At 64.6% G+C, this 57,671-nt stretch carries 54 protein-coding genes and 1 tRNA gene (2 of these 55 only partly in view); 15 read left to right on the forward strand and 40 right to left on the reverse strand.

Annotated elements, in window-relative coordinates; translation table 11 throughout:
• The 28 genes from KIH45_RS05185 to ccmA form a co-directional block, all read right to left on the reverse strand.
• Positions 1-597, reverse strand: the 5' end (the start) of a protein-coding gene (locus KIH45_RS05185; RefSeq protein WP_213174946.1) for a M16 family metallopeptidase. The gene continues 2,271 nt to the left of window position 1, outside the view; only the first 597 of its 2,868 coding nucleotides appear in the window; it begins with the start codon at positions 595-597; its stop codon lies beyond the left edge, outside the window.
• Positions 598-747: 150 nt separating this feature from the next.
• A tRNA-Ala gene (locus tag KIH45_RS05190) sits at positions 748-823 on the reverse strand.
• A 97-nt stretch (positions 824-920) separates the two neighbouring features.
• On the reverse strand, positions 921-1,715 hold the full coding sequence (locus KIH45_RS05195; protein WP_213174947.1) for a hypothetical protein: 795 nt from the start codon (positions 1,713-1,715) through the stop codon (positions 921-923).
• 274 nt (positions 1,716-1,989) lie between these two features.
• Complete coding sequence (locus KIH45_RS05200) at positions 1,990-2,748, reverse strand: Bax inhibitor-1/YccA family protein (protein WP_213174948.1); 759 nt, start codon at positions 2,746-2,748, stop codon at positions 1,990-1,992.
• Positions 2,749-2,898: 150 nt separating this feature from the next.
• Positions 2,899-3,705, reverse strand: a complete 807-nt coding sequence (locus tag KIH45_RS05205; RefSeq protein ID WP_213174949.1) for a pyrroline-5-carboxylate reductase family protein — start codon at positions 3,703-3,705, stop codon at positions 2,899-2,901.
• 2 nt (positions 3,706-3,707) lie between these two features.
• Complete coding sequence (locus KIH45_RS05210; RefSeq protein ID WP_213174950.1) at positions 3,708-4,214, reverse strand: type III secretion system chaperone family protein; 507 nt, start codon at positions 4,212-4,214, stop codon at positions 3,708-3,710.
• Positions 4,215-4,398: 184 nt separating this feature from the next.
• Positions 4,399-5,154 carry a tetratricopeptide repeat protein gene (locus KIH45_RS05215; RefSeq protein ID WP_213174951.1) on the reverse strand — a complete coding sequence of 252 codons (756 nt, stop codon included), beginning with the start codon at positions 5,152-5,154 and terminating at the stop codon, positions 4,399-4,401.
• Between the two features lie 73 nt (positions 5,155-5,227).
• Complete coding sequence (ftsZ, locus tag KIH45_RS05220; RefSeq protein ID WP_213174952.1) at positions 5,228-6,724, reverse strand: cell division protein FtsZ; 1,497 nt, start codon at positions 6,722-6,724, stop codon at positions 5,228-5,230.
• A gap of 170 nt (positions 6,725-6,894) precedes the next feature.
• Entirely contained in the window at positions 6,895-8,244 is a 1,350-nt protein-coding gene (locus KIH45_RS05225) for an MBL fold metallo-hydrolase (RefSeq protein ID WP_213174953.1), read from the reverse strand.
• Between the two features lie 52 nt (positions 8,245-8,296).
• A complete protein-coding gene (gene ftsA, locus KIH45_RS05230) occupies positions 8,297-9,565 on the reverse strand; it encodes a cell division protein FtsA (protein WP_213174954.1) in 1,269 nt (422 codons plus the stop codon).
• Between the two features lie 5 nt (positions 9,566-9,570).
• Positions 9,571-10,518, reverse strand: coding sequence for a cell division protein FtsQ/DivIB (locus KIH45_RS05235; protein WP_213174955.1), 948 nt, complete (start codon positions 10,516-10,518; stop codon positions 9,571-9,573).
• A complete protein-coding gene (gene murB, locus KIH45_RS05240) occupies positions 10,515-11,456 on the reverse strand; it encodes a UDP-N-acetylmuramate dehydrogenase (protein ID WP_420481925.1) in 942 nt (313 codons plus the stop codon). The genes KIH45_RS05235 and murB overlap by 4 nt, the downstream gene beginning before the upstream one ends.
• 26 nt (positions 11,457-11,482) lie before the next feature.
• Positions 11,483-12,904, reverse strand: coding sequence for a UDP-N-acetylmuramate--L-alanine ligase (murC, locus tag KIH45_RS05245; protein ID WP_213174956.1), 1,422 nt, complete (start codon positions 12,902-12,904; stop codon positions 11,483-11,485).
• Positions 12,901-14,073 (reverse strand): undecaprenyldiphospho-muramoylpentapeptide beta-N-acetylglucosaminyltransferase, encoded by a 1,173-nt coding sequence (gene murG, locus KIH45_RS05250; protein WP_213174957.1) that lies wholly within the window; start codon positions 14,071-14,073, stop codon positions 12,901-12,903. The genes murC and murG overlap by 4 nt, the downstream gene beginning before the upstream one ends.
• 19 nt (positions 14,074-14,092) lie before the next feature.
• Positions 14,093-15,319: an FtsW/RodA/SpoVE family cell cycle protein gene (locus KIH45_RS05255; RefSeq protein WP_337925405.1), complete on the reverse strand. Its 1,227-nt coding sequence runs from the start codon at positions 15,317-15,319 to the stop codon at positions 14,093-14,095.
• On the reverse strand, positions 15,316-16,680 hold the full coding sequence (gene murD, locus KIH45_RS05260) for a UDP-N-acetylmuramoyl-L-alanine--D-glutamate ligase (RefSeq protein ID WP_337925406.1): 1,365 nt from the start codon (positions 16,678-16,680) through the stop codon (positions 15,316-15,318). Before murD ends, KIH45_RS05255 begins: the two co-directional genes overlap by 4 nt.
• On the reverse strand, positions 16,677-17,738 hold the full coding sequence (mraY, locus tag KIH45_RS05265) for a phospho-N-acetylmuramoyl-pentapeptide-transferase (protein WP_213174958.1): 1,062 nt from the start codon (positions 17,736-17,738) through the stop codon (positions 16,677-16,679). The genes murD and mraY overlap by 4 nt, the downstream gene beginning before the upstream one ends.
• A gap of 146 nt (positions 17,739-17,884) precedes the next feature.
• Complete coding sequence (locus KIH45_RS05270) at positions 17,885-18,838, reverse strand: UDP-N-acetylmuramoyl-tripeptide--D-alanyl-D-alanine ligase (protein WP_213174959.1); 954 nt, start codon at positions 18,836-18,838, stop codon at positions 17,885-17,887.
• Complete coding sequence (locus KIH45_RS05275; RefSeq protein WP_213174960.1) at positions 18,835-20,310, reverse strand: UDP-N-acetylmuramoyl-L-alanyl-D-glutamate--2,6-diaminopimelate ligase; 1,476 nt, start codon at positions 20,308-20,310, stop codon at positions 18,835-18,837. The genes KIH45_RS05270 and KIH45_RS05275 overlap by 4 nt, the downstream gene beginning before the upstream one ends.
• Positions 20,310-21,956 (reverse strand): peptidoglycan D,D-transpeptidase FtsI family protein, encoded by a 1,647-nt coding sequence (locus KIH45_RS05280; protein WP_225899727.1) that lies wholly within the window; start codon positions 21,954-21,956, stop codon positions 20,310-20,312. The genes KIH45_RS05275 and KIH45_RS05280 overlap by 1 nt, the downstream gene beginning before the upstream one ends.
• Before the next feature lie 134 nt (positions 21,957-22,090).
• The gene (locus KIH45_RS05285) at positions 22,091-22,717 is read right to left on the reverse strand and encodes a hypothetical protein (RefSeq protein WP_213174962.1); all 627 of its coding nucleotides are present in this window, start codon (positions 22,715-22,717) and stop codon (positions 22,091-22,093) included.
• The gene (gene rsmH / locus KIH45_RS05290) at positions 22,714-23,673 is read right to left on the reverse strand and encodes a 16S rRNA (cytosine(1402)-N(4))-methyltransferase RsmH (protein WP_213174963.1); all 960 of its coding nucleotides are present in this window, start codon (positions 23,671-23,673) and stop codon (positions 22,714-22,716) included. The genes KIH45_RS05285 and rsmH overlap by 4 nt, the downstream gene beginning before the upstream one ends.
• Entirely contained in the window at positions 23,670-24,173 is a 504-nt protein-coding gene (locus KIH45_RS05295) for a division/cell wall cluster transcriptional repressor MraZ (RefSeq protein ID WP_213174964.1), read from the reverse strand. Before KIH45_RS05295 ends, rsmH begins: the two co-directional genes overlap by 4 nt.
• A 359-nt stretch (positions 24,174-24,532) precedes the next feature.
• Complete coding sequence (locus KIH45_RS05300; protein WP_213174965.1) at positions 24,533-25,285, reverse strand: Gldg family protein; 753 nt, start codon at positions 25,283-25,285, stop codon at positions 24,533-24,535.
• 16 nt (positions 25,286-25,301) lie between these two features.
• Entirely contained in the window at positions 25,302-25,637 is a 336-nt protein-coding gene (locus KIH45_RS05305; protein WP_213174966.1) for a hypothetical protein, read from the reverse strand.
• A 9-nt stretch (positions 25,638-25,646) separates the two neighbouring features.
• On the reverse strand, positions 25,647-26,648 hold the full coding sequence (locus KIH45_RS05310) for a cysteine synthase A (RefSeq protein ID WP_213174967.1): 1,002 nt from the start codon (positions 26,646-26,648) through the stop codon (positions 25,647-25,649).
• Between the two features lie 59 nt (positions 26,649-26,707).
• The gene (gene ccmB, locus KIH45_RS05315; protein ID WP_213174968.1) at positions 26,708-27,358 is read right to left on the reverse strand and encodes a heme exporter protein CcmB; all 651 of its coding nucleotides are present in this window, start codon (positions 27,356-27,358) and stop codon (positions 26,708-26,710) included.
• Positions 27,359-27,368: 10 nt separating this feature from the next.
• Positions 27,369-27,965, reverse strand: a complete 597-nt coding sequence (ccmA, locus tag KIH45_RS05320; RefSeq protein ID WP_213174969.1) for a heme ABC exporter ATP-binding protein CcmA — start codon at positions 27,963-27,965, stop codon at positions 27,369-27,371.
• Positions 27,966-28,039: 74 nt separating this feature from the next.
• On the opposite strand from ccmA, the gene KIH45_RS05325 reads away from it, so the two are divergent.
• Together KIH45_RS05325 and KIH45_RS05330 are read left to right on the forward strand one after the other, a co-directional pair.
• Positions 28,040-28,327 (forward strand): 4a-hydroxytetrahydrobiopterin dehydratase, encoded by a 288-nt coding sequence (locus KIH45_RS05325; protein WP_213174970.1) that lies wholly within the window; start codon positions 28,040-28,042, stop codon positions 28,325-28,327.
• A gap of 66 nt (positions 28,328-28,393) precedes the next feature.
• Entirely contained in the window at positions 28,394-29,323 is a 930-nt protein-coding gene (locus tag KIH45_RS05330; RefSeq protein ID WP_213174971.1) for a hypothetical protein, read from the forward strand.
• Positions 29,324-29,329: 6 nt separating this feature from the next.
• On the opposite strand, the gene KIH45_RS05335 is transcribed toward KIH45_RS05330, so the two are convergent.
• Positions 29,330-30,418, reverse strand: a complete 1,089-nt coding sequence (locus tag KIH45_RS05335; protein ID WP_213174972.1) for an alpha/beta hydrolase — start codon at positions 30,416-30,418, stop codon at positions 29,330-29,332.
• 238 nt (positions 30,419-30,656) lie between these two features.
• Between KIH45_RS05335 and KIH45_RS05340 the strand changes: the two genes are divergently transcribed.
• Entirely contained in the window at positions 30,657-31,292 is a 636-nt protein-coding gene (locus KIH45_RS05340; RefSeq protein ID WP_213174973.1) for a hypothetical protein, read from the forward strand.
• Positions 31,293-31,398: 106 nt separating this feature from the next.
• On the opposite strand, the gene KIH45_RS05345 is transcribed toward KIH45_RS05340, so the two are convergent.
• The 3 genes from KIH45_RS05345 to KIH45_RS05355 form a co-directional block, all read right to left on the reverse strand.
• On the reverse strand, positions 31,399-31,533 hold the full coding sequence (locus KIH45_RS05345; RefSeq protein WP_213174974.1) for an entericidin: 135 nt from the start codon (positions 31,531-31,533) through the stop codon (positions 31,399-31,401).
• Positions 31,534-31,646: 113 nt separating this feature from the next.
• Positions 31,647-32,675 (reverse strand): aldo/keto reductase, encoded by a 1,029-nt coding sequence (locus KIH45_RS05350; RefSeq protein ID WP_213174975.1) that lies wholly within the window; start codon positions 32,673-32,675, stop codon positions 31,647-31,649.
• 401 nt (positions 32,676-33,076) lie between these two features.
• Positions 33,077-33,694 (reverse strand): DNA-3-methyladenine glycosylase family protein, encoded by a 618-nt coding sequence (locus KIH45_RS05355; RefSeq protein ID WP_213174976.1) that lies wholly within the window; start codon positions 33,692-33,694, stop codon positions 33,077-33,079.
• Between the two features lie 132 nt (positions 33,695-33,826).
• Between KIH45_RS05355 and KIH45_RS05360 the strand changes: the two genes are divergently transcribed.
• The gene (locus KIH45_RS05360; protein WP_213174977.1) at positions 33,827-34,144 is read left to right on the forward strand and encodes a 2Fe-2S iron-sulfur cluster-binding protein; all 318 of its coding nucleotides are present in this window, start codon (positions 33,827-33,829) and stop codon (positions 34,142-34,144) included.
• Between the two features lie 121 nt (positions 34,145-34,265).
• Here KIH45_RS05360 and map read toward each other — a convergent pair whose 3' ends face one another.
• Together map and KIH45_RS05370 are read right to left on the reverse strand one after the other, a co-directional pair.
• A complete protein-coding gene (map, locus tag KIH45_RS05365; RefSeq protein WP_213174978.1) occupies positions 34,266-35,093 on the reverse strand; it encodes a type I methionyl aminopeptidase in 828 nt (275 codons plus the stop codon).
• A 52-nt stretch (positions 35,094-35,145) separates the two neighbouring features.
• Positions 35,146-35,997 carry a PdaC/SigV domain-containing protein gene (locus tag KIH45_RS05370; RefSeq protein ID WP_213174979.1) on the reverse strand — a complete coding sequence of 284 codons (852 nt, stop codon included), beginning with the start codon at positions 35,995-35,997 and terminating at the stop codon, positions 35,146-35,148.
• Between the two features lie 37 nt (positions 35,998-36,034).
• On the opposite strand from KIH45_RS05370, the gene KIH45_RS05375 reads away from it, so the two are divergent.
• The 3 genes from KIH45_RS05375 (at position 36,035) to KIH45_RS05385 (ending at position 39,443) form a co-directional block, all read left to right on the forward strand.
• On the forward strand, positions 36,035-37,420 hold the full coding sequence (locus tag KIH45_RS05375) for a leucyl aminopeptidase family protein (RefSeq protein WP_213174980.1): 1,386 nt from the start codon (positions 36,035-36,037) through the stop codon (positions 37,418-37,420).
• Between the two features lie 218 nt (positions 37,421-37,638).
• Complete coding sequence (locus tag KIH45_RS05380) at positions 37,639-38,988, forward strand: hypothetical protein (RefSeq protein WP_213174981.1); 1,350 nt, start codon at positions 37,639-37,641, stop codon at positions 38,986-38,988.
• Positions 38,989-39,056: 68 nt separating this feature from the next.
• Positions 39,057-39,443 (forward strand): hypothetical protein, encoded by a 387-nt coding sequence (locus KIH45_RS05385; RefSeq protein ID WP_225899684.1) that lies wholly within the window; start codon positions 39,057-39,059, stop codon positions 39,441-39,443.
• A gap of 59 nt (positions 39,444-39,502) precedes the next feature.
• Here KIH45_RS05385 and KIH45_RS05390 read toward each other — a convergent pair whose 3' ends face one another.
• Positions 39,503-39,985: an MEKHLA domain-containing protein gene (locus tag KIH45_RS05390; protein WP_213174982.1), complete on the reverse strand. Its 483-nt coding sequence runs from the start codon at positions 39,983-39,985 to the stop codon at positions 39,503-39,505.
• Between the two features lie 109 nt (positions 39,986-40,094).
• Between KIH45_RS05390 and KIH45_RS05395 the strand changes: the two genes are divergently transcribed.
• The 7 genes from KIH45_RS05395 (at position 40,095) to KIH45_RS05425 (ending at position 46,553) form a co-directional block, all read left to right on the forward strand.
• Complete coding sequence (locus KIH45_RS05395) at positions 40,095-40,436, forward strand: SH3 domain-containing protein (RefSeq protein WP_225899685.1); 342 nt, start codon at positions 40,095-40,097, stop codon at positions 40,434-40,436.
• A 4-nt stretch (positions 40,437-40,440) separates the two neighbouring features.
• Complete coding sequence (argC, locus tag KIH45_RS05400; protein WP_213174984.1) at positions 40,441-41,376, forward strand: N-acetyl-gamma-glutamyl-phosphate reductase; 936 nt, start codon at positions 40,441-40,443, stop codon at positions 41,374-41,376.
• 324 nt (positions 41,377-41,700) lie between these two features.
• Complete coding sequence (locus KIH45_RS05405; protein ID WP_213174985.1) at positions 41,701-42,039, forward strand: P-II family nitrogen regulator; 339 nt, start codon at positions 41,701-41,703, stop codon at positions 42,037-42,039.
• A gap of 88 nt (positions 42,040-42,127) precedes the next feature.
• The gene (glnA, locus tag KIH45_RS05410; protein WP_213174986.1) at positions 42,128-43,537 is read left to right on the forward strand and encodes a type I glutamate--ammonia ligase; all 1,410 of its coding nucleotides are present in this window, start codon (positions 42,128-42,130) and stop codon (positions 43,535-43,537) included.
• Positions 43,538-43,647: 110 nt separating this feature from the next.
• Positions 43,648-44,769 carry a patatin-like phospholipase family protein gene (locus tag KIH45_RS05415; RefSeq protein WP_213174987.1) on the forward strand — a complete coding sequence of 374 codons (1,122 nt, stop codon included), beginning with the start codon at positions 43,648-43,650 and terminating at the stop codon, positions 44,767-44,769.
• Positions 44,770-44,905: 136 nt separating this feature from the next.
• Entirely contained in the window at positions 44,906-45,988 is a 1,083-nt protein-coding gene (locus KIH45_RS05420; protein ID WP_213174988.1) for a hypothetical protein, read from the forward strand.
• A 10-nt stretch (positions 45,989-45,998) separates the two neighbouring features.
• Entirely contained in the window at positions 45,999-46,553 is a 555-nt protein-coding gene (locus KIH45_RS05425) for a fasciclin domain-containing protein (protein ID WP_213174989.1), read from the forward strand.
• Between the two features lie 61 nt (positions 46,554-46,614).
• Here KIH45_RS05425 and KIH45_RS05430 read toward each other — a convergent pair whose 3' ends face one another.
• From KIH45_RS05430 to KIH45_RS05445, 4 genes are all read right to left on the reverse strand, one after another.
• Positions 46,615-50,817, reverse strand: a complete 4,203-nt coding sequence (locus tag KIH45_RS05430) for a translocation/assembly module TamB domain-containing protein (protein WP_213174990.1) — start codon at positions 50,815-50,817, stop codon at positions 46,615-46,617.
• Positions 50,817-52,976 (reverse strand): autotransporter assembly complex protein TamA, encoded by a 2,160-nt coding sequence (locus KIH45_RS05435; protein ID WP_213174991.1) that lies wholly within the window; start codon positions 52,974-52,976, stop codon positions 50,817-50,819. The genes KIH45_RS05430 and KIH45_RS05435 overlap by 1 nt, the downstream gene beginning before the upstream one ends.
• Before the next feature lie 46 nt (positions 52,977-53,022).
• Complete coding sequence (locus KIH45_RS05440) at positions 53,023-53,886, reverse strand: arginyltransferase (protein WP_213174992.1); 864 nt, start codon at positions 53,884-53,886, stop codon at positions 53,023-53,025.
• 242 nt (positions 53,887-54,128) lie between these two features.
• The gene (locus KIH45_RS05445) at positions 54,129-55,385 is read right to left on the reverse strand and encodes a threonine ammonia-lyase (protein ID WP_213174993.1); all 1,257 of its coding nucleotides are present in this window, start codon (positions 55,383-55,385) and stop codon (positions 54,129-54,131) included.
• Between the two features lie 58 nt (positions 55,386-55,443).
• On the opposite strand from KIH45_RS05445, the gene KIH45_RS05450 reads away from it, so the two are divergent.
• On the forward strand, positions 55,444-57,147 hold the full coding sequence (locus tag KIH45_RS05450; RefSeq protein WP_213174994.1) for an amidohydrolase: 1,704 nt from the start codon (positions 55,444-55,446) through the stop codon (positions 57,145-57,147).
• Here KIH45_RS05450 and tatC read toward each other — a convergent pair.
• A protein-coding gene (gene tatC / locus KIH45_RS05455; protein ID WP_213174995.1) for a twin-arginine translocase subunit TatC crosses the window boundary here: on the reverse strand, positions 57,144-57,671 show its 3' portion. It continues 270 nt past the right edge of the window; 528 of the gene's 798 nt are visible here — the last part of the coding sequence; the start codon falls outside the window, past its right edge; its stop codon occupies positions 57,144-57,146. The two genes, KIH45_RS05450 and tatC, sit on opposite strands and share 4 nt — an antisense overlap.

Genomic DNA, 57,671 nt, shown 5'->3' on the forward strand with positions numbered 1-57,671 from the left:
GATCGGATAGAGCGCGTCGGAGATCTTGTACTCGGCAAGGCCGTAGGGCTGGTTGTCGCCCTGACGCTTCTCGTTCTTGACGACGCCGCGCTGCTTATCGAGCTTGTCCTGCGTCACCGCGCCGAGCAGGTGGCCCATGCGGTCGCTTTCCATGAAAAGCGCAAGGTCGAGCGCGCCGGTCGGCACCGTCTCGACGTAGTTCGTGCGGTCATACCACGTCGAACCATTGGTCGGTGTCGAGCCTGCCGCTTCAAGCGGGATGTCGAAATTCTCGACGTTTTCGGACCCGCCGAACATCAGGTGTTCGAACAAGTGGGCAAAGCCGGTCCGGCCGCGCGGTTCGTGCTTCGACCCCACGCGATAATACGTCGTCACACCCACGATCGGCGACTTGCGATCGGTGTGGACCAGAACCGTCAAACCGTTGTCGAGCGTGAAGCTTTCATAAGGAATGTCGACTTCGGAAACGAGCTGCGACAGCGGGGCTGCGCCCGCTTCGGGCGCAGGTGCGGCAACTTCAACCGGGGCGGGTTGGTAGGCGCAGGCTGCAAGGGCGAGAGAGAGGGAAAGCGATACCGGAACGGTGAAACGACGCATGTGATGTCCGCTGATCGTTGGGGGAATGCCGCAGGACTAGCACGGTGATTACCGCTTGGCACTACCTTGATATCGCTGACTTATGCGAAGGCGCAAAGGTGCGCGGCGGTTACATCCGAAACGAATTGCGCCGATTTTCGAAGGAGGGGATGGTGGAGCCGAGGGGAATCGAACCCCTGACCTCGTCATTGCGAACGACGCGCTCTCCCAACTGAGCTACGGCCCCGTTCCATCCGTTCGCCCGCCACGGGGCGAAGCGGGTGGTTAGCAGCGAGAGCGCGGGCTTGGGAAGGGGGAAATTGCGCCCCCCTTCCCCACGTAGCCTAGCTGCCCGAAGCGACAGTTCCGGTATCGCTGGATGCCGAAGTCTGCGGCGGCAGGGTCAGCGTCTGATCCGGCCCCATCGTGTCGGTCGCCTCGGGCGCGAGCGGGTTGCCGCCCGGACGGCGATAGGGAACGCCATAAGTCGCGAGATAGCGCGCATCCCACGCGGTCGCGGCAACGCGATATGCCTCGTATTCCGAGAAGAACTGCAGGAACACGCTTTCAAGCTGCGGCAGGAGCGTCGCGGCAGCCACGTCTAGGTTGCCCTTCTCTACCGTGGTCAGATGGTTGCTGACCGAAAGCGCGGCAGCGCAGAAGCGGTCCAGCGCAGGGGGCAGCGCAAAATAGTTGTAGACCTGCGTCATGTACTTGTCGCGCACGTCCTTGTAGCCCGGCCCGTACTTCTGGCGGAACTCGCTGTCGAGCGCGCGGTTCGTCGCCGAAAGCTCACGCGTGTGGGTCTTGAGGAATGCGCCGTATTGCTCGGCCATCAAGGCATGTTCGGGGCCCTGGCAGTTGAGCGCTGCAACGTTGTAGGCCGAACGCAGGTTCCACGTCGTCTGCGCCGAAGTCAGCCCGGTGTTCACCGTCTGGCGAATGCCCATCGCGTCGGCGGTCGGTACGGCAAGATTCTCCTGCGCGTAGCCGGGTGCGATCGGTCGCGCGGGGAAGGCCTCTACCACCGGCGGCGGCGGCGGCGGGGGAGCCGGCGGCGGCGGAGGCGTACAGCCCGCCAGAGTTGCCACGCCCACGATGGCGCATGCCTGCACGATTTTCACGACTTTCGAAGTCACCGACCCGAACCCTCTTTCCCGATGTTCCAAATTGATTGCACGCATCCTGCATGAACCCGGCTTTCGGCAGGATTAAGGCGGCGCGGCAAGCAGCCCCTTCATGCCCGTACGTTAACCACAGCGCATCCCGCCAATAGGACCAGTCCACAAGGAATACGACGAGGCGAGCGTGCGGCACGGACGAGCCGAAATGCGAAACGCCCGGCGCGGGAATACCGCACCGGGCGTTCGTGTTCGTGTCTGGTCGGGCGGGCGAGTGCCCGGCCCTGTCAGGTCAGTCGCGCTGGCCCATGAAGGCGAGCAGGAACTGGAACATGTTGATGAAGTCGAGGTACAGCGACAGCGCGCCCAGGATCACGGCCTTGCCGATGAACTCGGTGCCGGCGAGGTGATAGTACTGCGCCTTCAGACGCTGCGTATCGTAGGCGGTGAGGCCTGCGAAGATTAGGACGCCGAGGAAGCTGATCGCCCAGTAGAGCGCGCTCGACTGGATGAAGATGTTGATGACCGACGCGATGATCAGGCCGATCACACCCATGATCAGGAAGCTGCCCCAACCGGACAGGTCCTTCTTCGTGGTGTAGCCGAACAGCGAGAGACCGGCGAAGGCACCCGCGGTCGCAAAGAAGGTCGCAGCGATGGATTCACCCGTATAGACGAGGAAGATCGTCGACAGGCTCATGCCCATCAGGACCGCGAAGGCCCAGAACAGGATCTGCAGCGTGCCCTGCGAGAAACGGTTTGCACCGAAACTCATCGCGAACACGATCGCGAGCGGGGCGAAGATCACGAGGAACATCAGCGGCGAGGTGATGATCGACACACCGATGGCGGTATTTGCCATCGCGATCGCGACGATGCCCGAAAGCAGCACGCCCGACGCCATGTAGTTGTAGATCGACAGCATGTACTTGCGCAGGCCCGCATCAAGGCCGGCCCGCGTGTTCGGCACGCTCGGATTAAGGCCCGGAGCAGCGCCGAAGCCCGTCTGGCCACTCCGGCTAGTGGGCTGGGGGTCGTTCCAGTTTGCCATTGTCTTGTCTAACTCCTCTTGGCCCTCACAATGCGGGGCCGTCCGGGACAATATCGCGATTGAATCGCATCAATTCAAGCAAAACCGGCCCGCCAGTCCACTGGCAGGCCGGCTGCAACAAAATGTTACAATGCGCGGTAAACAGGGCGTTCAGCCCTTGGCGCGGGCTTCCTGCGACATCTCGGCGCTGCGGGCAGCCGCATCGCGCAAGGTATCGGTCATCAGCTTGAGCAGGCGGTCGTCCGCATCCAGCGTGTCGAGCCCGGCCTGCGTCACCCCGCCCTTGGAAGCAACGCGGCGCGCCAGTTCACCCGGCGAATGTTCGCTGCGCATGGCAAGCGCAGTGGCGCCGTCAACGGTCGCCTTGGCAAGCCGGTTGGCCTGTTCCTCGGGCAGGCCGAGCGAGGCCGCAGCCTTGCCCAGCGCGTCGATGAAGCGATAAACGAAGGCAGGACCCGATCCGGCGAGCGCGGTGGTGAGGTCGTAGGTATCCTCACCAATCCACTCGCCCTGACCCAGCATGTCGGCCAGCGTATCGACCGTGGCCTTCTGCGCATCGCTGAGCCCTTTTCCGGCCAGCGCGACGGGCGACTTGCCCAGCTTGGCAGACAGGTTCGGCATCACGCGCACCACGCCGCCCGCACGCGGGAAACGTTCGGCCAGCGTATCCAGCTGAACCCCCGCCAGAAGCGAGAGCAGAACCGTATCGGGGCCGATGATGGGTTCGATGGCGGGCGCGGATTCGGCAAGGCCCTGCGGCTTGATGCCGAGCATGACGACATCGAAAGTCTCGTCAGGCTGGGTGCGAACGAGGCGCACGCCTTCGGGGGCGGACGGGATCGAACGGTCGAGCACGGTGAAGATGGCGGGATCCGCCCCTCCGGCGAGCCAACCATCCAGCATTGCGCCTCCCATGTTGCCGCATCCGATCAGCAGCATCTTGTTCGGCAGTGTCATTCCTAAGCTTCTCCGGCAGCGTCGATGAGCGCGGCGTCTAACGCGTCCTGAGGCTCACGGCCACCCCACAGCACGAACTGGAAGGCCGGATAGAAACGATCACACTCTTCCACCGCATGTTCGACGGCCATCTGCGCCTGCAGGATGGAGAGCAAGCCATCGTCGCCCAACATCATGCCGTGGCGGTACAGAAGAACCGAACCCGACGACCAGAGATCGAAATGGCCCAGCCAGATCTGTTCGTTCACGAGGCTGAGGAGTTCGAACATCGCGGTGCGCTTGTCGTCGCCGACGCGCACTTCGGGCAGACAGAGCAGCTGCAGGACATTGTCCTCACGCCGCCAGATCGCGCGCATCTGGTATTTGGCCCAGGCGCCCTGGACCTCGCCCGAAAGCTCGTCCTCGCCGATCAGTTCGTAAGGCCAGCCCCGCGCCTCGAACAGCGCGACCAGCGTGTCGACCGGCGCGGAATCCTCTTCGCCCGTGTCGGTGTGCCGGTCTGTTATCATAAGCGTGTCCGTCCAGCGTTTGGGGTTGTGCGTCCTGTTCGCCCCTGATGAATCTTTTCACCCCGATGACACAATCACCCCCGCCCCCGCATGCTGGGCATAAGTCGACACATTTGTGCAGAGCTTGTGGACAAGCACGGGACAGCCTGTGGAAGCGTTGATTTGCGCGGCCCCGCGCGGAAAATCAGTTCCCGGCGCGGCGTCGTCCGGCGCGCTGCGCATCGGACGCGGAATTGCTGGCCTGCGCAAGCGACGGGAAGATGCCCAGATTGGCCGCGGCGGCCTGCTGCGCCCGGGTCAGGTTCGGCATCTGCAGAAAATAGGGCGTGAGTTCAGCGGCAACGTCGGACGGCAGGATACGCTTCAGCACCTCCACCGCTTCATCCCCGCGCCCGTTGATGGCCAGCATGAAGGCATGAATGCGCCATGCCGGCCGGTCGCCGACGTTGAGCAAGGGCTTCAGCATCGCCTCGCCCGTGTCAAAGTCGCCGATAATCGAGAGGCTGAGCGCATAGCGGCGCAGCGTCTCGTCATCAGGATTCAGGCGGTTGGCGATGGCGTAATAGTATTGCGCCGAAGGCTGGTCGCCGAGCAGATCGTAGCCGAGCGCACGGTCGGACACGAAGACGTTCTCGGGCAAACCCGACATGTCCGCCTGCTCGAACAGGGCCAGCCCTTGCCGCGGACGGCCACGATGGATTTCGATCGCGCCCCGGGCGGCCGTGATATGCGCATCGCCCGGCGCAAGCTGCGCCGCGCGCTGGGCATATGTGGCGGCAAGGTCGATCCGGCCAATGCGCATCGCGGCCTGAACCCCGTCGCGCAAAGCGCGCAGGTCCGATGGGTCGCGGCTTAGCTGGTCACGCGCCCGTTCGAGCGCGCGCTCGTTCGGATCCATTGCCGTGCGAACCGTCTGCGCGGCAGCGGGCGGAGAGTGCATTTGCACCCCGCCAGCAAGCAGAACCGCCGCCGCGACGAATGCGCGACGGCGGTTCTTCGACTTCGTGTTCCGGTTAACGGTTATGCCGTCCCAGGAAACGCGGGATGTTGAGCTCCGCGCCGTCGTCATCGTCATCCTCGCGAGTAGGCTGCTCGTCACGCGGGCGCGACAGGCTGGCCATGCGTTCGAAAAGCGTGCTGCCACCCGAAGAGGCCGGAGCCGCCGGAGCGGGCGCTGCCGGACGCGGGGCAGGCGCCGGCTGCTGCCAGCCGCCATCCACGACCGAACTGTCTTCCTGCGCGGCGGGGCGATGTTCGAACTCGTCACCGAGCACCAGCTCGTCCGAATTGTCCGAGACCTCGTCGCTCAATTCCAGCGGCAGGTCGAGCGGTTCGTCATTGGCCGAACCGAAGCCGCCGCCAACGATCTTGTGTTCGCTGTCGTCGGCCGGATCGTCGATGCCGCCGACGGGGTCGGTGACCGCGTGATCAGGCGTCGGCGCGGCTGCGACCGGTGCAGCAGGCGCAGCACCGGGGCGCATCGGGGCGCGGCCCGAACCGAGCGAGAACGGCTGCGTGCCGCCCTGCTGCTGCAACTGTTCGGTCGACTGATCGATGCCGGTGGCGACGACCGAGACGCGGATCTTGCCCGCGAGGTCGGGATTGAAGGCCGAACCCCAGATGATGTTCGCATCGGGATCGACGAGTTCGCGGATGTGGTTCGCCGCTTCGTCGACTTCCATGAGGCGCATGTCCTCGCCGCCGATGATCGAGACGATGACGCCCTTGGCGCCGGCCATCGAAACACCGTCGAGCAGCGGGTTGGCGATCGCCTTTTCCGCCGCTTCGAGAGCGCGGGAATCGCCTTCGGCCTCGCCCGTGCCCATCATTGCCTTGCCCATTTCGCCCATGACCGAACGCACGTCGGCAAAGTCGAGGTTGATGAGGCCCGGCATGACCATGAGGTCGGTGATCGAACGCACGCCCTGCTGCAGCACTTCGTCGGCCAGCCCGAAAGCTTCCTTGAAGGTTGTGTCGGGGCTGGCGACCAGGAACAGGTTCTGGTTCGGAATGACGATCAGGGTATCGACGTGCTTCTGCAGCTCTTCGATGCCGGATTCGGCGCTGCGCATGCGGCGCGAACCTTCGAACATGAAAGGCTTGGTCACGACGCCGACGGTCAGCACGCCCTTGTCACGCGCCGCCTTGGCGATGACCGGGGCTGCACCCGTGCCCGTACCGCCGCCCATGCCGGCGGCGATGAAGCACATGTGGACGCCGTCGAGCATCCGGTCGATTTCGTGCAGGGTTTCCTCTGCCGCCGCGCGGCCGACCTCTGCCCGCGAACCCGCGCCAAGACCCTGCGTGATTTCAGGCCCGAGCTGGATGCGATCTTCGGCAATCGAGTTGTTGAGGGCCTGCGCGTCGGTATTCGCGACGACGAAGTCCACACCCTCGATCTCTGCCTGGATCATGTTGGCGATGGCGTTGCCACCTGCCCCGCCGACACCGATCACGGTGATGCGCGGCCGCAGTTCTTCAACTGCTGGTGGACCGATATTGATGCTCATGAACGTCTCCGCAAAATCGCTGCGTCCAGCGTGCCCCCGAAATTGATCCCCTTTGTGCCACAGAACGAATCACCGGAGCAAAGGATTCTCATAGATTTCCACACCTCGCTGAGGGCAGGAATTCCGGCGATTCGCGACGAAGCGGCCCGCTTTGCCGACCAAGCGAAAAATCAGCCGTGCGCGGCTTTCCACGCGCCCATCGAACCAAGGTAGATATCCAGCTTTCCGAAGCCCTTGGAGGCCAGCAATCCTGCCGCGACGCTGGCCCGCATCCCGCTGGCGCACATGACGGTGTAATGCGTGTCCTTGTCGAGATCGCGCCACTTTTCGCCCAGTTCGCCGACGTAAATGTGTTCAGACCCCTCGATCGCGGTCTCGGCCCGTTCGTCCGCATCGCGCACGTCGAGCAGTTTCCACCCTGCATTGCCTTCGTTCAAACGGGCTTCGACCTCTTCGGTCACCACCGTGGCAACCCGTTCCATTTCGCGCCCTTGTGCGGCGGCCGGCACGATGCCGACATAGCCGCCGACCACGTTGTCGAGCGCGATACGCACCAGATGCTCCATGGCAGTGGCGATCTGCCCTTGATCCGATCCGACGAGCGCGATGCTCTCACCCTCGCCCACGAACCACCCCGCAAAGGCCGGGATCATGCCGACCGGAAGGCACAGCGCACCGGGGAAATGCCCCGACGCCCAAGCCAGCGGCTCGCGCACGTCGATGACGTGATCGACCTCCAGCGCCTTGAACCGGTCCAGCGACAGTACCGGCGGGGCAGTGACACGCGGCGCTGGATCGCCGCCTTCGAGGTTCAGCCGCTCCATCAGCCGGAAATAGGGCGGCTGGTAATGGTTCTCGGCAACTTTGGCCTCGATGAACGCCTCGCGGTCCAGTTGCAGGCGCGGGTTATTCGCCCGCTCGTGCCCGATGGTCGAAAACTCGCGCTCCGCCATACCAGAACCGCAGACCGAACCCGCCCCGTGCGCGGGGTAGATGATTGCCTGATCGCCCAGCGCCAGAAGCTTCTGCAGGCTGTCGTAAAGCATGCCGGAAACCTCGCGCTCCCGATCGGGGTAGAAATCGGTCCGGCCTACGTCTCCCACGAACAGCGCATCGCCCGTGAACACGCCGACCGCCCCTTGCGGGTAGGCGGTGTCGTGCAGGACGAAGGCAAGGTGGTCGAGCGTGTGGCCCGGCGTTTCCAGAACCTCGATCCGCAGTTGGCCGATCTCAAAACAATCGCCCTCGCGCGCGGTCTCGGCATAGGCGACTTCGCCTGCCGCATTGGGGCCGTGCAGCACTCTCGCGCCGGTCATTTCTGCAAGGATCGGCGCGCCGGAGACGAGATCCTCGTTCCGGTGCGTTTCGAAGATGTGGGTGATCTCCAGACCCTCTGCGCGGGCCTTTTCGACATAAATTGCGCAGTCGCGACGCGGGTCGATCACCGCCGCCTTTCCGCCCGCACCCACGATGTAGGACAAGTGCGATAGGCCGGGGGTCTTGATCTTTTCGAGCAGCAATTGATCCTCCTTCGTACCCTAAGATACGAGAAGGATCAGCACCGGTTCCGGATCAGAAGTACTCGCGGATCGCCCGCATGACACGCGCGGGCAGGTTCATCCGGCCAAAGCGCGACGTCGTCTGCCATGCCGAACCGTGGGTGCGGATATCGACCGGATCGGCCGCGGCATAGAGCACCAGACCTGCCAGCGCGGCAAACCCGGGGCGTGCGTGCGCTTCGGGAAGGCCGGTCATCTGCGGCGGGCGTCCGGTGCGCACCGGCTTGGCAAAGGCCTGCTGGACATAGTCGGCAAGGCCGGCAAGTTCCGCGCCGCCGCCGGTCAGCACGATCTGCCGCCCGCTCCCGCCGCGCCCGATGACGAAACCCATGCCTTTCAGCGCCTTGGCCACATCCTCGGTCCAGCGGCCAAGCTGGCCGTTGATGACGCTGATCAGTTCGGCGCGCTGCACTTCCTCGCCGCCGTGCTTGCCCTCTGCGCCCAGCGGGATCATCTCGCGGTGGTCAGTCGGGCTGGCGATGGCAGAGCCGTAGACGCACTTCAGGCGTTCGGCCTGCATGCGGCGAATGCCAAAGGCGGACGCGATGGCATCGGTTACGTCGTTCGAACCGTAGGGCAGCACGGATACGCCCACCAGCATTCCTCCGACATGGACCGAAACGTGGGTCACTTCCGCGCCGAAATCAACGACCGCGACGCCCAGTTCCTTTTCCTCGTCGCTGAGGCAGGCGTGGCCGCTCGCCACGGCCGCGCCGACGACGCCTTCGACCTCCAGATGCGCGTTCTGAACCGCTTCCATCAGGTTGCGGAGCGGGCCGGCCTCTGCCTCCATCACGTGGACGGCAACAGCCAGGCGCTGCGCATGAAGGCCGCGCGGGTTCGACACGCCTTGCGCGCCATCGAGGATGTAGTGCGCGGGCTGTGCGTGAAGCACGACGCGCGGTTCGCCCACTTGCGGAACGATGCGGTCGCGCGCTTCGGCCAGAAGGTATTCGACGTCGTCCTGATCGATGCGGCGGCCGCCGGTCTCGATATCGACTTCGCGGATCTCGCTCATCAATCCGGCATTGGCGCAGCCGATCCACACCGAAGAGACTTGCGTATCGGCGGCGCGTTCGGCGCGTTCGATCGCGTCGCGGATGGCGTGACTCGCCGCGTCCATGTCGGTGACATAACCGCGCCGGATGCCGTCCGCCGCTCGGTGCCCCGACCCCAGCACGATCATCTCTCCGTCCGCCGTCAGACCCGCGATCATCGCGGAAATGCGGAAGGACCCGATGTTGATCGCGCCGAAAACCTTTTCGATCCTGAGGTTCGCCATTGCCCTTAGCCCCCGTTGTCCCGCGCCGCTTCGGCGGCGAGACGCTTTGCTTCTTCGCGTGCCTTCGCCTCGTCCTGCGCGCGCCCGGGAACGCGCATGTAGACGCGGCTGGGATCGCGCATGTCGAATACCGCGACCTTGCCGCCCAGAAGGCGGTTCATGCCGTCCATCTGCGCAAAGGCGACCAGCGCCTCTGCCGACTGTTCCTCGCCCTCGGGCAGCGCCACGACCTGTCCGGTCGAGAACGTAAGGTTCCAGCGGCGATTGCCGATCCACTCGGCCCCGCGCACCTGTGTCTTCAGGGCCGGTGCTGCCTCCAGCAGGATGGCAAGATCGGCGGCCCGTTCGGCCGCGCCCTCGCCTTTTAGCACCAACATCTTTTCCGCCTTGGCCGGTGCGACCGGTTCCAGCCGGTGGCCGGTCGGGTCGATCAGGACGAAATCCTCGCCCTGCTGCAGCACCGCGTGGGGCGTGCGTTCGATGATGTCGATGACGAGCGTGTCGGGAAGCTGGCGCGAAACGCGCGCATCCGACACCCAGGCCAGCGAAACCAGCTCTTCACGCAGGTTCGCCACGTCGAGCTGAGTCATCGGCTGAGCCTGTGCTGCGATCGCGCGGCTGTAGATTTCTTCCTCGTCCATGCGGTCGACGCCGTGGACCTCGACGCGTCGGACGGCAAAGCCTGTGTCGGCGGCGAGCTTGCCGATCTTCTCGTCCGCGAACGTCGGAAAGCCGGAGATGACCGCGATGGCCCAGATAGCTGCACCGGCAACGATGACGATCAGAACCGTGAACGCCTTTTGCAGTGCGCTTTCGGAAAGCCCCAGCGCGCCGATCATGCGCGAGAACAGGCCGCCGGTCCTGGCCTTGGCCCCGGCGACTGCGCGCTTCTTGCCCTTTGCCGATGCCGCGCGGCGGACCCCCTTGCCTCCGCGCTTGATCGTGGTGCTCATACCCCCGGCTCCACCCTTGTCGCGCCGAACTTGCCGACGCGGCGGATTTCCCATTCGAGCGTCACGCCCGACTTGTCCTTCACCCGCCGGCGCACTTCCTCGCCCAGCATCTCGATGTCCGCTGCGCTCGCCTCACCCCGGTTGATGAGGAAATTGGTGTGCTTCTCGCTGACTTGCGCGTCACCGACGATCAGCCCGCGGCAGCCCGCTTCGTCCACCAGCTTCCACGCCGACGTGCCGTCGGGGTTCTTGAAGGTCGATCCGCCGGTCTTGGTGCGCAGCGGCTGCGAAGCCTCGCGCGCTTCGGAAATGCGGTCCATTTCGGCCTGGATTGCGGCAGGATCGCCGGGTTCGCCCTGCATCGTGGCCGATACGACAATCGCGCCATCGGGCAGGTCGGAATGGCGATAGGTATAGCCCATGTCGGCCAGCGACATCGTCAGCCGCGTGCCATCACGCAAGACTACGTCACACTCGGTCAGGATGTCCTTCACCTCGCGCCCGTATGCGCCGCCGTTCATCCGCACGAAGCCGCCGACAGTGCCAGGGATCGACTTCAGGAATTCCATGCCCGCAATACCCGCATCGCGCGCGGTGGAGCTGGCGAGAACCCCCGGCGTACCGCCGCCGAAACGCACGGTAGTCTCGTCCAGCACTTCGGTATCGAAGAACGGCTTGCCCAGACGGATGACAACGCCCGCAACGCCGCCGTCGCGCACGATCATGTTGGAGCCGAGCCCCAGCCCCATGACCGGCACATCGGCAGGCAGTGCGCCGAGGAAAGCGGCGAGATCGTCGGCGTCCTCGGGCTCGAACAGCAGTTCGGCCGGACCGCCGGTCTTGAACCAGATCAGCTTGGCGAGCGGCGCATCGGCAGTCAGGTCGCCGCGCGGCGCAGGCATGGTGAAAGCCCCGCTTTCCAGCGTGACCTCCAGCATGTCGCCGTTCCGGACGATCGTTGCCATCAGCCTGCGGTCCGTCCGTTCACGGCATCGGCAAGGCCCGCCGCCCACTTGGTGATGTCGCCCGCGCCAAGGCACACGACCTGATCATTGGGTTCGACCACTTGCGCCAACGTATCGGCAAGGTGCTCAGCGTTTTCGACGACGCTGACAGTGCGGTGCCCGCGATCCTTCAGCCCTGCGACAAGCGCGTCGGCATCGACACCCTCGATCGGCTTTTCGCCCGCCGGATAGACCGGGGTGACATAGACGATATCGGCATCGTTGAAGGCCTGCTGGAACTCGCTCATGTGATCGCGCAGGCGGGTGAAACGGTGCGGCTGCGCCACGGCGATGACGCGGTTGCGCGCACCTTCGCGAGCGGCGGAAAGCACGGCGCGGATTTCGACGGGGTGGTGACCATAGTCGTCGATCACGATGGCAGGTTCCGCGCCGGTCGCAATCTCGCCAACCTTGGTGAAGCGGCGCTTCACACCGGCAAAGCGCGAGAAGCCGTCCGAGATCGTCTCGTGCGCGCACTGCATTTCGAGCGCGACGGCAATCGCGGCCAGCGAGTTCTGCACGTTGTGGCGGCCCGCCATCGGCAGGTCCACGCCCTCGATCTTGTCGACATGGCCGTCGCGGTGGCGGATCGACACGTCGAACCTGTTGCCGCCGGGATAGGGCTGAACGTTTTCGCCCCGCACGTCGGCCTGCGCGGAAAAGCCGTAAGTCACCACGCGGCGGTCGCGGATCTTGGGCAGGATCGCCTGCACTTCGGGATGGTCGATGCACAGCACCGCCGCGCCGTAGAAGGGCACGTTCTCGATGAATTCGACGAAGGCGTCCTTCACCGCGTCGAAGCTGCCGTAATGGTCGAGGTGTTCGGGATCGATATTGGTGACGACCGCGATCTGCCCGTCGAGACGCAGGAAGGACCCGTCGCTCTCGTCCGCCTCGACAACCATCCAGTCGCTCTCACCCACGCGCGCGTTCGAGCCGTAGGAATTGATGATACCGCCGTTGATGACCGTCGGATCGACCCCGCCCGCATCGAGCAGCGCCGCGATCATCGAGGTCGTCGTCGTCTTGCCATGCGTACCGGCGACCGCGACCGTGCGTTTGAGGCGCATGAGTTCGGCCAGCATCTCGGCGCGGCGCACGACGGGGATACGGTTTTCGAGCGCATAGACCACTTCGGGATTGTCGCGCTTCACCGCGGTCGAGGTGACGAGGACGGCAACCCCTTCGAGGTTCTCGCCCTTCTGCCCGATCATCACCGGGATGCCCTTCTTGCGAAGCCCTTCGACGACGTAGCTTTCGTTGATGTCCGACCCCTGCACCGAATAGCCGAGGTTGTGCATCACTTCGGCAATGCCGGACATGCCGATACCGCCGATGCCGGCGAAGTGGATCGTGCCGATGTCGGTCGAAACGCCCTTCATGCGCCAACTCCTGCGGTCTGGGTGGAAGTTTCGGGCGCTGCCGACTTGCCGACGCGGATCACGTCCATCAGCGGCGCGCCGCCGAAACTTTCGACAAGGTCAGCCAGGTCCTTGGCCGCATCGGGGCGGCCGCAGTTCCAGGCCATGTGCGCGGCATTGCCCAGCGTTTCGGGGTCGGCAGCCATCGCCTCGATCTGGCGGGACAGTTCCTCGGGCGTGAACTTGTCCTGCCGGATCGAACGCGCGCCGCCCGCCTCTGCCATATCCCGCGCGTTGGCCGACTGGTGATCGTCCATGGCGCTCGGCAGCGGGATCAGGATCGCGGGGCGGCCCACGGCGGTCAGTTCAGCAATCGTCGATGCGCCCGCGCGCCCGATGAACAGGTGCGCGTCGGCAAGGCGTTCGGCCATGTCCTCGAAATAAGTGCCAAGCTCTGCAGGGATTTCGTGGCGCTTGTAGGCTTCGCGCACCGTATCGATGTCGGCGGCGCGGCACTGCTGCGTGACTTGCAACCGATGCCGAATGCTCTTGGGCAATTGCGCCAGACCGTCGGGGACGACCTTGGACAGTACCGTCGCGCCCTGGCTGCCGCCGGTGACGAGCACGCGCAGCAGGCCGTTTGCGCTGAACGCCGGATAGGGCCGATCGCGCAGTTTCAGCACTTCGGCGCGGACCGGATTGCCGACGAGATGGATCTTGTCCGCCGTGCCCGAGGGCATACGCTCAATCGTTTCGTAAGCGGTCGCGATCGCCGCGACGCTGCGGGCGAGGAAGCGGTTCACGCGGCCCAGCACCGCGTTCTGTTCATGGATCACCGACGGCACTTTGGCGGCGCGCGCGGCGAGCAGCGTGGGAAGCGCGGGGTATCCGCCGAACCCGACGACGGCGCTCGGCTCGATCTCTTTCAGAAGGCGCAGCGCCATGCTCCGCCCCTTCCAGATCGCGAGCAGCGCCTTGAAGCGGGCCAGCAATCCGCCCTGCATCCTGCCCGCAGGCAGGACGTGGACCGACAGGCCATCGGGCACGCCGGGTATCGCCTCGCCCCGGCTGTCAGTGACAAGCGCGACCTGGTGCCCGCGCGCGAGCAGCTCGCTCGCCAGCGCGAATGCGGGGATCATGTGCCCGCCGGTGCCCCCGGCGGCTAGTACGTAATGGCGCGTGACGCTCATCGCCTCAGCTAAAGTCCTTCTATCGTCTCGGCCCCTTGGGGAGCCCATCGCGCGTCAGATACGGGTTGCGCCGCGTAACCGCCAGTAGCAGCCCGACGGTAAGGCACAGCGCGATCATCGAGGAACCGCCGTACGAAATCAGCGGCAGGGTCATGCCCTTGGACGGGAACAGTTGCAGGTTCACCGCCATGTTGATGAAGGCCTGCCCGCCAAGCAGCGCCGCAAGACCCGTACCGGCCAGCAGGGTAAACAGGTCGTCCTCCCCCGAAAGCCGCCACAGGACGCGAACCACCAATGCGCAGAACAGCAAGGCGATCCCGCCAACTGCGATCAGGCCGAATTCCTCGCCGATGACCGAGAGGATATAGTCGGTATGCGCCTCGGGCAGGGCGTTCTTGCGTTCACCCATCCAGAGGCCGCGACCGAACCAGCCACCATTGGTCAGCGTTTTGTTGGCAAGATCGACCTGGCTATACGCCTCGGTCCCGCCGAGGAAGTCGTCGATACGGCGGCGCGCGTTGTCATAGAAGAAGTAGGCCGCGACGATCAGCGCGACGATGCCCCCGATCGCCCAGCCTACGCGTTGCAGCGGCAGGCCGACCGTGACGATCAGCACGAACCACACCCCGCACAACAACATGGCGGTGCCGAAGTCGGGCTGAAGCATCAGCAGGCCGACCGACACGGCAAGGATCGCACCCGACAGGGCCATGACGGGAAGCTGCGGATCGCGCACGCGCCACGACAGGATCCACGCCATCATGATCGTGAAGGCAGGCTTGTAGAATTCGGACGGCTGGAACGAGGCACCCAGCCTGATCCAGCGCCGTGCGCCGTTTATTTCCGACCCCACGAAAGGTACCGCAATCAACAGCACGAACATTCCGGCAGCCAGCAGGATCGAGAGCCTGCGCGCGGAATCGCGGGGCAATAGGCTGGCCGCGAACATCGTGGCGATGCCCATGACGAGCCACGTCAGGTGCATCCAGAAGAAGTGCAGGTCCGACAGCCGCGTTTCGGCCGTAGACAGGCGATGCGCGCTGGCTGCGCTGCCCGCGGCAACGCCGATCACGCCTGCCGTCATCAAGAGGCCGACGATGGCAAGGAGGACCTTGTCGATCTCGCGCCACCAGACGGTCAGTTCGTGCCAGCGGCCGTTGCGACGCGTGGTCGAGCGGCGGGCGATATGGACACCGCCCGCGCCGCGCTGGAAATTGCCGCCTTCGAATTGCGGAGCAAGGCTCACGATGCATCTCCCCCCAATGACCGGACCATGCTGACAAAGGCCTCCCCGCGCTTTTCGTAGTCGCGGAACTGGTCGAAACTCGCACACGCGGGGCTGAGCAGGACGACATCGCCCTCGCCCGCAGCGGCGGCAGCGGCACGCACGGCCTCTGCCATCAGTTCGGAACGCACCACTTTCGGCACGCGCCCGTCGAGCAATTCCGCAAACATCGGGCCAGCCTCGCCAATGGTATAGGCGGCCGCGACATTGCCGAGATGCGGCTCGATCTCGCCAAGGCTGTCGCCCTTGGGCAAGCCGCCGACGATCCAGTGGACGCGCGGCTTGCCGCCAACGGGCGGGAACGCGGCAAGCGCCGGGGCGGCAGAAGCCGGATTGGTCGCCTTGGAGTCGTTGACGAACAGCGCACCGCCGACAGTATCGACGCGCTCCATCCGGTGCGGCAGGCCGGGGAAGCTCTTCAGCCCCGCCTCGATCTGGTTGTCGGTCAGGCCCATGCGCCGCGCCGCGGCAACGGCGGCGCCGGCATTGCCCATGTTGTGCGGGCCCTGCAGCGCGGGCCAGTCGGCCTGATTACCGGGGATTGCCACATCCTCGATCACTACGGGCGCACGGCCATCCAGCGCGCGGGCGACGGGGCGGATCTGTTTCAGCGAGTGACGGTCGACGATGGCAAGGCCATGCCCGTGCTGAAGCTCAAACAAACGCGCTTTCGATGCGGCATAGCCGGGAAACCCCTCATCATAGCGGTCGAGGTGATCGGGCGAGATATTGAGCAATATCGCGATGTCAGCTTCAAGGCTGCGCGTCAGGTCGATCTGGTAGCTCGACAGTTCGAGCACGTAGACCCCGCCATCGGGCAGAGGCTCGGTACCAAGGATGGGAATGCCGATATTCCCGCCAAGCCGCGCCACACGCCCTGCGCTTTCCAGCAGGTGGTGGATCAGCGCGGTCGTCGTCGACTTGCCGTTGGTGCCGGTGATCGCCACCACGCCATGCGCGGGCAGAGCCTTGCGGGCCGTGGCAAACAGTTCGATGTCGCCGATCAGCGGCACGTTGGCGGTGCGGGCGATATCGGCGATGGGATGGCGGTTGATCGGCACGCCGGGTGACACGACGATGCCCTTGCAGCCTTTTACGAGTTCGGGCGTCAGTTCGGAAACGGTGCAGGCCCCGTCCGTATCGGCGAATATCTTCTCCGCCTCTTCCCGCGCGCTTTCGTTACGGTCCCACGCCACGACGCTGGCCCCGGCGCTGCACAGCGCGCGCACGGTGGCAAGGCCGCTACGTGCCAGCCCGAGCACCGCGTAGCGCGATCCTTCGAAGACCGCGCGCGGCAGGATCGAGGCCGGCTGCCCGCTCACCGAAGTTTCAATGTCGCAAGGCCGATCACCGCGAGCACGATGGCGACGATCCAGAAACGGATCACGACAGTGCTCTCGGCCCAGCCCTTCTGTTCGTAGTGGTGGTGGATCGGCGCCATGCGGAAGATGCGCTTGCCCGTCCGCTTGAACCAGAAGACCTGCACGATGACCGACACGGCCTCCAGCACGAAAAGCCCGCCGACGATCGCCAGCACGACTTCGTGGTGCGCTGCAACGGCGATCACGCCCAGCGCACCGCCAAGCGCAAGCGAACCGGTGTCGCCCATGAAGACGGCGGCAGGCGGCGCATTGAACCACAGGAAGGCAAGACCCGCACCGATGATCGCGGCACACAGGATCGCCAGTTCGCCCGCACCCTCGACGTAAGGGATGCCCAGGTACTCGGCAAAGTCGGTGCGCCCGACCAGATAGGCGATGATCGCAAACGTGCCCGATGCGATGATGACCGGCATGATCGCCAGCCCGTCCAGACCGTCGGTCAGGTTCACGGCATTGCCCGCCCCCACGATCACGAAAGCGGCAAAGACGTAATAGACTGGCCCCATCGGGATGCCGAACGTCATGAACGGCAGGTAGAGCGTGGTGTCATCGACGACGAGCCACGCGGCCAGCCCCGCGATCAGGAATTCGAAGAACAGGCGCACTTTGCCCGACAGGCCCTTGTGCGAACGCTTCGTCACCTTGTCGTAGTCATCCAGGAATCCGATCAGGCCGAATCCGACCGTCACCGCGATGCAGGCCCAGACCATGAAGCTGGTAAGGTCCATCCACAGCAGCATCGAGATCAGCAGCGAGCTCATGATCAGCAGGCCGCCCATCGTGGGCGTGCCGCGCTTGGCAAGGTGCGTCTGCGGACCATCGGCGCGGATCGGCTGGCCCTTGCCCTGGCTGACCCGCAGGTAGCCGATGAAGCGTGGGCCGATGATCATGCCGATGGTCAGCGCCGTCAGCAGGCAGGCGCCTGCGCGAAAGCTTTGATAGCGGACAAGGTTGGCCAGTCCCTCGAATTCGAAAAACTGGGCAAGCAGGTAAAGCATCGGCGCTCCTCAGCGGTGCTCTGGACAATGGCGGGCGGGCGCGAAGCCCGGACCGGAAAACGCGTAGTCCTGCAATGCGCGAAGCGGCCCGCCTTGTGAAGCGGGCCGCTGCTCATTTCCCCAGTGGGGCCGGGGAAACGGCGGCTTCACACCGCAACCGCCTCAGGCAATGCACGGTCCGTCGAACCGGCGGATTGTAGCACGAGCGCAGCACATCCCATCGAGGCACCGGCTGCGCGCATCGCGCCGAACACGGCAAGCGAGGCGCAGGCATCGCCGAAGTGCTCGCCGAGCGAGAAGCACATGCGCTGGCCCATGATCTCTGCCGTCACCAGCCATCCGCCCTCGAAACCGCCCACGGCGTCGAGCAGGCAGATGTCGGCGCTGGCCTTGCGGCCATAACCGAAGACCTGTGCGCCCGCGTCCAGCGCGGCGGCGCGCCAGCAGGCGAAATCAGGATGGTCGGCAGGAAGCACGGCGGCACCGCCGGACTGGAGAGCGGCGCCTGCGCGCATACCCTCGGCCCGCGAAAGTTCGCGTCCGCCGACGAAGATGTGCGGGCGGAGACGTTCGATCGAGACGCATTCGTCGATGTTGAAGACCGCGTGGCTGCGATCGGCGGCAAGGCCGGAAAGCGCGGCGTCGAGGCCGTCTTCCATGTTCGCTTTCAGCGCCAGACCACGGCTCGCCATGTTGAGCGCGGTGAAGATCGAGCGGCCGACCGGCGTACCGTCCATGCCGGCATGCGCGACGATCGTGGCGCGGGCCCGCGAGCGGGCGGCACGGGCAAGGCGGGCCAGCGCCTCGTCGATGTCTTCGACAAGGACATGGGGCCCTCGAACCGGGCGGGTGGTGACGACACCGACCGCGCCGCGCGCAAGGGCGGCAACCGCGTCGACTTCGCCGCGCGCGAAGTAAAGCGCGCCGGGCATCACCTTGGCCGGACTCATCGCGATGGAATGGGCCGCGAAGTCGCCATGCGCTTCGCCGCCTGTGGACAGGGCGACCGTGTGGGCACGCCACAAGGTGCGATAGGCGGTGCCGTCGCTTTCCTCGATGATGGCGCGGCGGGTGGCGGTAGGTACTGGCTGAGCGCTCATGCTGCACATTCCCTGGCTACGGTTACGTCGTCGAAAGGATGGACCCGGGCTTCTTCCCCGCGTCCGATGATCTGCCCCTGTTCATGCCCCTTGCCGGCAAGGAGGACGATGTCGCCCCGCCCCGCCTGCTTTACTGCGGCGGCGATAGCGTCACGCCGGCCCGCAATTTCCCTGATGTTGTCCGCGTCGCCTGCCCCGGCGACGATGGCTGCGCGAATGTCCGCCGGGTCTTCGCCCCGCGGATTGTCGTCGGTCACGATGGCGACGTCGGAATGGGCTGAAGCGATTTCGCCCATCGGCGCGCGCTTGCCCGTGTCGCGGTCGCCGCCCGCGCCGAATACGGTGATGAGCCTGCCCTTGGTATGCGGGCGCAGCGCGAAGATCGCGGCCTCCAGCGCATCGGGCGTGTGGGCATAATCGACATAGACCGGCGCACCCGCGCGATTGATCGCGGCGCGTTCCAGGCGCCCGCGCACCGGCTGCAGCCGCGAGAGAACGTCGAAGACTTGGCTAGCGCCCGGCCCCGCATCGCCGGCGGTCGCCAGCACGAGGCCCGCGGCGACAAGCGCATTCGCGGCCTGATAGGCGCCGATCAGCGGCAGCGAGACCTTGTATTCCTCGCCCATGCAGGAAAGCTTGAGAACCTGCCCAAGTTCGGTCGGCGTACGTTCGAGCAGGCGGATCCCGTAGTCCGCGGCATCCGCCTGCTCGCCCACTTCGAACACGCGAAGACCCCGCCGTGTCGCGTGTTCGCAAGCCGCGCCGGAGCGCGGATCGTCCATCCAGATCACGGCCGATCCGCCATCCGAGACGACCTCGTCGAAGAGGCGCATCTTGGCGGCGAAATAGGCCTCCATGTCGGCGTGATAATCCAGATGGTCGCGGGAAAGGTTGGTGAAGGCGCCGGCTGCGACCTGCAGCCCTTCGTTGCGATACTGGGAAAGACCGTGGCTGGACGCTTCATAGGCGACGTGGGTGACGCCTTCGCGGGCCAGACCGGTCATATTCGACAGGAACGTCACGATGTCGGGCGTGGTAAGGCCGGTCGAAACGCTCGCATCGGGCGTGGTGACGCCCAGCGTGCCGATGGAGGCCGCCGAATTGCCGCACATGCGCCAGATCTGGCGGGTCATCTCGACCGTGCTGGTCTTGCCGTTAGTGCCGGTGACGGCAACGACGGTGCGCGGCGTCGGGGTAAAGAACTGCGCCGCCAGCTTGGCAAAGGCGCGGCGCGGATCGGCATCGGCGATGTGGATCGCGCCTTCGACGCTCGCCTCTGGGCGTGCGACGACCGCGATCGCGCCATCCTTGATCGCCGCCGGAATGAAATCCTCGCCGTTGACGGTGCTGCCCTGAAACGCACCGAACACCGTGCCGGGCGCGACCTTGCGGTTGTCGATGGCAAAGCCGGTGACGTCGGCATCGCCCGATACGGTCAGGCCGGCGCGTTGGGCGAGCGTGGAGAGCTTCATCAGTGATTGCCCCCCTTGTCGATCAGCGGGCGCAGGTCGGTCAGGTCGATTTCGCGGCTTTCATCGGGATAGACGCCCAGCATCGGGCCGATGCGCGGGACGATACGGCCGACAGCGGCTGCCGCGTTCCACGCTGCCGTGCGCTGGTAGCTGGTGGCCGCAGTGCCCTGCGGTTCGTCAAACATGGTCACGATGACATAACGGGGGTTATCCATCGGGAAGGCCGCTGCGAAGTTCGTAATGAGCTTGGTGCGCTGATAGCCGTTCTTGCCGGGCTTTTCGGCCGAACCGGTCTTGCCGCCAAGGCGGAATCCCGGCGCGTCTGCCTTGCGGCCCGTGCCGTCGGTAACGATCAGGCGCAACATCTGGCGCATGCGGGCGCTGGTCGCTTCCTTGAAGACGCGGCGACCTTCGGGGACTTCGTTCGGAGCCAGCTTCTTCAGCGTTGCCGGACGCCACACGCCGCCATTGACCATCGCGGCATAGGCGCTGGCAAGGTGCAGCGGGGTGACCGAAAGGCCGTGGCCAAAGCCCACGGTCATCGTCGTCAGGCGCGGCCATTCGCCGCTGTGCCAGATGGGAAAGCCGCGCGCAGGCAATTCGATGTAGGGACGCTCGTTGAACCCGAGCAGCTCCATCTTGGCCTTCATCCGCTTGCTGCCGATTTCGTCCGCGATCTGCGCAGTGCCGATGTTCGACGAATGCATCAGGATTTCGGGCACATTGATGTTCTGCCCGACGATGTGGCTGTCGCTGATGGAGAAACGGCCGACCCGCAGCGGCTTACCTGCCGGATAAGTGCGACCGACGTTCGTGATCGTCCCCGCGTCCAGCGCCGCCGCCACGGTCAGCGGCTTGAACGTCGAACCGAGTTCGAAGACCTGGTTGGTCACCCGGTTGAACATCAGCTCCATGCCCTTCTCATCGATATGATTGGGGTTGAAGCTGGGCAGCGAGGCGAGCGCGATCACTTCGCCGGTATCGACGTCGAGCACGATGCCGCCCGCGCCCTTGGCCTGGGCCAGACCCATGCCGCGCAGCAGTTCATCCTCGAGCGCGGCCTGAACGCGCGAATCGATGGCCAGCACCTGTTCGGTGCCACGGGTCGAGGGATCAGTGAGGGAGGTGTTGAAGACATCCTCCATCCCGACGCGGCCCTTCCCGTCTGCTCCGACATAGCCGAGGACGTGGGCGGCAAGGTTGCCTTCGGGGTAATAGCGGCTGGGCTCGGCAGGAGGCGACAGCGCGGGTTCGCCGATCTCGAAGACGCGGTTGGCTTCTTCGGGAAGGATGCGGCGGCGCAGGTACTGGCCCTTGCCCGACGCGAGGCGCTTTTCGAGGTCCGCCTCGTCCATGTCAGGGAAGATCGCAACCAGCTTCTTTGCCACTTCGCGCGGCGAACGGGTCAGCGGGTCGCCGCCTTCCATCGCCTTGGGATTGAACCACAGGGCATAGGACTTGAAGTCGCGCGCCAGCGGCACGCCGTTGCGGTCCACGATCATGCCGCGATCGGGCAGCAGCGCGTCACCGGCAGGGGTAAGCCCGCCCGAACCACCGAAGAAACCCATCATCGTGACGCGCAGGACCAGGACCGCTGTCGCCAGCGCAAAGACGAAGGCGATCAGCGCGACGCGCTTGCGCGCCATCGTCAGGGTAGAAGCGCGAAGATCCGCACGGCGCCCCGGCGATGCCTGGGATGCCTGCGGAGTTGCCTGCCGTGCGCGGTGCCGGTGGGCGGGCCCGGTCAGGCCCTGAGCCGTTCCGAGCGGTATCGATGCCATTAGCGCTGTTCCCCGATCACGGAGTCGATGTCGAACCGCTCTGCAAAGGAAGCGGCGCGTTCGGCCTTTTCTTCCTTGGCTGCGGTGGGTTTAAGGGCGGCGGGCTTGGCCTTGCCGGTGTCGCGCGCGACGAGCTGGCGCATCATCTTGGGCGCTTCGGCCGCGGCAAGGCGGACCGGAAGGTCGGCCTTGGCCTTGTCGGGGTCCCCCTTCAGCTTGACCGGCCCTGCAACCTCGGCGCTCGCCATGCGGACGGGCGCGGCTTCCTCGCTCTCGGCCATGACTTCGGCGGCATCGGCCATGCGGATCGGCGCGGCCTCGATGATGTCGACCGGCTTGCCCAGCATGGCGAGCTGCGCCTGACCGTCGAGGAACTGGCTCGCCTTGGGGGCGACGTAGCCGAATTCGACCTCGTTCCAGCGGACCAGCTGCTGCTGGCGCGCGCGGGTCTGGAATTCGGTTTCGAGCACCGCGATCCGCTGCTTCGTCGCAAGGATCGACTTTTCCGTTTCCGCGATCTGGCTGTTCACCGCCTTGACCTGCAGCGTCAGCGCCAGCGCCAGCGCAAGGGCAAGCGCCACCGCACCGGTCCAGAGCAGGGAATGCAGGCGGGCGCGGTTGGTCATGCTGAGATCCTCTCGGCTTCGGGGCGGGCGGGTGCGGCGGTGCGGATGGCGGAGCGCAGCACGGCGGATCGTGCGCGCGGATTGCGGTCGAGCTCGGCCTTGCCGGCGCGGACCGCCTTGGCAGGCTTGCGGAAGACCGGCTGATGCGACGGGCCGACATCAGGCATGTGGCGCGAAGGCGCCGCGCCCGAGTTCGAGGCATCGCGCAGGAACCGCTTCACGATGCGGTCTTCAAGGCTGTGGAAGCTGACGACGGCAAGGTGCCCGCCATCCTTCAGCAGGGCCTCGGACGCGGAAAGTGCGGCTTCGAGTTCGTCGAGTTCGCCGTTCACGTGAATGCGAATGGCCTGGAAGCTGCGGGTCGCCGGGTCCTTCGGCGCGCCGGGGCGATAGCCGAGCGCCTTGCGCACGACATTGGCAAGCTGGCCGGTCGTTTCCAGCGGGCGCGCGGCGACGATGGCACGGGCCACGCGGCGCGACTGACGTTCCTCACCATACTGGAACAGGACGTCGGCAATCGTTTCCTCTGCCGCCGTGTTCAGGAAATCGGCCGCGCTTTCGCCTTCCTGGCTCATGCGCATGTCGAGAGGGCCGTCGGACGAGAAGGCAAAGCCCCGTCCGGCCTGGTCAAGCTGCATTGAGGAGACGCCGATATCCATGACGACTCCATCCACTGCCGCCACACCAGCTTCGTGCATTGCGTCGAGCATTTCGGAAAAGCGACGGGGGTGGAGCACGAGGCGCGGGTTATCCCCCGCGGTTTCTTCCCACTTGCGCGCAGCGGCAATCGCGTCAGGATCGCGATCGAACCCGTGGACGGTGGCGCCCGCGTCCAGAAGCGCGCGGGTATAGCCGCCCGCACCGAACGTCGCGTCGATGATGACGCTGCCGGGTTTCGGGTCGAGAGCTTCGACCACTTCGTCGAGAAGCACAGGAATGTGCGGAGCGGCGGTCACTTGCGGCCCCGCTTCGGCTTGTCGGCATCGGCCATCAGCGCCTTGCACGCAGCCTTTGCAGCCGCCCAGTCGTCGCCCATTTCCATGAGCTTTGCCGGGTTCCAGATCGTGAAGAAGGCGCCGCCGCCCTGGAAGAACACCTTATCCTCCAACGCGCCGAGTTCGGCGAGGTATTCGGGCACGATGAAGCGGCCCGAATCGTCGAAGGGCACTTCCATGAAGCCGTAGAGCTGCGCGGAGCGGGTATCGCGGTCGAAGTCCTTTTCAAGACGGATCGCGCGCTCTTCCTCGCGGTCGAGCTGTTCGTCGAGCTCGTCCATGCGGGAAAGGCCAAAGCCGGTCAGGCAGTCCCAGCGTTCATGCTTGGCGATGCAGAGGACCTTGGTGTCGTGCGAGCTGTCGCGCACGACCTTGCGGAACGCGGGAGGCAGCACGAGGCGTCCCTTTTCGCCGCGAAGCGAAAAGCCCTGCCCTCGATAGCTGAATGGCCGTCCCGCCACGTGATCCCCGAAACTCGAAATTGGTCCCCGCGAAACACACGTCTCCCCCGTACCCGGCCGCGCCCTAGCGCTGCCCGGCACGCCCCCTGCGGGCGCGGCAAATCATGCGTTCCATGAATGACGGAAGTAATACCTCGGACTTATCGGGGATGAAAGGGGAAATTACGGGAAAATACGTTTCATCCGATAGAAACGGTGGAAATCCGTAAGTCTGACGCCCTTTTCATAGTCGCAGAATCGCCCATTACGGACCTCGATTCAAGCGCAATCCCGTGTTTTCCCGTGAGAATCGCCGCACTTTCCCGTGCCATTCCCGCACCGTCCCCGAATCGTGGGCCTTGGCCCGCAGTTTCCCCGGATCAGGGCGCTGCAGGCGGTGTCGCGGCAGCTTCGATCAGGCCTAGGAGCAGCGAATCCCCGCCCTCTCCCGCATGATCCCCGTCGGCGAGGAATGTCGCGTCGGCCAGCAGCATCACCTTGCCCGTCCCGACATTGCACCTTGCGAACAGCCCTTCGCCGTCGAGGTGGCAGCGGCTTTCGTGGCCGGTCTCGGTCAGTTCGAACAGGCCGCCTTCCTCCACCTGGAAGGTGCGGCCATTCCAGTTGCCCGCATAAGGCTCGCGCTCGTCATGGATCAGCTTCAGGCCCCAGCGGCCGAGGATGGGGGACAGCATGGCAATCGCCTCGGGCCGGCGCCTGTCGCCGAAACCGTAGGAGGAATGCACGTCCAGCATCGGATCGACGATCAGCACGACCCTGCCGCCGCCCCGCACGAAATTGTCGAGCGCGACGTTCTCGTCACCCGACAGGGCGCGCGGCTGCGCCATCAGCAGGATGCCACTTTCGGGAAGCGCGGTCAGCGTATCGAGCGGCTTGAGATCATAGCGCGTTTCAAGCGCGGTGCGCGCCCAGTGGGTCTGCGCATCGCCCGAAAGCATGTCGCCCACACCGCCTTCGGACCAGTAGATCGGCAGGCTGGTGAACAGCAGCAGGTCTTCACGATCTGCGACCGGCGCGCTCGCCTCACTTGCATTCGGGGATGGTGCGGGATCACCCGGCTGGGCCGAACAGGCGACCAGCGCGAGTGCGGCGAAAACGGGGGCCAGCTTCACGCCTTGAAAACCGATCTCACTGGCCGGGTTCGGGCAGTTCTTCGTCGATCACTTCGGGCGGCATCTGCTCTGCCGGAAGATCGGGGACGATGATCGGCTTCGTCTGTTCGCCGGGAAGCTCGGGCGCAACGCCGATGTCGACCAGCGGATCCTTGGCCGGTTCGTTGCCTTCATCCTGCGCCATCTGGCCCGCCGGATCATCGGCCTGCTGCGCGGTCTGCAGGATGGAACTGGCAATCGCGACGATCAGCAGCACCATGAGCAATCCGCCCACGCCCACCTTGAGGCGATACATCGCCTCTTCCCGCGTGCCCATCAGGCCCGACGGTTGTGGAGTGGTGATGCGTGCCACGGGCCTTCCTTACGCTTTCAGCCAGGGGAAGACGGGCAGGCCCTTCTTCTCCAGCCACTCGGCATTGTAGAGGCTCGACAGATAGCGGAAGCCGGTGTCGCACAGGATCGTCGCGACGCGCGCCGGACGGCCATGCTTTTCTGTCAGCATCCGGCCCAGCAGGACCGCACCCGCGACGTTGATGCCGCTCGACAGGCCAAGGCACAGGCCCTCTTCGGACAGCAGACGGCGCACCCATTCGAGGCCTTCCTCGTCCGAAATGCGGAACTGCGTATCGACCGGCGCATCTTCAAGGTTCGCAGTGATCCGCCCCTGCCCGATGCCCTCAGCCACCGAAGACCCTTCGGACTTAAGCTCGCCATGGGCGTAATATTCAAAAAGCGCAGCGCCGTGCGGGTCGGACAGGGCGATAGTGACGTTCTCGTCCTTTTCCTTCAGCCCCATGCCCACGCCCGCAAGCGTGCCGCCGGTGCCGACCGCGCAGGTAAAGCCGTCGATGCGGCCTTCCATCTGCTCCCAGATCTCGGGCGCGGTGGAATCAATGTGCGAACGGCGGTTGGCGATATTGTCGAACTGGTTGGCCCAGACCGCGTTCTCCGTCTCCTCGGCAATACGGCGCGAGGTGTGGACGAAGTGCCCGGGGTTCGAGAACGGCGCGGCGGGAACGGTGACGAGTTCGGCACCCAGCGCGCGCAGCGTATCCATCTTCTCGCGGCTTTGCGTTTCGGGCATGACGATGACCGTCTTGTAGCCCAACGCATTGGCGACAAGCGCGATGCCGATGCCGGTATTGCCTGCCGTGCCCTCGACGATCGTGCCGCCGGGCTTCAGCACGCCGCGCTTTTCCGCGTCGCGCACGATCCACAGCGCCGCGCGGTCCTTCACCGACGCGCCGGGGTTGGCGAATTCGCACTTGCCGAAGATGTCGCAGCCAGCAGCCTTGCTGGGCCCTTCGAGACGGACGAGCGGCGTATTGCCGATGAGAGAAAGTGTATCAGGTAGCGTGTTCATTATGCCGCGAGAGGTAGGACGCGAAACCTGTCGGGGCAATGAAGAAAAGCTTGGGATGCCTATTCGCGTGCTGCCCGAAGCGCAGCGCCCGCGGCAAAGGGGCTTAGCGCCACGAGCACGAGACTGGCCGCGCCGGTCAGGGCAAGCCCGCCTTCACCGCCCGTCGACAGGCTGCCCGCGCCGAAGATCAGCAGCGGCACGGCGAGCGGCAGGATGAGCAGCCCCGCCAGTGCCGCCCCGCCGCGCAGGCCTGCCGTCACCGCCGCGACTGCCACGCCCAGTGCCGCCAGCCCCGGCGTGCCGGCCAGGAGGCCGAGTTCCAATGTCAGCAACTGCTCACCCGACAACCCCAGCAGAACTGCCGCGATGGGCGTTGCCAGCATCAGCGGCACGGCAAAGCAGAGCCAGTGCGCAAGGATGCGGACCGCACAGATCCATTCCTCGGCAAGACCCCGCAGCGCCCATTGGTCGAAGAATCCGGCCTCAAGATCAGGCTCCACCAACCGGTCCAGCGGCAGGATCGCGGCCAGCAGCGCCGCCACCCAGACCACGCCGCCACCGGTGCGCGCCAGCAATTGTCCGTCCGGCCCCACCGCGAAGGGATAGAGCATGGCAACCGCAAGGAAGAACAGGATCGGCAAGAGCGCCCCGCCCCTGCGGCCACCGCCGAGCAGGAGCACGACGTCGCGTTTGAGGATCGCCCAAATCATGCCCGAAATCTCATAGGACGAACTCCGCCAGTTCGAGCCGCTTCAACCCCGGCACCGCGACAGGCTGGTGTGAGGCGAGCACGCACAGCCCACCATCGGCGCAATGCTGCGCCACCAGCTTCTCGACCACGGCGACAGACGCGGTGTCGAGCCCGTTCAGCGGTTCGTCCAGCAGCCAGACCGGCGAGCCTTGCGCGATTGTGCGGGCCAGCGCCGCGCGCTTCCTTTGCCCCGTCGACAGGTACCGCACCGGCACGTCGAGCAGGTCGTGCAGGCCCACCTCGGTCAGCACCGTGTCCAGCCGCCCGGCCGGTGTCGCATCGACCTCGCGCCAGAAATCGAGCGCGCGGCCCAGCGGCAAGTGTGTGTCGAGCGCGGGCCTTTCGTCCAACAGCGCCATCGCGCCTTCGCGCTCCACCTCGCCCGCGAACGGGCGCATCAGTCCGGCAAGGATGCGCATCAGGCTCGATTTGCCGATGCCGTTCGCGCCCGCCAGGTGCAGCGCCTCGCCCGCCTCCACCGCCAGCGACAGGCGCGCGAACAGCAGCCTTTCGCCGCGGCGGCAGGCTATGTCGGTTGCGCGAAGAAAGGCACGGGTCGCATTCATCGAAACGCTGCCCTATGGGATCGCGCGAGACCTGCCAAGTTGCAGGACAGAACTTGAGAACAGCGGAGAGAGACATGGTGGCACGGATCGAAGGCGAAGCACTGCACGCGGCAGTGGCCGACCTCAACGGCTGGGAGCTGCGCGATGACCTGCTGGCGATCGAGCGCAAGTTCAAATTCGCCGACTTCGTCCAGGCCTTCGGCTTCATGGCCCGCGTCGCGATCCTCGCTGAAAAGGCGGACCATCACCCCGAGTGGTTCAACGTCTACAACCGCGTCGAAGTCACGCTGACGACGCACGATGCGGATGGCGTCTCGCAGCGCGACATCGACCTTGCGAACGCGATCGAGGGACTGCTCTGATCATGCGCGATTTGCGCGAAAGGCGCTAATCTGGTCCACTTGGCCCTCCATAGGGGGAAGTGGACCATGCATCGCATCATCATCGCATCGCTATTGGCGCCGGGCCTTGCCGCTTGCAGCGCGCCTGCGCCCGAGCAGGACGAGCCTGCAAAGAACCTCCTTGAACTGAATGTCGAAGGCCTGAAGTTCGTCGGACCAGACACGATCAGGTCGGGCTGGACGACGGTGCGGATCAACAATGGCGGCGGGATGACGCACCACGGGCTGGTCTATCGCCTGCCTGAAGGCGTCACCGCGCAGATGCTGGACGAAGAGGTCGTGCGCCCCATTCAGGCCAGCCTGACCGCGATGATTGAGGGCGACACCGAAAAGGCCGCGCAGATCGCCTCGACCTTCCCGGCATGGCTGGGCGATATCGAATATCTCGGCGGGCCGGGCATGATGTCTGACGGCGTGACCGGACAGGCTACGATGTTCCTGGAGCCCGGCAACTACATCGTCGAATGCTACGTGAAGTCGAACGGGGTGCAGCACAACTTCAACCCGACACCGGGTGAACTCGGCATGGTCCTGCCGCTGACGGTTCTTCCCGAAGACGGCGGCATGGCAGAGCCCGAGGCCAACGTGACGCTGGCGATTTCGAACGAGGGTTACGAGATCACCGACGGTGCCTTCGTGCCGGGCAAGAACAGGGTGCGCGCCGAATTCGTGCAGCAGCAGCTTTACAACAACTTCGTCGGCCATGACGCACACGTCTTCCGCATCGATGCCGACACCGATGTAGAGGCCGCTGCGCGCTGGCCGGACTTCTTCCCCGTCGACGGCCAGCAGACACCTGCACCTGCCAAATTCGTCGGCGGCATCCACGACATGCCCGAGGGCTCGACCGCCTATTTCACTGTCGACCTTGAGGAAGGCGAATATGGCATCACTGCCGAAGTGCCGGATGCGCAGGCGAAGGGCCTGTTTACAAGGGTAACAGTGCCGGGAAGCTGATCCGCCCTACTGGCCAAGGTGCCGGTCGAAGAATCGCCAGATCACCTCGTGCGCCTGCATCGCCTCCGGCGTGCCGACGAAGTCGTTGAACTCCTGGTGGCCGAGCCCTTCCTGCACGAACAGCTCAGTCTCCACCCCGTGCGCGATCAGTAGCGAATTGGAGACCAGCACATTGCTGAGCGCGGTATCGCGCGTTCCGGTCACGAACAGCGTTGGCGGAAAGCTTGCCAGCACTTCGTCCGAAGCGGCAGGTGACACAAGCGGATCGGATCCGTCCGGCATGCCGAGGTAGGGATTGCCGCGCCCGTTCTCACGCACTTCGGCGTCGGGCTGGGCATTGCCGTTCATCGGCGGGGTGAACGACGCGGAATCGCCGCCGTAATAGAACGGCGCGATCAGGCCCGAACAGAACACGCCGATCGCACCGGGCAGCGGCAAGTCGCGGTCAAGGAACCACGCCATCGCCTGCGCCGTCAGCGCGCCGCCTGCCGAACAGCCGTAAATGCCGATATTCTGCGCCGGATAGTCCTTGAGCAGCGCGCGGTAGACGCTTTCCACGTCCTCGCTGGCCGCAGGGAACTGGTGCTCCGGCCCCAGCCGATAATCGACCGCGACCACCTTGATACGGCCCTGCCCCGCAACCGGCACTGCCTCGGCCCTGCCGCCCGCGCCGCCTCCGGTGAAGAACCCGCCACCGTGCAGGTTGATCAGCACCCGGCCCACGTTTTCCGGCACTACGCCGTCTGCCGGCACCACGACATCGGTGCGCACGCCATTGATCACTTCGGACGTAATGTTCACCGGAAAGATCGCGGCCCAGCGGTTCTGGATGTCGCCCTGTATCTCGTCCGACATCAGGCGCACTTGCGCAATCCAGTCCTCGCCCTGTGGCAGGGTGGGCGGATTGGTCAGCTTCTCGCGCTGCATCGCCCGCGCCTCCGGGCTGAGAAACCGCGACAGGGGAATGCGCACAGTCTGCGCCGTGACTTGCCCGTCATCGGCAACCGTCACTGCCCCGCCGCTGTCCTGAGCCATGGCCGGAGACGCGGCAAGAGCCAGCAGCGCAAGCCCCAGGCTGATACGATAGTGCGGCAACCGGGCTCTCCTCCTGTCGGCAACAAGCTGAGCATCCGGCTGCCGAGACAGCATGAGAAGCCGCGCCGGACCGACTATCCGGCAGGCAGGCAATTCACCGTCCCGAAAATATCACGGCAGCGGACGCTAAAGGATAAAGGTCACAGCTCGCTTGGTGACTTTCATTAATGCGCACAATCAAGCATATTGGGAAGAGCTATTCGAATAAGGGGCAGGTCGGAGTATGAATAATAGCGGGTTGGGCAAAGTCACCTCTGAATACTATTACCCAGCCATCGGTGCTTTTTTATTTCTGACTGCCATCGTCGGATTTTCCGATAACCTGTTCACCGATGTTGGCCAGCCGTCAAACAGCGACCCCAAGTTCATCATCCACGGTATTTTTGCCCTGGCCTGGTTCACGCTGATCGCTGTTCAGCCTTTCCTGATTTCGCGCGGGGAAATTTCCGCCCACCGGACTCTGGGTGTGATCGGAGCGGTTGCGGCGGCCGGTCTGGTGCTGACCACCGCCTACCTTCAGACCCTTCATTACCTGCGGAACGACGGGATTTCGGGCCTTGCCCTGATCAATTCGATCATGATCGCCGCCTTCGCCGGATGCGTCGTCGCTGCCATCGCCAATCGCCATCGCCCGCAGACTCACAAAAACCTGATGATGATCGGCAGCTTCCTTGTCCTGGAACCTTTGGCGTCGCGGGCCGCAGGTCATCTCGGCTTGAGCCCGGTCGCAATCGTACCGCTGATCTGGCTGGCGCTGTTCGTGTCACTTGCCGTTCGCGACCGCGTGGTGCTGGGGCGCTTTACGATCCTGCCTTTTGCCGGCTTCGCATTCCTCATACTCGTCCTGGTGCTCGTCCCGATCGGTCCCGGTTGACGAGGCCTGGTGTTTGAAGCCGGACCTTGCCCACACCTCGCAGCCAACAAAAAAGGCGCCGCCCGCAGGCAGCGCCTCTTTATCGCGTCGGTAACGCGAGTGCGGCTTAGCAGTTGCCTTCGACGCCGTCAGCACATTCGCCGACCGATTCCACGTCTTCGCCCAAGCCCTGCACGGTGTTGCAGGCCGAGAGCATGATCATCGAGGTGCCGAGGGCCATGACGGACAGAAGCTTCTTCATAATCTTTCTCCGGTAAGACGGTCTGCGTCCAGTCCGCCAGAACATTGATTATGCAGCAACGTTTTCAAACAATTGGGGTTCCGCGACCGGCCTGAGCCGAAGATCGGGCTGCCTCATAGGCCCAGCAGCTTACTCGTCACCGGATCGGGCGTCATGCCGAGAATCCAGCCCGGAAAACGCGCCGGCGTGGCGCTTGCCGCATCCAGCCGCGCGACTTCATCGGCGGTCAGCACGAGGTCGGCAGCGGCGAGGTTGCGGTCCAGCTGTTCCTCGCGGCTGATACCGAAGATCACCGAACTCACCGCCGGTTTCGCCATCAGCCACGCCATCGCGACCGATGACGGCTCGCACTCTCGCGCGGCGGCAATGGCGATCACTTCGTCCACGATGGCATAGCCCTTGTCGAGATCGACCGGCGGCTGGCTGAAAGTCGATCGACGCGCGCCTTCGGGGTTTGGCGTTTCGCGCGTGTACTTGCCGGTCAGGAAGCCTCCGGCCAGCGGGCTCCACACCATGATGCCGAGGTTGTTCGCCTCGGCAAACGGCACATGCTCCGTCTCGATGTCGCGGCCCACCAGCGAATAGTAGAGCTGCATCGCGCAGATCGGCGAAGCGTTCGTGCCGCGCTGGATTTCCAGCATCTGCGCCGCCATCCACGCAGGCCAGTTGGACAGCGCGATGCTGCGCACCTTGCCGCTCTGAACCAGTGCTTCACAGGCGCGCGCGATCTCGTCGATCGGGGTCAGCGGGTCGATGGTGTGCAAGTGATAGACATCGATCCAGTCGGTCTTCAGCCGCTTCAGACTGCTCTCGCACGCCTCTACAATGTGGCGGCGTGACAACCCCGCATCGGTAGGGGCAGTGCCGACGCGGAGGCCGCACTTGGAACTGATGACGATTTTCTCGCGGTGCCCTTCGAGCGCCAGTCCCAGCAGAGTTTCGGACTGGCCGCCGGTATAGGCATCGGAACTGTCGAACAGGTTGACGCCAGCGTCGATGGCCTTGGCGACGATGCGCTTTGCGCCATCCTCACCGATGTTCTTGCGAAGACCGGGCAGCGTTTCGCCCACGCCCAGCGAACCGGCCCCGAAGGCGAGGCGCGAGACGAGAAGGCCGCTATTGCCAAGAATGGTATATTGCAAAGGCGCTCTCCGAACCGGTTGATGGTGTCGGGTGCAGAGGACCACAGGATTGCCCGCATACCGGATGCGAAGCGCGCAATGGTCGCAGGTCGGGGAAAGTAGGGCGGGAAAAAGCGCTGTCCTACATCGCGGCACGCCCTCATTATGCGCCCGCTCTTTCAGATCGTCGTTTTCCGCCGCAATGTGTCACCCTGTCTGAGGGCACAGGAACGGCTCAACTCCGTGCTCTGTCAGGAATTTCGCTGGGTGACAGGGTGTCACCTTTGTAACCCACGACAGTTCAGATCCGCGTCAGGGTTCGCCGAGAATCGTGACGTGGTGAGGCCCGGAGCGCAGCGTACTTCAGTACGTGAGCACCGTAAGCGCGCCGCGTTGCGATTTGCAGGCCACCATGACGCGGATCAGAGGGCCGGGTTCTGATAATAGTGCCAGATGAATACCGCCGCCGCACCGCGATGGGGGCGCCACGGTTCGGCAAGGTCGCGCGTTTCCTTCTCGCTCGGCCTTTCGGGCAGGCCCAGCAACTTGCCCATGCCGACCTGTACGGCAAGGTCTCCGGCCGGCCAGATGTCCTCACGCCCCTCGGCAAACAGCAGGTAGATTTCCGCCGACCAGCGCCCGATGCCCTTGATGCGGGTCAGCGCAGCAATCGCCTCCTCGTCATCGGCGGGGAGATTTTCGAAATCGACTTCGCCTGCCGTCACCAGCTCGCACAGCGAACGGGCATAGCCCTGCTTCTGCCGTGACAGTCCGCAGGCGCGCAGGGCGTCGAATTCGCTGGCGAGAAGTTCTTCGGGCGGGATCGTCTCACCCAGCAGCGCTTCGAGTTTTCGCCACACCGAATCGGCAGAGGCAACCGACACCTGCTGGCCAACGATTGTGCGCAGCATGGTGCGATAGCCACGGTCTCGGATGCGCTCGTCGGGATAGCCAACCGCCTTGATCGCGCGCCGCATGGCTGGCTCTTTCGCAGCAATCGCGTCGAGGCCAGACTTCAATTGCTTTCGAGATAATCCCAAGATTGCGCCCTTCCCTTATCGGATATTTCACTGAACGCTTGCCAATTGCACTTTCAGCCAGTAGCAGCCCCGCCAGAGTTTAAACGGATATGTCCGCCAGGCGATCCGTAAGCGAGGGACAAGCGAGAACCAATGCCGAAGCTGATCGTCGTGAACCGCGAAGGAACCGAGTCCACCGTTGAGGCGGACGATGGCCTGACGGTTATGGAAGCGATCCGCGACAACGGGTTCGACGAACTCCTCGCGCTGTGCGGCGGCTGCTGTTCGTGTGCGACCTGCCACGTCTATGTCGACCCCGCATTCAAGGACAAGCTTCCGGAAGTGAGCGAGGACGAGGACGATCTGCTTGACAGTTCGGACCATCGCAACGAAAACTCGCGACTGTCCTGTCAGCTCCAGCTCAACGCGGAGACTGACGGCCTTAAAGTTACCATCGCGCCGGAAGACTGAGCGCGACGCGGCAAACTGGCCGCATACGAGTTCGGAGAGGAGAGAAGCCCCGGCACCGCGCAGTGCCGGGGCAATCTCTTTTCTGGGGCCGGTAAAACGGGCCTAGCAAGGCCCGCCCGGATCAGGCGTAGGGCGGGTTGTGCAGCCCCTTCGGGCTTTCGGTAAAGATCTCGCAGCCGTCTTCGGTAATGCCGATCGAATGCTCGAACTGGGCCGAAAGCGAACGGTCACGCGTCACGGCCGTCCAGCCATCTTCCAGCAGCTTCACCGACGGCTTGCCGAGATTGATCATCGGCTCGATCGTGAAAAACATGCCGGGCTTGAGTTCAGGGCCGGTGCCGGGGCGACCGGCGTGGATCACTTCGGGTGCATCGTGGAACAGGCGGCCAAGGCCGTGCCCGCAGAAATCGCGCACGACGCCGTAGCGGTGCTTTTCCGCGTATTTCTGAATAGCCGCGCCAATGTCGCCCAGACGGTTGCCGGGCTTGGCCTTTTCGATGCCGATCATCAGGCATTCATAAGTCACCTCGACCAGGCGCTTCGCCTTCAACGGGGCCTCGCCCACGATGTACATCCGGCTCGAATCGCCGTGCCAGCCGTCCAGCATCGGGGTGACATCGATGTTGAGGATGTCCCCTTCCTTGAGCGTCTTGGCCCCGGGAATGCCGTGGCAGACCACGTGGTTGATCGAGATGCAGCACGAATGGGCATATCCGCGATAGCCCATCGTTGCTGGCACCGCCCCGCCCTGAAGCGTCAGGCGACGCACTTCGTCATCGATCTGCGCGGTGGTGACGCCCGGCTTGATCAGCGGGACCATCGCATCGAGAATCTCGGCAGCAAGGCGCCCGGCCTTGCGCATGCCCTGGAACCCGGCCTCGCCGTGCAGTTTGATCGTGCCGTCGCGCGGCAGCATGTCGTGTTCGTCGACTGTCATGTATTCGGTCATGACAGCCCATGTAGCGCCCCTTCCCCCGATTTACGAGGGGGCGCGAAGCATATCAGCGCACCTGAAACGCTCGGGCATATTCGGGCTTCACCGTGTCGAGCAGCGCAGGCGTAACCGGCAGGGTCACTTCGTAGGTCCCTTCCGAATAGGGCCCCGCATTATAGGCAGGTATCAGGAAGCCCACGCGGTCGAACCCCTGCTTGCCGGCAGAGCCGAGAATGACCGTCGAATTCGCGACCGGCGCGATGCAGTCGTAGAAGGGATCGTCACTGCGCTTCACCGGCCCGCCACGCTTTCTGGCGCGCGCCTTGTCGAGCTGGTCGCAGAAGTCGTCCTGTACCGCCGCGTCCAGCACCTGCGCGTTGCGGAACATTTCGATGGGCTTGATCGCGACTTCTTTCTCGCGGTCCCAGACAAGCGCATCATAGACCGTCCCGCCATGCGCGCCGCCGGTATAGGAATAGACGCTGGCCGACAGCGAGAGATAGCGCGGCAGATCGGTCACTACGCTCCATTCCTTGTCATAACCGCGGCTGCGACACGAAATGCAGTCGGCCATGACCGTGTCCTTCTGCGCCTCGTCCCATTCGCCCCGCCACTTGGCATAGGCAGCCTCGCGCTCGGCATCGAAGCGCGCGACGAGCGGTGCGATCGCGCTGACTTGCGCGGGCCACGAATATTCGAACTGGAACCGGCCGGTATTGCCGCCCGCTTCGACCTTCTGTGAAAAGCCTTCGGCGTCGGCGCTGTCGGCTGTTGCTTCTGCGGTCGGACCGCCCTCGCCCGCATCGGCCGTAGCAACCGCGCTGGCGGTGGGCGCCTCGGGCGGGGCTTCGGATGACGAGCCGCAACCGCCAAGGAACAGGAACGGGGCCAGTGCCGTTCCGATGAGCACAGATTTCACTCGCATATCTCTTTCCCGAAAGGCTACTGCCACGGTCATGACCGACAAAGACGCACTTATTCAGCCCGATCGCGGGCAGGACGCAACCCCGATCCACCTCGTCGACACGGACGGCTTTGACGACTGGTCGAAAAAACTGACCGCTGCGCAGCGTGCCAACCTCGCCGCGCAGAAGTTCACCGGCAAGGGATACCAGACCGCGATCGTCCCCGACGGCGATGGCTGGTTCGCGGTCGGCGGTGTTGCCGACACCGACAAGCTTGCCGCATGGTGCCTTGCCAAACTGGCCGAAGTGCTGCCCGCCGGAACCTACCGCCTTGCCACGGGCGATGCGGGCGCCGCGCTGTTCGGCTGGCAGAGCGCGCAATATGCCTTCACCCGTTACAAGGACGACAAGGACGCCGAAGGCCCGCGCATCCTGCTGACCAAGGACGTTGCCGCGATCGACGGTATGATCGCCGAGGCAGAGGCAGTGAACCTCGTCCGCGATCTTGTGAATACGCCGTCCGAAGACATGGGCCCCGAAGCGCTTGAGGCCGAAGCCTCGCGCCTTGCCAAGAAATTCGATGCCAAGCTCACCATTACGCGCGGTGATGCTCTCGAAAAGGGCTACCCGATGGTCCATGCGGTGGGCCGGGCTGCTGCGCGCAGCCATGCGCCGCGCCTGATCGAGCTGGAATGGGGCCCCGCCGATGCCCCGCGCATCGCCATCGTTGGCAAGGGCGTCTGCTTCGATTCGGGCGGGCTCGACATCAAGCCGACGAGCGGCATGGCGTTGATGAAGAAGGACATGGGCGGTTCGGCCCATGCTCTCGCTCTCGCCTCGCTCATCATGGGGCAGCGGCTGAAGGTCCGCCTCCACCTGCTGGTCCCTGCGGTCGAGAACGCGATTTCGGGCAATGCCTTCCGCCCCGGCGACGTGCTGGCCACGCGCAAGGGCCTGACGGTCGAAGTAACGAACACCGACGCCGAAGGTCGCCTGGTTCTGGGCGACGCGCTGACGAAGGCGAGCGAGGATGGCGCTGGCCTCATCATCGATTTCGCGACGCTGACGGGTGCCGCCCGCGTGGCACTCGGCCCCGACCTGCCCGCGCTGTTCACGCGGCAGGACGATACGGCAGACGCGCTGCTCGAAGCAGGCCTTGCGCATGACGATGCCTGCTGGCGCTTGCCGCTGCACGACGGATACCGCGAGATGCTGAAGAGCGACATTGCCGACATGGTGAACTCGGCCAGCGGCGGTTTCGCCGGTGCGACGACGGCGGCTCTGTTCCTCGACCGATTCGTCGCAGAGGGAATCGAATGGGCCCATTTCGACACCTTCGCATGGCGTCCGGCGGCAAAACCGGGCCGTCCCAAGGGCGGCGCAGCGCTTGGCCTGCGTGCTGCGTGGCAGATGCTGAAAAAAAGATACCGCGGTTAATCCCGCGTAACCGGACAGACCTGCAATCGGCCTGATGCGCAGACGCGTGCGCATCAGGCTGGTTAACGCGCAAGGCAGATCGTTTAACGATTGGCCTGAGCACAGAAATACGAAGCTATATCAGTAGGTTAAGATCGACTTAATTGATGTCGGTCAAAGCTTGTCGGTAGCCCTTCGCCATACCCCTGTTGCACCCCATCCAGCGACAGGAGGACACGATGGCGACTGTTCCAAACGGCAAGTTCCACGAGGTCGACGTCAATGACCTCTTCTTCTCGACTACCGATTCCAAGGGCGTGATCGAACAGGCGAACCACGTCTTCGTCGACATTGCCCGTACCCCGCGCGAAAACCTGATCGGCGCGCCGCACAACGTGATCCGCCACCCCGACATGCCGGGCGGCGCGTTCCGCATCGTGTGGGAAACCATCGGAGCGCGTGAACCCGTTTCGGCCTATGTCCTGAACCTTGCCGGCGACGGTTCGGCCTACTGGGCCTTCGCCACGATCACTCCGCTCGACAAGGGCTACATCTCGGTCCGCGCCCGGCCATGCGATGGCAAGACGGTAAAGCTCGTCGCCGAAATCTACGCCCGCGTGCGCGAGGTGGAGCGCAAGGTCATGGCCGAAGGCGGCAGCCCGGCCCGCGCCGCGCGCGCAGGGCAGGACGCGATCCTCAATGAACTGCGCGCGCTGGGCTACGACAGCTACGCCGCCTTCATGCACGACTGCGTGCCTGCCGAACTTTCCGCCCGCAGCAAGGCCGGCGCGACGATCCCGGCACGCGAAAATGCCGACGGCTTTCAACGTGTCCTGCTGCACACCGCCACCGACATCGAGGGCCGCATCGCGAAGTTGGCCGGAGAACTCGGCTCGGCCGACGAACTGGCCGTCGATCTCGACCAGCGGGTCAGCGCCACGCTCGACAGTCTCGGCGCGCTGGAACAGGCGATCCACGCCGCGCGCGCCGTGTCCGACGCGCACGAGGATGACGCCCCCGTCGTCGCCAATGCCGCACCTGCGCTTGAAGAACAGTGCCGCAAGGTCGCCGACACGATGCGCGGCGTCTTGGGCCACGTCGACCTGATGTGCGTGCTGCGCCACAAGCTGCGCTTTTCCACCTGCCTTGCCCAGATGCAGGCAGAGACCGTGTGCCGCTTCGCCGTCGCCACGATCGACGGCAAGGAAGACGCTGCCACCACCGCCAGCGCCAACGACACGCTCGTCCGCTCGCTCACGGGTTCGGTAGAGGCGATGCGCACCAGCCTGACGCTCGACCGCGAGAAAGTCGGCGAACTGACCGAAGAGATCGAAAAGGCCGAAGCCGCGCTGCGCCTGACCGGCATGATCCTGGGCCGCTGGCGCACGCTGATCGAGAAGTTCGGGCTGGCAGACCAGATGGCAGATGCGCTGCCGTTGCTCGACCGGTCGCTCGACAAACTTTCCGATAACCTTTCGGGCCTACATGGGAGCGCAGAGCGGTTCAATTCCACTGTCGTCGCTTTCGATGCCGATGCCCTTGAACAGCGTCTCAACGAGATAGGCTCGCAAAACGCGGCCATCGCCTGACGGGTCCAGGATGCTGAAAAAGGTCGATCGACCTGACGTAATGCAGTGAATCTGAAGGAAATTGAACAATGCTTGCCAAGCGTGAAGTCCCGTTCCAGCAGAAGCTGGAGGAATGCCTCGAGATCAATGGCGCGATGGGCGCTGCCATCGTCGATATTGCCAGCGGCATGTCGGTCGCCACTGTCGGCGAACTGCGCAATTCCGATCTCGATCTTGCCGCCGCGGGCAACAACGAGGTGATGCGCAGCGAGCTGAAGCTGCTCAACCTGCTGAAGCTCGATGACGAGGTCGAGGACATCCTGATCTCGCTGGGCGACTGGTACGAACTGATCCGCCCGATGACGGACAAGAGCGGCGAAGGCCTGTTCGTCTATCTCGCGCTCGACCGGAAAAGGGCGAACCTCGCGCTTGCCCGCCTGAAGCTGCGTGACGTGGAGCAGCAGCTCTCGATCTGATTCGTCGGAACGCGATCAACGGGGCGGTGCGGGCAAAGGCTCGCGCCGCCCCTTGTCGTTTAAAGGTCCTGCCACTTCGCGAAAGTGGCGGCCTGCCCTTGTTTCGCGCCATCGCGGTCAATCAGGTTCCAGACCGTAGCCGCCTCGATCCGGAAACGCTGACCGGTCGATGCGATACGCACGCCGGCATAGTCGTCGATGAAGCCCCGGTCGCGAACTTGCGCCAGCAACGTCTCCCGCTCCCCCCGGTCGGGCATTTCGGCGGAGAGACGCGACGGCATCGCCAGCAATTGCTCACCGGTCAGGGCAAACAGGTCCAGCGCGGTGCGATTGGCATAGAAGAACAAGGGATCATCTTCGGTCCCATGCGCAAGCACGACGGCAGGCAAATGCCAGAGCGCATGAGCGAAGTCCGTATCCTCGGGCACAAGCGGCTTTCCCGTCACGCGCAGATGGCTCGACGCGATCAGCGCAATGCGGGGCAGTCCCGCGCTCGCTTCGATCACCCGGCGGTCCGCATCGCGGTCAAAATTGCGATCCATCGTCCCTCAATTGCCCCTTAAGCCTTTTCTGCGATCATCTGCCGGGTTGCCCTTCCCGATCACGCGGTTTAAGCGCCGCGGTTCGATCCTAACAAGAATTACAAGACCATTGTCCAGCCAGTCCACCAATAGCCCCGCGTCACAAAGCTTCGCCCTTGCCGGTCCCTCGCTCCATGCGCGCGATGCCGTCCTGCCGGTGCGCGGTGACCTTGCGCATATCCGGCTGGCCGGTGAAGTCTTCGTGCCGCATTACGCCGTGCCGATGCCGCACACGCTGGCCGCGGACTGCGCGCTGCTTTCGGCTGCGCGCGACGATGCCGTCGTGCTGGGCCAGCTGGCGCAGGGCAGCGGCTTCGACGTGCTGGACATGGCGGGCGGCTGGGCCTGGGGCGTTGTCGATGGCGACGGCGCGGTGGGCTATGTCGCACTCGACCAGCTGACGCAGGCCTGAGGTCATGGGCGCCAGCGTTTTCATCGACGGCGCCGCCGGCACGACCGGACTGGAAATCGCCGAACGGCTGGAAAGCCGAGACGACTTCACCGTCGTCACCCTGCCCGACGAACTGCGCAAGGATGACGGCGCCCGCGCCGACGCGCTGAACGCGGCGGATTTCGCGATCCTGTGCCTGCCCGACGATGCGGCCCGCGCCTCTGTCGCCATGCTGCGCGGTGACAGCACGCGCGTGATCGACGCATCGACGGCGCACCGCGTGGCCGATGGCTGGACTTACGGCTTTCCCGAAATCGTCGGCGTCGACAGCGTGCGCGATGCGCGGCTCGTCGCCAATCCGGGCTGCTATCCCACCGGCTTCATCGGCCTCGTCGCGCCGCTCGTGCGCGCAGGGCTGATGCCCGCCGACTGGCCTTACGGCTGCCACGCCGTCTCTGGCTATTCGGGCGGCGGCAAGGCGATGATTGCACGGTACGAAAGTGACGAGCCGGCTCCCGCCTTCCTTGGCTATGCCCTGCACGGCGGTCACAAGCACTTGCCGGAAATGGCAGCGCACGCAGGGCTGGAACGCCCGCCGCTGTTCTCACCCGCCGTCGTGCCTGCTTTCCGCGGCATGATCGTCGAAGTCGCACTTCCGGCATCGGCCTTCCTCGGCTCGACGCCCGATGACCTGCGTGATGCGCTGGCCAGCTTCTATGAAGACAGCGCGATCGTGACGGTAAAGCCCGAGATGGCTGAGATGACCGAAATCACCCTCGCCAGCGATGCCCAGCCGTGGGACGGGCTCGACATCCATGTCTTCGGCGGCAAGCAGGGTGAACAGGCGCGGCTCGTCGCCGTGCTCGACAATCTCGGCAAGGGTGCCAGCGGCGCAGCATTGCAGAACCTCAACGTCATGGCAGGTCTGCCGGGCGCCACGGGGCTTCGCCTCGACCGCTAAAATCGTGCCTGATTTTTGGGCAAAGCCTCAATTTTGGGCACGAAATTGCCGGATTGACGCGACCCGCTGACGGATCGTTTCGCACAAGCGGCAAAACGCGCAGCAAAAACCTTCGCAATCGCCGCAATACCCCTTTCGTCGCCCTTTCCCATCGCCTAGGTTGCAGCGCATTAGAGAGGTGGCACGATTCTTGTTTAATGGCTCGGTGCATGTTGCGCGCCGCTCCGTTCTGGCGGGAACGACCACCGGCGTACCGGACGACACGTAAGATACCGGTCGCGCCATGCACACGGATCGAAGCGCGGGGGCGTAAGAAGTACTGACGTGAAAAAGATCGAAGCGATCATCAAGCCGTTCAAGCTCGACGAGGTGAAGGAAGCGCTGCACGAAGTGGGCGTTACCGGCATCACCGTGACCGAAGCGAAAGGCTTCGGCCGTCAGAAGGGCCACACCGAACTCTACCGCGGCGCGGAATACGTCGTCGACTTCCTTCCCAAAGTGAAACTGGAAGTCATCGTCACGGCAGACCTTGCCGACCGCGTGATCGAAGCAATCGCAGGCGCTGCCCAGACGGGCCGCATCGGCGACGGCAAGATCTTCGTCTCCCCGATCGAGACTGCCATCCGCATCCGCACCGGCGAACGCGACGCCGACGCGGTCTGAGTTAACCCACGGGCCCGTGGCAGGGCCCGATCCGTATCGTGCCATCCCCCGGAACTGAGCCGGGAAACATCAATCGAAAGGGATGAAAATGGCCTCTGCAAAGGACATCCTCAAAAGGATCAAGGACGAAGAGATCGAATGGGTCGATCTCCGCTTTACCGACCCCAAGGGCAAGTGGCAGCACCTCCAGATGCTGGCCGAGCCGCTTGGCGAAGACGAACTGGAGCAGGGCCTGATGTTCGACGGTTCGTCGATCGAAGGCTGGAAGGCCATCAACGAGTCGGACATGATCCTCAAGCCCGACCTCGACGCTGCCTACATCGATCCGTTCTCGGCAACGCCGATGATGGTCCTGTTCTGCGACATCGTCGAACCCTCGACCGGTGAACTCTACTCGCGCGATCCGCGTTCGACCGCGAAGCGTGCAGAAGAATTCCTGAAGTCGACCGGCCTTGGCGACACCGTCTACGTCGGCCCCGAACCGGAATTCTTCATGTTCGACGACGTGAAGTTCTACGACGGCTACGACGGCTCGGGCTTCAAGATCGACGACATCGAACTGCCCGGCAACTCCGGCAAGGACTACGAAGGCGGCAACCTCGGTCACCGTCCGCGCGCCAAGGGCGGCTACTTCCCCGTCCCGCCGGTCGACAGCTGCATGGACATCCGCGGCGAGATGGTCTCGACGCTGGTCGAAATGGGCCTGCCGATGGACAAGCACCACCACGAAGTGGCCGCTGCCCAGCATGAACTCGGCATCACCTTCGGCACGCTGACCACCACGGCCGACCGCGTGCAGATCTACAAGTATGTCGTGCAGATGGTCGCCCAGGCCTATGGCAAGACCGCGACCTTCATGCCGAAGCCGATCCGCATGGACAACGGTTCGGGCATGCACACGCACATGTCGATCTGGAACGACGGCAAGAACACGTTCGCGGGTAACGGCTATGCCGGCCTGTCGGACACCTGCCTCTACTACATCGGCGGCGTCATCAAGCACGCGAAGGCCATCAACGCCTTCACCAACCCGACGACGAACAGCTACAAGCGACTCGTCCCGGGCTTCGAAGCTCCGGTTCTGCTGGCCTACTCGGCTCGCAACCGTTCGGCTTCGTGCCGTATCCCGTACGGTGCGGGCGAAAAGGCGAAGCGCGTCGAATTCCGCTTCCCCGATCCGCTGGCAAACCCGTACCTCGCTTCGGCAGCGCTGCTGATGGCCGGCATCGACGGCATCAAGAACAAGATCCACCCCGGCGACGCGATGGACAAGAACCTCTACGACCTTCCGCCGGAAGAGCTCGCCGAAGTTCCGACCGTTTGCGGCTCGCTGCGTGAGGCTCTCGAATCGCTGGCTGCTGACCACGACTTCCTTCTCGAAGGCGGCGTGTTCACCAAGGACCAGATCGACGCCTACATGGAACTGAAGTGGGAAGACGTGTACAACTTCGAACAGACGCCGAGCCCGGTCGAGTTCGACATGTACTACTCGGCCTGATCTTCGGATCATCGGTACAAGAAGGGGCGTCCGGGAAACCGGGCGCCCTTTCTCTTTGGGCCCAAGCCCCTGCTTGTTGCATTGCAGCATGAACGCACCATATTGCCGGTATGGCAAAGGCTGAACCGAGCGCCGAAGAAAACGTCCTCGTCCTGCAGGGCGGTGGCGCACTCGGCTCCTACCAGGCGGGCGTTTATGAAGCGCTGGCCGAATGCGGCACCATTCCGAACTGGGTTGCCGGCATTTCTATCGGTGCGATCAACGCCGCGATCATCGCGGGTAATCCGCCTGAACGCCGCGTCGAACGATTGCGCGCCTTCTGGGATACCGCCTCTTCGCGCGTGACGTTCCCTTCACCCAGCCGTGATGGCGAAGCGCGCCGCTGGTTCAACGAATTTTCCGCCGCCGTCGTCGCGGCCACCGGCATTCCCGGCTTCTTCCACCCGCGCGTAATTCCCCCGGGCGTATTCTGGCCGGACGAGCCCCAATCGCTCAGCTATTACGACACCGCACCGCTGAAGAAGACGCTGCTCGAACTCGTCGACTTCGACCTGATCAACGATCCCAAGGGGCTGCGGCTCAGCGTCGGAGCGGTCAATGTGCTGACCGGCAACTTCGTCTATTTCGACAACCGCGAACGCACGATCGGGCCCGAACACATCATGGCCAGCGGCGCGCTGCCGCCCGGATTTCCGCCGGTCTTCATCGACGAAGAGCCGTACTGGGACGGCGGCATCGTATCGAATACGCCGCTGCAATACGTGCTCGACACGACGCCTTGCGGCGGGCTCACCATCTTTCAGGTCGACCTGTTCAGCGCGCGCGGCCGCATGCCGGTGACGATGCCCGACGCACTTCAGCGCGAAAAGGACATCCGCTTTTCGAGCAGGACGCGTCTCAACACCGATCTCAACAAGCATCTGGAGGAACTGCGCGACGCGGCCCGCCGCCTGATGGCGAAGATGCCGCCCGAACTGTGCGCCGATCCCGACGCGCAATTTCTTGCCCAGTTGCCGACGCATGGCGGTGTTTCGGTCATGCATCTGATCAACCGCAGCGAGATGAGCGAGAGCCATTCGAAGGACTACGAATTCTCGCGCTATACGATCGACGAACATTGGCAGACCGGACACCGCGACGCGCACCACTCGCTGCACGATCACCGCTGGAGGGGACGCGAACGCGGGGTCGGCGGCATCAACACCTTCGACCTGACGTCCGAACTCTACTGAACGCCAGCTAAACGGCGGGTTCAGGCCGCTCTGCCGATCGTTTTAACTCCTCATCCTGTCCCGCTGCGGGGCACCACTTGCCGCGCCCGAGGAACGGTGCAGCGCCGCGCTCGTTGGGAGGCAAAGGAGTTTTGACATGCGAAATATCGTGATGGGCGTTGCTGCCATCGCACTCGCAGCCGGAGGGGCCTATGCCCAGCCCGGCAACGGAAATGGCGGCGGCAACGGTAACGGCAAAGGCGGCGGTAACTCCGCCGCAGCTGCCAAGAACAATGGCGGCGGTAATGGCAACGGAAATGCCAACCGCGGCAATGGCAATGCCAACCGCGGCAACGGCAATCAGGGCGGCAATGTCGCTCAGGCCAACAACAACCGCGGCAATGGTAACGGAAACGCGAAAAACGTGGCCGTGCGCGGAAACGGAAATGGTGGCGGCAACGGCAATGCCGGAAACGCGAACCGTGGCAACGGGAATGGCAATGTCCGGAACGCCGGCAATGGCAATGGCAACGCCGTCCTGCGCGGTAATGGCAACGGGAACGGCAATTCGGGCAATATCCGGATCGCCAATCGCCGCGGCAACGGGAACGGCAACGATGGCTACGAGGTCATCCGCTATTCCTTCCGCGACAACCTTGCACGCGATTACGGCCTGATCGACGGCTGCCCCCCTGGGCTGGCCAAGAAGAACAACGGCTGCAATCCGCCGGGGCTCGTAAAGCGTGATTACTACGATTACGACCGCGCCAACTGGTGGGGCCTGCCGGGCCTGATCGAAGGTCGCTATCGCTACTACGACAACAACCTCGTCCGCCTGTCGGATGCAGGTGCGATCCTTGGCTACTACCCGCTCCTGGGCGGTGCCCTGTCGACCGGCAATGTCTGGCCTTCGTGGTTCGATTATCAGCCGGTGCCCTCGTACTATGAAAGCTATTATGGCCTCGGCCCGAGGGGCAGCTATCGTTATGCCGACAACGCGCTCTATCGCGTCGATCCGGAAACGGCGGCAATTACGTCGGTCGCGGCGCTGCTAACGGGCGACACCTTCACGGTCGGCCAGCCGATGCCTTCGGGTTATGGCGTCTACAACGTGCCTTATGGCTACCGCGATCGCTATGTCGACGGGCCGAACGCCATGTACCGCTACAGCGACGGCTACGTTTATGAGATCGACCCGACGACCCAGCTCGTCGCCGCTGCGATCGAACTGCTGATCTGAGGAGACTGACGTGCGCAAACATAACCGCAAGGGCGGTCTCCTGATCGCCGCATCACTCGCCTTCGCGCTTCCCCTCGCCGCCTGTTCGGGCAGCGAGGAAGCAGCGACCGGCGAAACCGTGAGCAACGATACGCTTGCCAGCCAGCTGGCCAGTGCGGATTCGCTGTCGACTGCCAGCAGCGCGCTGAACGACAGCGGACTGGGCCAGATATTCGATGGAACGGCAAACTACACGCTACTCGCCCCCGATGACGCCGCGTTCGAAGCGGCCTCGTCGCTCGAACTCGACGATCCGGCGAACCGCGCGCTTCTGGCAGAAGTGCTGCGTGATCACATCCTGCCGGGCGCGATGTCGGGCAACGATATCGGCAAGGCCATCGACGATACTGGCGGCCCGGTCGAAATGACGACCATGGGCGATACGACTGTCACCTTTACGAAGGCCGAGGACGGCACGATCACCGTGTCGTCGTCGGACGGAAGCGAAGCCCATTTCGCAGGCGATGCCGTGATGACCAGCAACGGATCTGCCATTCCGATCGACACGATCCTTCGCAAGATCTGACCTTCAGAACTTAGCGACGTTTGGCGCCGGTCCCTTCGGGGCCGGCGTTTTTCGTTGCAGTCTAGTAGTCCTTGGAAATCTCCGCCTCGACCCCGTTGCCGCCGATCGAGGAGACCGTGGCCAGCAGCGAGAGCCATGCGGTCACACGGTATTCCAGCTCGGTCGCGCTATACCCCTGCCCGTCAGTGACAAGCTCGACGTAGAGATCGCGGCCAAGATATTCGCCCACCGCCACGCTGGTCCCGCGTCCCAGCGCTTCATCAGCGCCGACCACGCGCAGGCGGTCCAGCCCGATGGCGCTGCGCAGCTTGTTGATCGGATCCAGCCCGCCAGTGCCATCACCCTGAAGCGAGGCCAGCGCCGCGCCCAACTGCAAGGCTTCGGGCGCGGAGATGTTGGAGATGGAATCGCCGAACAGCAGGCGCGAAAGGACCTCTTCCTCGGGCAGCGCCGGGATGGAGCTGAACGCGATCTGCGGTGCCAGCGCAGTGCCGGTGATCGAGATCGTGGCGTTGATATCCTCGATATCGGCCTGTGCCACCACGTCGAGGCGCGGAGCAGGCGGACTTTCGCCGGAGAACCGGATGCGCCCGCGGGTCAGTTCGAAACGCTTGCCTGCAAATTCATAACCGCCTCGCACAAGGTTCGCTTCACCCAGGATGCGCGGCTCGTCCGTCGTGCCGCGAAGCTGGACATCGGCAGACCATTCGCTGTCGAGGCCCATGCCCGTCACGACGAAGCGATTGTTGGCGTTCACGTCGATGAGGTAGCGCCACGGCGCGGATGCGGGGGCACGCTGCTCACGATCGGGCGGCGTGTTGATCTCACGCTTGGCGACATTGGGCAGCGTCGCTTCGGCAGAAGCATTGTTGAGCGTCCAGCTACCGCTGATCACATCGAGACGCCCGGCGACGGTCCCGCGATTGTTGTTCGCCACGATGCGCAGCGGGCCGGTGACGGTTGCCGCCATATCGTCGCGGTTGAGCAGTCGCGCTTCACGTGCAGCGACGCGGATGTCCATGCCAACGCCATTGGTCGCGATGTCGGACATGTCGATCGAACCGCTGCCCGAAACGGAACCGCCGTTCGACGCCGTGCCAGCGAAGCGTGAGAGGCGCAGGACAGAACCATCAAAGCTGCCGCGTGCCGAAATGCCGGTGACATCGGTACCCGTCAGCGTTGATTGCAGGCGCATGTCCTCTGCCTTCAAGGTGCCGCGCACGACCGGATTGTCGAGCGTGCCGGTCACGTCGCCGGCGACCTCGATCGAGCCGGTTAGGTCGAAAACCTCGATCGCGGCGAGACGCCAGAGCGAATCCGCCGGCCCGTCATACCGCATCTGCCCGAACAGGCGTCCAGCCCGCAAACGGTCGACCAGGCCGCCACTGGACGGAAGGCCAGCGATGCGCGCCTGCAACCTGCCGCTGCTGTTGCCGTCCTCCTTGAAGAGCGCTCGGGTCTGGAGGTCCGTCGCGCTGAGGTTGGCGGCCATCAGGATATCGATGGGGCGTGAGGTCAGTACGAGACCCGAACGCGTCAGGTCATCGAATTTCAACCGCGCATTGCCGGTCGCCAGTCGGCCCGGCGCATCGTCGAATTCGACCACACCTGAAACCGTGCCACCAAGGCCGAGATCAGGCACGAACAGGTCCGCGATTTCCAGCGGCATGTCGGCGACCTTCACGGTCATCGCGGTCGCATCGCCGAATTGCCCCTCGGCAAGGATATCGCCGCCTGCAAAGCTCAACTGCGTACGCTCAAGCGCCCAGCCGCCGTCCACCTTGGTCAGCACCGCGCGGCGCGGCATCCTGATGCGTTCGCCCGCATAGCGTCCGCGCGCACCGACAGATATCCGTTCGGGCGAGACATCACCCACCACGCGAAGGTTGAACCGCTGCGTGCGGCGACCGGCAAGGCGGGCGTTGAAGCTGCCCACGCCGTCGCGCATTTCGCCCTCTGCCGCGAACCGGCCGATAAACAGATTGCCGCGTGAAATCCCCTGGGCGTTCACGCCTGCTTCGATCGTCGTGGCATCGCCGATCGTGCCGTTGGCAACAAGATGCGCCGCCCGCACCGTGATGGCCGGCTCACCCTCAAAACGGGCATTGCGCAGGATGACATCCGCGTTCACGCCCTGCCCTTCGGCATTGGGTGCAAGGCTGATCGTCCCTTCGACACCGCCCCCGTTCATGGCGAGATCACCCGTCGCGCCGCCCTCGCCCAGAACCAGCGATCCGGTCACGTCGGTATCGGTGACGGTGAGGCGATCGATGTCGATCCGCGTCGGGCCGTCGGCGGGCATGACCACGAAGGCAACGCCGTCGAACGGGCCCAACATCGACTGGCCTTCGGTGTCGATCTCGAATCCGTCGTCGGTGGGGTCGATGGCAACGCGCACATCCCGCAGGCCTGCGGCAGGCACGGGTTCTGCAAAGACGAGCACTGCGTGCGGCCCTTCCCCGTCGATGGTGCTGTCGACCGTGAACGCGCCGTAGCTTGCCTGCTCGCCGCTGCCGGTCAGCGTTACGGTACCGTCGACCGCGCGGCGGCCGGACACGTTGAGCTTCAGGTTCTGCGAGGACACCCTTGCCGAGCGGACGAGCACCGGCGCGTTGCCCGCAGCGCTGACATCGGCACGCACCGCGATGGCGGGACCAGCGAGATTGGCGAGCGTGGCGTTCGAAACATTGGTCAGTTTGCCGTCGAGGTCGGCAGTGACAGACCAGCCTTGCGGCCCGCCGATCACGGTGCGCAGATCGGCCAGCATGTTGGCGCGGCCCATGCCCTCAAGCTCTACGCCCTGCATCGCGACCGGCCCAGCGAGCGTATAGCGACCCGCGTTCGTATTGCCGAGCAGCGTCACCTTCGCATCGACGCCCGGCGCGTCGAAGACGATCTCGTCCGCAGCGACGCGGCCGTCAGCATAAGTGATCGTGCCCACCAGCGAGGCACCTTCAAGCCGCGGATCCAGCAGTTCCACGCCTGTCGCGATGCGGTCTGCACGCGCATTCAGCGGCAGGGTAAGCGTCTTGCCATCCCATTTCGCATCGCCACTGGCCAGAAGCCCCGCGACTTGCGTGTCGCCCGCCGCGATGCGCGTCGAACGGACGCGATACCCAATGTTCAGGTCGTCGAAATCGCCGTCGAGATCGAGAAACGCGCGCAGCCCTTCGGTCCGCATGCCCAGCAGCATCGGGTCCTTTACGCGCGCCTGTATCGCCATCTGGTCGAACAGGTTGTCGGCAAGGTCGACAGAGCCGTCGGCCTGCGCCCAGCCGCCCTGCCCGACCAGCATTGCCTTGCCGTCGAAAACACTGGCCTCGAACTTCGTCGCCAACCGGACCGACAGCTTCTCACCCACGGCGCGGGCCGGGATGCCCGTCAGGAAGCCATCAGGTACGATCTGGCCGAGCGCAGTATAAACGTCGCCCTGCTTGCCCAGCCCCAAGGCCGCGAAGGTATCGCCGCCCTGACGAATGTGCAGCTTGCCATCCCAGTCGGTCAACTCGCCATCGCCGAAGATGATTGCGTCGACATCTTCCTCTGCGCCCACGAGACCTGCCAGAAAACCGCCAGCCGGTGCGTTGTAGTGGGCAAGGAGGTCGAGCTTGTTCTTCTTCTCAGACGCGTCGAGGCGCAGGAAGATATTGTCCTCTTCACCAAGTTCGGTGATCAGGTTGAGCTTGGCCCGCCCGCTGGCAATGTCGGCGCTGGCCTTGAGGTTCACATAGCGGCCAATGCCCGCCACGGCTTCATCGACATAGAGCCGATCCAGTTCCAGCCGGTCGACGCGGATCGGGAAATCGGGCAGCAACGGCGCGTCGGGATCGCCGGGATTAAGCTCTGGCAAACGGCTGAGCGTTCCGCGCCGCGCGACCAGCTTGCGCACGTCGAGCCCGCTGGTGAACCATTCGAGCGGGCGCCAGTCGAGCTCGACCTCGGGCACGGACAGGAACTCGCCCTCCAGGTCGTAGAACCGCACGTCATGCAATGTCGCTTCCGACAGGACCGAACCCTCGATCCGCCCGACCTTGATGCGAAGCCCCGAAGCCGGCGCATATGACGCAAGGCTGTTCGTAATGAAGCGGTGGCCGATCGAACTGTCGAGCAGCAGTGCCCCTGCGCCCAGCAACAGGACGAGGCCGAGAAGCCCGGCGGCAATGCGCCTGCGCCAGTACTTGCCCCAGTCGCGCTTGGGCTTGGCGGGTGCAGCCTCGCGCTCTGGCGTATGCTCGGGCGCGGTCATGTCGGTTTCTTCCGCCATCAGAACGCCTGACCCAGCGCAACATAGACCGCGATGCGACTGTCACCCGGACGCCGGTTGATCGGCGTGGCCAGATCGACACGCAGCGGGCCGAAATTGGTGTGATAGCGAATGCCGATACCCGCACCGAACTGCAGATCGCGCAGGCGCGGCGTTGTCGTCGTATCAACCGCACCGGCATCGACGAAGGGTACGACGGACAGCGCGCCATCCATGAAGCCGGTGCGCACGCGGGCCTCCATCGAAAGCTCCGTCAGCGAACGACCGCCGGTCGGATCGCCGAGGTCGTCCTTGGGCCCGATATCCTGATAACCGTAGCCGCGGACCGACCCGCCACCACCGGCATAGAGCCTGCGCGAAGGGGCGATATTGTCGAGCGCCGTGCCCTGGATCGTGCCGACCTTGGCGCGGGCGGCAAGGACGATCGAATCGCTGACCGGCTGGTAATAGCGACCCTCGAGATAGCTACGCCCGTAGAACGATTGCGTCCCGTTGTTGCGCGAGATTTCCGGCGAAGCCCATGCTTCGAGGCGGAAGCCGTTCGTCGGATCGAGCAGGTCGTCGCTTTCGTCCCACAACACGCGGGCAGGCGCTGCGGCGACGAAGTAAGTTTCGCGCGGGCCGACCTGCCCGTCGAGCGTACCTTCGCGTTCCTGCGTCGCGACAAGTTCGAGGCCGATCGAGTAGGACAGTTCCTTCTGGAAGATCAGCGTCGAAAGCCGTTCGTATTTGGCAATCGCGGACACCGTGCGGGCTTCGTATGCGTCGCGGTCGATCGTGTTGGCGAACACGTCGAGCGAGATGACCTTGTCGCGCCCGTGCCAGTTGTTGCGGCGCACCGTCGCGCCCAGCAGCTGTTCCTGCGTACCGGCGATGGCGCGGACGCGCAGCATGCCTTCCGGCGGGAAGAAGTTGCGATGCTCCCAACTCGCCTCGGCGCGGAAGCCGTCGGTGCTGGCATAGCCCAAGGACCCTGCGATCGTGCGCAGCGGGCCCTCGGTCATGTCGACGTCAAGCTCCACGACACCGGGTTCGCCGTTGGCGGGGGCCTGAACCTCGCGCGGTTCGATGGAAAGCGTGGACACAAGGCCGGTTGCAAGGATCGCGCGGCGCAGATCCTCGACATCGCTTTCCTTGTAGAGATCGCCCGCATCGAACCGCGAGATCTCGCCAAGGTGCTTGCCCGACAGGAACTTGGGCAACGTGCTGACGACAGAGCCGAAGACATACTTGCCGCCCGGCGTCACCGGCAGGGCAAGGTCGCCCTCGTCCCGCGCGTGATCGACCGTCAGTTCCGGCGCGCCGACTTCGGCGAAGGCATAGCCGTTCTCGCCCAGCGCCACGTCAAGGTCGATGCGTTCGAAGACGATCGTGTCCTCGTTCACATAGTCGCCCGTCTCGATCTCGAAGGCAGAGCGCAGCAGCTCGTAATCGGCGCCGACGTTGGCAAGTTCGCCAAGATCGATCGCACCGAACTTGTAGCGCGGGCCCGGATCGATGTTGAAGATGAATGTTGCGTCGCTGGCGCGGATCGTGCCGTTCTCGCCGCTGCCCTCGCCCTCACGCGGGGTCTGCACGCGCTGGGTCACGTCCCCGTCGTAATAGCCATAGACCGACAAGAGCGTCCGGAGCAGTTCGGTATCGGCCTTCGCGCGGTTCGCGAGTTGGGCGAGATTGTCGTCCTTGTCGGCCAGCAGGCGTATGTCCGACAGGTCCCTGAAGCGCTGCTCGAACTCTTCGATATTCTCGAACTCGGCGAAGCTGGCGGGATACCGCAGCGTGATGCGCTTCGATATCTCGTTGCTGACCCGTTCGGCCTCTTCCTCACTCTCCTCGCCGGCCATTTCGGGAAGGGCGATATCGGCGGCAGGGCGCGGCGCGCGGCGGGACAACGCCTCGGCCAGTTCGGGATCTTCTTCCAGCGGCTCTATCGCCACGTCGAAATCGTCGTCGGGCCAGGCGAGGGTGAACTCACCCTCGCCGTCCAGCGGCGTGTCGGGATCGGGGCCGCTGTCCTCCGGCGTCTGCGCAGCCTCGGTTTCCATCGCCCATGCTTCGGGGTCGGCAACCGCCGCGTCGGGGATCAGGTCCTCAAGCTCCGCATCGGCGGACTGCGCAAAGGCGGGCTGGATCGACAGCGAGGACAGCACAAGCGCCATCGCGCCGCCGACAAGGGCGGTCCGCGATGCGCGCGTGATGAAAAGCTCAGTCCTGCGGAACGGCGTCGGAATTTTTAAGCGACCGCTGATCGACGATACCGTCCTTCGACAGTCCTTCGCCCTCGCGGCTTTCGCCGGGGCTGGCAAAGACGCCGGCGATAAGGGAGCTTTGCCTGTCGGCGTCGAAACGCTCCCACCCGTCCGCGCCGAGCCGTTCGAGCGGCCGGAAACGGATCTTGTACTGCATCCGGGACGATCCCTCGATCCAGTATCCGAGATAGACGTAGGCGAGCCCTGCCGCGGCAGAGCGCCTGATGTGGTCGAGGATGATGTAGTTTCCAAGCCCTGACCGGTTCTCGTGCTGCGGGTCGTAGAACGAATAGATCATTGAAAGACCATCGTTCTGTCGGTCCGTCAAGCACGCTCCGACGAGCCGCCCCGGCGTATCGCCATCGGACGGTTCGCGATATTCGACGATGTAGCTGGTGACGGGCGTCTGCTCGACCATGTCGGCATAGTCCATCTCGTCCATCGCGGACATGCCGCCGCCCGGGTGACGGGACGCCAGGTACTTCTGCAAAAGCTCGTACTGTTCGACCGTGGACCACGGCCTACAGGCGGTGGCAACAAGGTCCGAATTGGCCTTCAGCGTGCGGGCCTGCGACTTCGATGCCTTGAACTCGCTCGCCACGACGCGCACCGAGACACAGGCGTTACAGCCCGCGCACGACGGGCGGTAGGCGACGGTCTGGCTGCGACGGAAACCGATTCGGCCAAGGGCATCGTTGAGCGCGTCCGCATCGGGGCCGCCAAGCTCGGTAAAGACCTTCCGTTCCTGCCTGCCCGCAAGGTACGGACACGGCGCGGGCGCGGTCACGTAAAAGCGGGGGAAACGAACCGGGGCGGTCACGAAGCTACCTTGTTACCTCTTGTTCTTCGGGAGGGAGGGGCCGACCCGGGGCACTGGGCCGGCCATCCTGCCGCTTGCGCCGGTGGGCGAACCAGGAAAGCCGCCGCCGAACGCGTGCCATCCTTATGCCTCACAAGGCGAAAGTGTTAAAGACCATTAACCACGATGGGGCCAATTGACACAAAACGGGCCAACCCGTCCGGCGGTCAACTCGCCCCGTCGCAGCCTATACGCGTTTACCCTCAGGCGAGTTCCGCCTCGCGGACGGTATAGCCCTGGCTGGTCAGCGACGCGATCAGCGCATCGATCTGCGCCCGGTCGCGTGCCTCGCACTCGATGTCGGTGATCAGGCCCTTGGCCGGCAACGTCGTGAAGATGCGCTGGTGATAGATCTCGATGATGTTGACGTTGTGCTGGTCGAAGGCGTGCATCACCTTGAACAGCGCGCCGGGTCGATCCTGAAGCGTGATCTGCAGCCTTGCGAGGCGGCCCGAACGCGCCAGATCGCGCAGCAACACATTGGCCAGCAGGCGCGTGTCGATGTTGCCGCCGCACAGGACGAGGCCGATCTTGCGCCCGGCAAAACGTTCGCGGTGGCTGAGCACGGCGGCAAGCCCTGCCGCGCCCGCACCCTCGACCACCGTCTTCTCGATCTGCAGCAGCAGCGAGACCGCGTTTTCAAGCGCGCCTTCGTCCACCAGCAGTATGTCGTCGACCAGTTCCTTGATGACCTGCGACGTGATCTCGCCGGGTGCCTTAACGGCAATACCCTCGGCCAGCGTGTCACCGCCGCACGGCAGGTCGCCGCCCTTGATGCGCGCGAACATCGACGGGTAGAGCTTTGCCTGCACGCCGATGATCTCGATGTCAGGATTGATCGATTTCGCGATCGTCGAAATGCCCGAGATCAACCCGCCGCCGCCGATCGGCACGACCAGCGTGTCGAGTTCGGGCACATCGTCCAGCATTTCGAGGCCCACGGTCCCCTGCCCCGCCGCGACGACCGGATCGTCGAAGGGATGCACGAATGTGAGGCCCAGTTCCTTTTCCAGCTTGCGGGCGTGGGCATAGGCTTCGTCGAAAGTCTCGCCCTCCAGCACGACCTTGCCGCCCACGCTCTCGGTCTGCATGACCTTCACCGTCGGCGTCGTGCGCGGCATGACGATCGTGACCGGCACGCCAAGGCGGGTGCCGTGATAGCTCAGCCCCTGCGAGTGGTTGCCTGCCGATGCCGCGATCACGCCCTTGGCACGCTGTTCGTCGTTCAGTTGCAGCAGTGCATTGAGCGCGCCGCGTTCCTTGTAGGCGGCGGTGAACTGCTGGTTTTCGAATTTCAGCCAGATGTCCGCGCCGGTAATCTTGGACAGCGTCTGCGAATAGAGAATGGGCGTGCGCACGACCTGGCCGGCAATGTTCGTCGCCGCCTGCCGCACGTCATCCGCATTGAAGGGCAGGCCCGTCTGGGCCGCCACGGTCGTCGCTGAGCTGTCCTGTGTCATATGATGCGGCCCCTATCGGATATGGCGCGCGATGGAAATGCCGTTTAAGCCCTGCGCCATGACTGGTCGCACCGTGAAATTCCGCCATCTCGTTCTCACCACTGCCGCTCTTGCCGCGATTGCCGCGCCCGCGGCCCGTGCCGATACGCTGGTCGACAATGTCGATGGCATCCGCGTCGATGCCGACGGATCGGTCGAGCGATTCGGCGCGATGCTGATCGATGACGACGGACGGGTGGAGAAACTTTACCGCCGCGGTGCGAAGCTGCCCAAGGACCCTGACTACCACGTCGACGGCGAAGGCCGCGTCCTGCTGCCCAGCTTCATCGACGGGCACGTCCACGTCTCGCGCGTGGGGTTCAACGCCATCGGGCTCGACCTGTCGGACGCAAATACCATGGTAGAGGCGCTGAACCGCATCGCCGACTATGCCCGCCGCAATCCGAACAAGCCGTGGATCGTCGGGCGCGGCTGGAACGAGGTCCGCTGGGGCCTTGGCCGCCTGCCCACTGCCGCCGAACTCGATGCCGCCGTGCCCGACCGCCCGGTCTGGCTGGTCCGCGCCGACGAACATGCAGGCTGGGCCAATACCGCCGCGATGGAACGGGCGGGTATCACGGCCGCGACAAAGGCCCCCGACGGCGGCCGCATAGAACGCGGTGCCGGCGATAAGCCCAGCGGCATTTTCGTCGATTCCGCGCGGCAACTGGTGGAGGCAAAGCTGCCTGCCCCGCTGCCGGAGGAACGCGACATCGCTTTCCTTCAGGCGCAGGACGTCTTCCTGAAGCGCGGGATCACCGCCGTAGCCGACATGGGTACGACCCTGCTCGACTGGCAGTCGATGCGGCGGCAGGCTGATATCGGCCGGATGCAGCTGCGCGTCGTGTCCTACGCCCACGGGGTCGAGGACATGGTGACGATTGCAGGCCCCGGCCCGACGCCGTGGCTCTATGGCGACCGCCTGAAGCTGACGGGCCTCAAGCTCTATCTCGACGGCGCGCTGGGTTCGCGCGGGGCGTGGCTCTCTGCGCCTTATGCCGATGCGCCGGACGACACCGGCCTGCAGATGCTTTCAGGCACGCAGCTGCGCAACCTGATGAGCCGCGCGGCGATGGACGATTTCCAGGTCGCCGTTCACGCGATTGGCGATGCCGCCAATGCCGAAGTGCTCGACGCGGTGCAGGAGATGAAGGACAACTACCCCGGCGACCGGCGCTGGCGGATCGAACATGCGCAGATCGTGCAGCCTTCGGACCTGCCGCGCTTCGGCAGCCTCGGCGTCGTCGCCTCGATGCAGCCGCATCACCAGGTATCCGACCGCGTTATGGCAGAGGCGCGGCTATCGCCCGACCGGCTGGCAGGGGCCTATGCCTGGCGCTCAATCCTTGCGGGCGGAGCGCGGCTATCGTTCGGGTCTGATGCGCCGGTCGAGGCTCCCGACGTGTTCGAAGGGCTGGCCGATGCCATCACGCGGCAGGACGCGAATGGCGAACCGTTCGGCGGGTGGCAGCCGCAGGAAGCGATCAGCCGCGAACAGGCGCTGGCCGCCTATACCGCGGGCGCGGCCTACGCGATGGGCGCGGATGGCAAGTTCGGCACGCTGGCCGTGGGCGAATGGGCCGACTTTGTCTTCGTGACGGTGGACCCGCTGCTGGCCGCTCCGGCGCAGCTTCGCGAAGGGCGCGTGCTGTCAACGTGGATCGCGGGACGCAAGGTGTGGTCGGTGCAGGGCAACGTCGCGGCTCCTGCCTCGGAACGCTAGGCGTCCTCGACCACAGCGGGGACCTGCGGGCCCTCGTTCTTCTTCTTCCGGTCGCTGAACCACATCAGGATCAGCGATCCCTCGAACAGCAGGATCAGCGGCGCTGCCAGCATCAGCTGCGAGACGATGTCGGGCGGCGTGATGATCGCGGCAACGGCGAAGATCGCGACGATCAGGTAACGCCGCGCCTTTTTCATCTGCTCACGGCTGACGATGCCGGCGCGGTTAAGCAGCAACAGCAGGACGGGAAGCTGGAAGCTGATCCCGAAAGCGAGAATGAACTGCATGACGAGGCCGAGGTATTCGCCCATCGCCGGCAGCGCTTCCTGCTGCAGACCGCCGGTCATGCCCTGGAAGCCGAGAAACCATTTGAACGCGGTCGGCATCACGATGAAATAGGCCAGCGAAGCGCCCGCGATGAACAGGATCGGCGAGGCGAACAGGAAGGGCAGGAAAGCCTTCTTCTCTTTCGCGTAGAGACCCGGCGCGACGAATGCCCAAAGCTGGTTCGCGATGATCGGGAA

This window comes from Croceicoccus gelatinilyticus (genome assembly GCF_018398395.1).
GTDB classification, from domain to species: Bacteria; Pseudomonadota; Alphaproteobacteria; order Sphingomonadales; family Sphingomonadaceae; genus Croceicoccus; species Croceicoccus gelatinilyticus.

What these genes read in the sequence shown, in the direction of transcription:
- KIH45_RS05200 (WP_213174948.1), bottom strand. Translation starts at nt 2,748, where the DNA reads ATGGCAAACTGGAACGACCCCCAGCCCACTAGCCGGAGTGGCCAGACG.
- KIH45_RS05205 (WP_213174949.1), bottom strand. Translation starts at nt 3,705, where the DNA reads ATGACACTGCCGAACAAGATGCTGCTGATCGGATGCGGCAACATGGGA.
- KIH45_RS05210 (WP_213174950.1), bottom strand. Translation starts at nt 4,214, where the DNA reads ATGATAACAGACCGGCACACCGACACGGGCGAAGAGGATTCCGCGCCG.
- KIH45_RS05215 (WP_213174951.1), bottom strand. Translation starts at nt 5,154, where the DNA reads ATGCACTCTCCGCCCGCTGCCGCGCAGACGGTTCGCACGGCAATGGAT.
- ftsZ (WP_213174952.1), bottom strand. Translation starts at nt 6,724, where the DNA reads ATGAGCATCAATATCGGTCCACCAGCAGTTGAAGAACTGCGGCCGCGC.
- ftsA (WP_213174954.1), bottom strand. Translation starts at nt 9,565, where the DNA reads ATGGCGAACCTCAGGATCGAAAAGGTTTTCGGCGCGATCAACATCGGG.
- KIH45_RS05235 (WP_213174955.1), bottom strand. Translation starts at nt 10,518, where the DNA reads ATGAGCACCACGATCAAGCGCGGAGGCAAGGGGGTCCGCCGCGCGGCA.
- murB (WP_420481925.1), bottom strand. Translation starts at nt 11,456, where the DNA reads ATGCTGGAGGTCACGCTGGAAAGCGGGGCTTTCACCATGCCTGCGCCG.
- murC (WP_213174956.1), bottom strand. Translation starts at nt 12,904, where the DNA reads ATGAAGGGCGTTTCGACCGACATCGGCACGATCCACTTCGCCGGCATC.
- murG (WP_213174957.1), bottom strand. Translation starts at nt 14,073, where the DNA reads ATGAGCGTCACGCGCCATTACGTACTAGCCGCCGGGGGCACCGGCGGG.
- mraY (WP_213174958.1), bottom strand. Translation starts at nt 17,738, where the DNA reads ATGCTTTACCTGCTTGCCCAGTTTTTCGAATTCGAGGGACTGGCCAAC.
- KIH45_RS05270 (WP_213174959.1), bottom strand. Translation starts at nt 18,838, where the DNA reads ATGAGCGCTCAGCCAGTACCTACCGCCACCCGCCGCGCCATCATCGAG.
- KIH45_RS05275 (WP_213174960.1), bottom strand. Translation starts at nt 20,310, where the DNA reads ATGAAGCTCTCCACGCTCGCCCAACGCGCCGGCCTGACCGTATCGGGC.
- KIH45_RS05280 (WP_225899727.1), bottom strand. Translation starts at nt 21,956, where the DNA reads ATGGCGCGCAAGCGCGTCGCGCTGATCGCCTTCGTCTTTGCGCTGGCG.
- KIH45_RS05285 (WP_213174962.1), bottom strand. Translation starts at nt 22,717, where the DNA reads ATGACCAACCGCGCCCGCCTGCATTCCCTGCTCTGGACCGGTGCGGTG.
- KIH45_RS05310 (WP_213174967.1), bottom strand. Translation starts at nt 26,648, where the DNA reads ATGAACACGCTACCTGATACACTTTCTCTCATCGGCAATACGCCGCTC.
- ccmB (WP_213174968.1), bottom strand. Translation starts at nt 27,358, where the DNA reads ATGATTTGGGCGATCCTCAAACGCGACGTCGTGCTCCTGCTCGGCGGT.
- ccmA (WP_213174969.1), bottom strand. Translation starts at nt 27,965, where the DNA reads ATGAATGCGACCCGTGCCTTTCTTCGCGCAACCGACATAGCCTGCCGC.
- KIH45_RS05325 (WP_213174970.1), top strand. Translation starts at nt 28,040, where the DNA reads ATGGTGGCACGGATCGAAGGCGAAGCACTGCACGCGGCAGTGGCCGAC.
- KIH45_RS05330 (WP_213174971.1), top strand. Translation starts at nt 28,394, where the DNA reads ATGCATCGCATCATCATCGCATCGCTATTGGCGCCGGGCCTTGCCGCT.
- KIH45_RS05345 (WP_213174974.1), bottom strand. Translation starts at nt 31,533, where the DNA reads ATGAAGAAGCTTCTGTCCGTCATGGCCCTCGGCACCTCGATGATCATG.
- KIH45_RS05360 (WP_213174977.1), top strand. Translation starts at nt 33,827, where the DNA reads ATGCCGAAGCTGATCGTCGTGAACCGCGAAGGAACCGAGTCCACCGTT.
- map (WP_213174978.1), bottom strand. Translation starts at nt 35,093, where the DNA reads ATGACCGAATACATGACAGTCGACGAACACGACATGCTGCCGCGCGAC.
- KIH45_RS05375 (WP_213174980.1), top strand. Translation starts at nt 36,035, where the DNA reads ATGACCGACAAAGACGCACTTATTCAGCCCGATCGCGGGCAGGACGCA.
- KIH45_RS05380 (WP_213174981.1), top strand. Translation starts at nt 37,639, where the DNA reads ATGGCGACTGTTCCAAACGGCAAGTTCCACGAGGTCGACGTCAATGAC.
- KIH45_RS05385 (WP_225899684.1), top strand. Translation starts at nt 39,057, where the DNA reads ATGCTTGCCAAGCGTGAAGTCCCGTTCCAGCAGAAGCTGGAGGAATGC.
- KIH45_RS05390 (WP_213174982.1), bottom strand. Translation starts at nt 39,985, where the DNA reads ATGGATCGCAATTTTGACCGCGATGCGGACCGCCGGGTGATCGAAGCG.
- argC (WP_213174984.1), top strand. Translation starts at nt 40,441, where the DNA reads ATGGGCGCCAGCGTTTTCATCGACGGCGCCGCCGGCACGACCGGACTG.
- glnA (WP_213174986.1), top strand. Translation starts at nt 42,128, where the DNA reads ATGGCCTCTGCAAAGGACATCCTCAAAAGGATCAAGGACGAAGAGATC.
- KIH45_RS05415 (WP_213174987.1), top strand. Translation starts at nt 43,648, where the DNA reads ATGGCAAAGGCTGAACCGAGCGCCGAAGAAAACGTCCTCGTCCTGCAG.
- KIH45_RS05420 (WP_213174988.1), top strand. Translation starts at nt 44,906, where the DNA reads ATGCGAAATATCGTGATGGGCGTTGCTGCCATCGCACTCGCAGCCGGA.
- KIH45_RS05430 (WP_213174990.1), bottom strand. Translation starts at nt 50,817, where the DNA reads ATGGCGGAAGAAACCGACATGACCGCGCCCGAGCATACGCCAGAGCGC.
- KIH45_RS05435 (WP_213174991.1), bottom strand. Translation starts at nt 52,976, where the DNA reads ATGGCGCTTGTGCTGTCCTCGCTGTCGATCCAGCCCGCCTTTGCGCAG.
- KIH45_RS05445 (WP_213174993.1), bottom strand. Translation starts at nt 55,385, where the DNA reads ATGACACAGGACAGCTCAGCGACGACCGTGGCGGCCCAGACGGGCCTG.
- KIH45_RS05450 (WP_213174994.1), top strand. Translation starts at nt 55,444, where the DNA reads ATGACTGGTCGCACCGTGAAATTCCGCCATCTCGTTCTCACCACTGCC.